This is a genomic window from Chitinimonas taiwanensis DSM 18899 (assembly GCF_900119825.1).
GTDB lineage: Bacteria > Pseudomonadota > Gammaproteobacteria > Burkholderiales > Chitinimonadaceae > Chitinimonas > Chitinimonas taiwanensis.
On the sequence record NZ_FPKR01000016.1, the window covers coordinates 56,083 to 97,309 of the forward strand.

Sequence of the window (41,227 nt, forward strand, 5' to 3'; positions counted from 1 at the left end):
GACGCCGGGGTCGCCTCGCTCGACCTGTTCCAGATTGCCCGGCTGGATTTCGAGCAACCCGATACCGAACGTTTTCCCTGTCTGGCGCTGGCCTTCGAGGCGCTGCGCCTGGCCGGTGCGGCGCCGGCTGTGCTGAATGCGGCCAATGAAGAGGCGGTGGCGGCCTTCCTGGATGCGCGCATCGGCTTTACCGATATCGCAGGCCTGAATGAGGCCGCCCTGCGTAGCGTGAGTGCCGCTTTCGATGCCGACTCGCTGGACAGCCTGATTGCAGCCGATGCGAGCGCGCGCGAGTTTGCCCGCGGCTGGCTCAGCCAGCACGGGCATTGAGTGGACGAACGCACCACGCCCAATCCAGTCTACTGCAGGTGTACTAGGCCGTCCCGTGTTTGGGCGGCCGTGCTTCGAGAGGTTTGAGTATGTCTATCCTGATTACCCTGCTGGCCTTCGCTCTGGCGATCGGTGTGCTGGTCACCGTGCATGAATTTGGTCACTACTGGGTGGCGCGTCGTTGCGGCATCAAGGTGCTGACTTTCTCGATCGGCTTTGGCAAGCCGCTGCTCAAATGGCAGCGCGGCGAGACGCAATGGCAGCTGGCGGCGATTCCGCTCGGCGGCTATGTGCGTATGCTGGATGAGCGTGAAGCGCCGGTCGCCGAGGTGGAGCTTGCGCGCGCCTTCAATCGCCAGACGGTGGGCAAGCGCATCGCCGTGGTGGCGGCTGGCCCGATCGCCAACTTCCTGCTCGCCATCCTCGTCTACTGGGCCATCTTCCTGAATGGCGTGGAAGTGCTGACACCGCGCATCGGTAGCGTCGCGCCGGCAACCATGGCAGCCGAAGCGGGCTTTCTGCCTGGTGACACGCTGAACCGCATCGATGGTGAGGAGATCGAGAGCTGGGCTGCTGCCCGCCTGAGTCTGATCGAGCGCGCGGCCGCCAAGGCGCGCGTGCAAGTGGAAGTCAGCCGCCCGAATGGTGGCGTGGTCAATCGCGAACTGGATTTCGCCCAGATCGACAAGGAATGGATCGATGGCGATCTGGCTGGCCGCATCGGCCTGTCCATCGCGGTCTATCGGCATGAGTTGGGTGCGCTGCTGCCGGATGGCGCGGCGGCCCAGGCGGGCCTGCGTGCTGGTGACCGACTCTGGAAGGTGGGCGAGCAGGCGACGCCTGATTGGGTTAGTTTCGCGGCGGCGATTCGTGCCCGCCCGGATCAGGCAACCGAGATTACGGTCTTGCGCGATGGCGCGCCGCTGACCGTGAAGCTGCGCCCGAAGGCGGTACAGGATGGCGAGGCGCGTATTGGTCGTATCGGTGCGGCCCCGGCCGTGGATATCGAGGCCATGCAGTCGCTGCGTAAGCCGGTGCAATACGGCGTGTTCTCCGCGCTCGCTCAGTCGCTGCAGCAGACCTGGACCACCACGGCGCTGTCCCTGAAGATGATGTGGCGCATGCTGACCGGCAATGTCTCGGTCAAGCAGCTGTCCGGCCCAGTGGCGATTGCCGATTATGCGGGCCAGAGTGCGCAATATGGCCTGCGCGCCTATCTGGAGTTTCTCTGCCTGATCAGCATCAGTCTCGGGGTGATGAACCTGCTGCCTGTGCCGGTGCTGGACGGCGGTCATTTGATGTATTATTTCGCCGAAATTTTGCGGGGCCGGCCCTTGTCGGAGCGCGCCATGGAACTCGGGCAGCGCGTGGGCGTCGGACTCCTCGCGGCCTTGATGGTTGTGGCAGTGTTCAACGACCTCACGCGCTTGGTCGGCAGCTGATTCAGCTGTTGATCCCATCCTCAATCACCGGTGCCGTCACCGCCTGTTGGCGGCGCCAGATTTGTTTATGAAACCGACCTCGATCTCCCTCGCCCTGCTGGCCGTGTTCGGCCTCGCCACTCCCGCTTACGCATTCGAACCCTTTGTCATCAAGGAAATCCGCGTCGAAGGCATCCAGCGCACCGAAGCCGGTACGGTTTTCAACTATCTGCCGGTGAAGGTCGGCGATAGGATGGACGACGAGAAGGCACAGGCCGCCGTCAAGGCCCTGTTTGCCACCGGCTTCTACCGCGATGTGCGCATCGAGGCCGATCAGGACGTGCTGGTGGTGGCCTTGGACGAGCGTCCGGTGATTGCTGCGATCCAGATCAATGGCGCCAAGGAATTCGAATCCGATCAGCTGCTGAAGGCACTGCGCGAGAATGGTCTGGCCGAGAGCCGCACCTTCGACCAGTCGGTGCTTGGCTCGGCCGAGCAGGAACTCAAGCGCCAGTACTACAGCCGCGGCAAGTATTCGGTGCAGATCAAGACCACGGTCACCCGCCTGGAGCGCAACCGGGTCTCGATTGGCTTCGATATCTCCGAAGGCCTGGTCGCCACCATCAAGCAGATCAATCTGGTCGGCAACGAGACCTATAAGGAAAGTGAGCTCAAGGACAGCTTCCAGCTCAATACCGGCGGCTGGTTCTCCTGGTTTACCAAGTCCGATCAGTATTCCAAGCCCAAGCTGCAAGCCGACATTGAAGCCTTGCGCTCCTTCTATCTCGATAACGGCTACCTGGAATTCAATATCAATTCCCAGCAGGTCGCGCTGTCTGATGACAAGAAGGACATGTTCCTGACCGTCAATCTGGAAGAGGGTAAGCAGTTCACCGTCAGCGCGGTGCGCTTTGCTGGCGACCTGATCGTGCCTGAGGCGGAGCTGGCCAAGCTGGTTGATATCAAGCCGGGCGAGGTGTTCTCGCGCGCCAAGATCAATGCGGCCACCGAGCAGATTTCCGACCGCCTGGCCAATGAGGGCTATGCCTTCGCCAATATCAATGCGGTGCCCGAGATCAACCAGGAAAAGTCGCAGGCCGCCTTTACCTTCTATGTCGATCCGGGCCGCAAGACCTATGTGCGCCGCGTGAATATCAGCGGTAACACCCGCACTCGCGACGAAGTGATCCGCCGCGAGCTGCGTCAGCTGGAGGCCGCGCCGTTTGCCGGCTGGAAGATCAAGCGTTCCAAGGAGCGTCTCGATCTGCTTGGCTACTTCTCGGAAGTGAATATCGACACTCCGCTGGTGGCCGATAGCACTGACCAGGTCGATGTGAACGTGACCGTGGTCGAGAAGCAGACCGGCAATATCCAGGTGGGTGCCGGCTACTCGCAGTCCGAGGGCATGGTGCTGTCGGGCTCGATTGCTCAGGCCAATATCTTCGGTAGCGGCAAATATCTGAAGCTGGAGCTGAACACCAGCTCGAGCAGCCGTGTGTATGCGCTGTCCTTCACCAACCCGTATGCGACGCCCGATGGCGTGTCGCGTGGCTTCGATATCTACAAGCGCAGCTACGATGCGTCCGAGTCGAGCACCTCGATCGGCGCCTATCTGAACGATACCGTGGGTCTGGGCATGCGCTGGTCGGTGCCAGTGTCTGAGTACGATAGCGTCAATTTTGGCCTGACTGGCGAGCGCTCCAAGCTCACCGTCTACCAGAACAGCCCGCAACGCTATATCGACTTCGTGAACAAGAACGGCGATACCAATCTGACCTTCCTGGGTACGGCTGGCTGGGCGCGCGATACGCGCGACAGCGCACTCTTCCCCACTCGTGGCCGCCTGATGACGGTCAGCGGCGAAGTGGCCCTGCCTGGCGGCGATATCCAGTACGCCAAGCTGACCGCCCAACATCAGTGGTTTGTGGCACTGAACAAGACCTTCACCTTCCTGTGGAATGTGGAAGCCGGTATCGGCAAGGGCTATAGCGGCGATACACTGCCGTTCTACTCGAGCTTCTTCGCCGGTGGCGTGGGCTCGGTGCGTGGCTATGAGAGCTCCAGCCTGGGTCGTGTCGACTCGGCCGGCAATAATCTCGGCGGTAACCGCCGCCTGGTCAGCAATCTGGAGTTGCTGCTGCCCATGCCGGGCATGAAGAACGACAAATCTGTGCGCTTGTCCGCCTTTGTGGACGGCGGTAGTGTCTGGGGCGAGGGGCAGAAGTTTGCGCTTGACGACCTGCGCTACTCGACCGGCGTGGCGCTGAGCTGGCTGGCACCGGTGGGGCCGATGAAGTTCAGCTATGCCAAACCCCTGAATGCCAAGGCCGACGATAAACTCGAGCGCTTCCAGTTCTCGCTTGGCCAGATTTTCTGATTCAGCCTGCTTTTCAGTACTGATTCGCTACAAAGAGGTAGTCATCGTGAAACGCCTGCTCAGCCTATTGCTTTCCACCACCTTGCTGGCGCCCGCCATGGCCCAGGACATCAAGGTCGGCTTCGTCAATCTCGACCGCATCCTGCGCGAGTCTGGCCCTGCCGTGAAGGCCACCAAGAAGCTGGAAAAGGAATTCGCCGCGCGCGAGAGCGAGCTGAAGAAGGTGACCGAGCAGGCGCGCGCGCGCCAGGTCGAACTCGACAAGGGCGGCCTGACCATGGCCGAGACCGACCGCCGCAATAAGGAGCGTGAACTCATCAAGCTGCAGCAGGACCAGACCCGTATGCAGCGCGAGTTCCGCGAAGACCTGAATGTACGCCGCAATGAAGAACTCTCGGGCATCCAGGAACGTGTTTACAACACGATCCAGCAGATCGCCGCGGCCGAGAAATTCGATGCCATCCTGCAAGAAGCCGTTTACATCAATCCCAAGCTCGACATCACCGAAAAGGTGTTGAAGGCCTTGGCTGATAAGTAAGCCATGCCGTCCTATCGGCTGTCCGATTTCATCGCCCGTTTCGGCGGCGAGTTGCTGGGTGCAGACGTGGAGATCCAGCAGGTTGCCACGCTGGAAGCTGCAGGCAGCACCCAGATCGCCTTTCTTGCCAATCCCAAGTACGCGCGCCAGCTGGCCGAAACGGCCGCCGGCGCCATCGTGCTGGGCGATAAAGCGCGTGCACTGACCGATAAGCCACGCATCGTGGCGGCCAACCCCTATCTGTATTTCGCGCAGATTTCCACCTTGCTCAACCCGCCGCGTCGTCCCGCGCCAGGCATCCATCCGAGTGCGGTGATTGCAGCCGGTGCGCAGATCGACCCGAGTGCGGCCATCGGCCCCTTTGTCAGCGTGGGCGAGGGTAGCCGTATCGGTGCAGACTGCGTGCTGGCTGCCGGCGTGCAGCTTGGCGCGGATGTGCAACTGGGTGCGGCGAGCTGGCTGCATGCGAATGTGGTGGTCGGCGACAGCTGCCAGCTTGGTGAGCGCGTGATCGTGCACCCGAATGCGGTGATCGGTGCCGACGGTTTTGGCAATGCCTGGACCGGTGAGGCCTGGTACAAGATTCCCCAGATCGGCCGCGTGCTGATCGGCAATGATGTTGAGATCGGTGCGTCGACCACCATTGATCGTGGTGCGCTCGGCGATACCGTGCTGGAGGACGGCGTAAGGCTGGATAATCAGATTCAGATTGCCCACAACGTACATATCGGTAAACACACCGCCATGGCCGGCTGTGTCGGTGTGGCCGGCTCCACCCGCATCGGTGCCTATTGCACCTTTGGCGGCAGCGCGATGATCCTCGGTCATCTGGATATCGCCGATAAGGTCAATGTGATGGCCGGCACGCTGGTGGGCAAATCCATCCTCAAGGCTGGCACCTATGTCGGCCAGTATCCGGTGCAAAGCCATGAAGACTGGCTGGCCAATGCCGCGCATCTGCGCCGCTTGGACGGCATGGCGACACGCCTGAAAGAACTTGAACGTAAAGTCGGCCGCTTCGATGCCGACCAGGGAGAATGAGATGAGCGATACCCAAGTACAGAGCTTAGAAACCATGGATATCCAGGGCATCCTGGATCATCTGCCGCACCGCTTTCCCTTTCTGCTGATCGACCGGATCACTGAACTCGTACCGGGCGAGCGCGTGGTGGCGCTGAAGAATGTGTCCTACAACGAGCCCTTCTTCGTCGGCCACTTCCCCAAGTACCCGGTTATGCCCGGTGTGCTGATCGTGGAAGCGATGGCCCAGGCTGCTGGCGTGCTGAGCTTCCGCACCACTGGCGACAAACCGAAGGACGGCTTTCTCTACCTGTTCGCCGGCATCGATAATGTGCGCTTCAAGTCGCAGGTCACGCCAGGCGACCAGATGCTGATCGAGGTGAAGATCGAGCGCCGCGTGCGCAATATCTGGAAGTACAAGGCGGTGGCACGGGTGAACGGCAATGTGGTGGCCGAGGCCGACCTGATGTGCGCCCAGGTGCCGACCAATGCTGCACCGGCCACCCCGGCCGCCTGAGGAGCTTCATATGGCACGCATACATGCCAGTGCCGTGGTGCACCCCGGCGCACGTCTGGCCGACGATGTGGAAATCGGCCCCTTCAGCCTGATCGGCGAGCATGTCGAGATCGGGGCCGGTACGCGCGTTGGTCCGCACTGCGTGATCGATGGCCACACGCGCATCGGTCGCAATAATGTGTTTCACGGCTCGGCCCATATTGGTTGCGAGCCGCAGGACAAGAAATACCAGGGCGAGCCGACCCAGCTAGTGATTGGCGACGGCAATAGCGTCTATCAGTTCGTCACCATCTCCACCGGCACGGTGCAGGACCAGGGCATCACCAGCCTGGGCGATGACAACTGGATCATGGCCTATGTGCATATCGCCCACGATTGCCGCATTGGTAGCCATACCATCCTGGCCAATAACGCCACGGTGGCCGGCCATGTGCATCTGGGCGACTATGTGTTCCTCGGCGGTTTCACCACCATCCACCAGTTCTGCAAGATTGGTGCGCATGCGATGACCGCCTTTACTGCCGCGGTTGCGCAGGATATCCCGCCCTATGTGACGGCAGCTGGCAACCGTGCCGCCCCGGCTGGCATCAATAGCGAGGGCCTGAAGCGTCGTGGCTTTACGGCGGAGCAGATTCTCGAGATCAAGCGCGCCTATAAGCTCATCTATCGCCAGAATCTGGCGCTGGACGACGCTTTGGCCCAGATCACCGAGCGTGCAGCCGCGCACCCTGAGCTGCAGGCCTTTGTCGATTTCATCCCTACCGCCAGCCGTGGCCTGATCCGCTAAGGCGGTTGCGCGGTTTCAATCTTCTGCAGAAAACATCCCATGCCGTCTGCCCATGACGACAGTCTGTTTGATGGCCACCGCGGCCCCCGTATTGCCATTGTCGCGGGCGAATCGTCCGGTGACGCGCTTGGCGCGAGCCTGATCGAGGCGGTGCTGCGCCGTCGCCCGGACGTACGCTTCGCAGGCATTGCCGGCCCGAAGATGCAGTCAGCTGGCGCGAAGTCGCTATTCCCGATGAGCCGCCTTGCGGTGATGGGCTATGTCGAGGTACTCAAGCGTCTGCGCGAGTTGCTTGGCATTCGTGCCAGCCTGCGCGAGCGCTGCTTGGCAGAGCGGCCTGACCTCTTCATCGGTATCGACGCGCCCGACTTCAATCTTGGCCTCGAGAAGAAGCTCAAGGACGCCGGCATTCCTACCGTGCACTACTGCAGCCCATCGATCTGGGCTTGGCGCGGTGAGCGTGTGCACAAGATCAAGGCGGCCACCAGCGAGGTGCTGTGCCTGTTCCCATTCGAGAAGCCGCTGTACGACGCCGTAGGCGCCAAGGCGACCTATGTCGGCCACCCGCTGGCCGACAGCATGGCGCTGACGCCCAAGCGCAGCGAGATTCGCGAAACCATCGGGGTTGGCGAGCAGCAGCTGGTGTTCACCTTTCTGCCCGGCAGCCGGGTCAGCGAGGTCAACTTCCATGCTGAGCTGTTTATCGAAACGGCAAGGCGTCTGCACGCGCGTTATCCGCAGGCGGTCTTCCTGGTGCCGCTGGTCACGCGCGAAACGCGCGATCTGTTCGATACCGCCCGTTACACCCATAAGGCGCTCGATCTGCCGCTGCGGCTGATGTTTGGTCACGCCCAGGAAGCGATGCAGGCCGCCGATGTGATCCTGGTCGCCTCTGGCACCGCCACGTTGGAAGCCATGCTGGCCAAGCGCCCGATGGTGATCACCTACCGGCTGACCGAGACCACCTACAAGATGGTGCGCAAGAAGATGCGCCTGCCCTATGTGGGCCTGCCGAATGTGCTGGCCGGGCGCTTCGTAGTGCCCGAGCTGCTCCAGCACGAGGCGACCGCGGACAATCTGGCCCAGGCACTGGCCAATTATGTGGACAACAAGAAACTGGGCGAGGCACTTGGTGAGTTCTTTACCGAGCAGCATGCGACCTTGCGCCAGGATGCGGCCGAGCGCGCTGCCGACGCCGTACTCGCCTATCTGCAAGGCCGGCCATGAGTACCGTGCTGGTCTGCGGTGTGGATGAGGCGGGCAGGGGGCCGCTGGCCGGCTCGGTCTTCGCCGCGGCGGTCATCCTGGGCGACGACCATGGCATCGTCGGCCTGGCTGATTCCAAGGTGCTGACCGCACCGCGCCGCGCGGCCTTGTTTGATGAGATTCAGTCCAAGTCGCTGGCCTGGTCGATTGCCAGCGCCAATGTGGCCGAGATCGATCAGCTCAATATCCTGCAGGCCACCATGCTGGCCATGCTGCGCGCCGTGCAAGGCCTGCCTACGCCGGCCAGCGCGGCGCTAATCGATGGCAACCGCGTGCCCAAGGGCCTGCCTTGCCCGGCCCGCGCCATCGTCAAGGGCGATGCGCTCGAGCCGGCGATTTCCGCCGCATCCATTCTGGCCAAAGTGGCGCGTGACAATGAGCTGCTGGCCCTGGATAGGGAATTCCCTGTCTATGGTTTTGCAGAACACAAAGGCTATCCAACGCCCGCCCATCTGGCGGCACTGCAGGCGCATGGACCCTGTGTTGTCCACAGGCGCAGTTTTGCGCCAGTGCGCGCTGCGGCGGGTGCTGGCCAGCGCAGCTTGTGGTAAACAGCAGCGTTCGCTTCTATTTGTCATTCCGCCTGTACGGCAACTAATATTCCAACCGTTGCGTCGTTTCGGCGCGCCAACCGGCTAGCAAAAGCCGACGGGAGCAGGGCTAGATGTTTGTCATCATCGGTTATGTGTTCATGTGCGTCTGTATTCTCGGCGCGTATGCGTGGCACGGCGGGCACCTGGCGGTGCTCTGGCAGCCCTCCGAAATCGTGATCATCTTTGGCGGCGGCATTGGCGCCATGATCGCGGGCTACGGCTCCTCGCTGAAGTCGGTCATGAAGGCCATCCCTTCCATCTTCAAGGGCAGCGCCTACAGCAAGGCCTTCTACATGGATCTGTTTGCCCTCATGTACGAGATCCTGTCCAAGGTGCGCAAGGAAGGCCTGATGTCGATCGAGGGCGATGTGGAGAATCCGGATGCCAGCCCGCTGTTTTCCAAATACGCGACGGTGGCCAAGGATCACCATGTGATCGAGTTCATCTGCGACTACCTGCGCCTGATGGTGGGCGGCAATCTGAACGCCTTCGAAATCGAAAACCTGATGGATGTGGAAATCGAGGCCCATCACCACGAGGCCGAGGTGCCCGCGCAATTCATGGCCAAGCTGGCTGATGGCCTGCCGGCCTTCGGTATCGTGGCGGCGGTGATGGGCGTGGTGCACACCATGGGTTCGCTGCACCTGCCGCCGTCCGAGCTGGGCAAGCTGATCGGCGCCGCGCTGGTCGGTACCTTCATGGGTATCTGGCTGGCTTACGGCTTCTTCGGCCCCTTGGCCACGGTGCTGGAAACCAAGGTCAATGAAGGCACCCGCGTATTCCAGACCATCAAGGTCACCTTGCTGGCCAGCCTGAATGGCTATGCGCCGCAGGTGGCGGTGGAATTTGGTCGTAAGGCCATGGAAAGCCATATGCGTCCGTCCTTCCTGGAGCTGGAAGAGCACGTGAAGAACAAGAAGGGCTGACCGTGTGGCTTAAGCCAGGAAGCGCAAGATGAGCGACGATTCGCAACGCCCCATTATCGTCAAGAAGATCAAGAAAGGCGGCCATGGTCACCATGGCGGCGCCTGGAAGATCGCCTATGCCGACTTCGTGACGGCCATGATGGCCTTCTTCCTGCTCATGTGGCTGCTTGGTTCGGCCACCAAGGGCGATCTGCGTGGGATTGCCGATTACTTTCAGAACCCGCTCAAGGTCTCGATGGCCGGTGGTTCGGGAGCGGGCGATTCGACCAGCGTGCTGCAGGGCGGTGGCTTGGACCTGTCGCGCAAGGCGGGTGCCTATCGCCGCAGCCCCGAGCAGGGCGACAAGAAGGTGCTGGATGGCCTGAAGAAGAAGCTGGAAGAGGCGCTGAAGAACTCCGCCTCCGGCAAGCTGGCCCAGTACAAGGATCAGATCCTGCTCGATATCACCCCAGAGGGGCTGCGCGTGCAGATCGTCGATCAGCAGAATCGGCCGATGTTCAAGAGCGGTAGTGAGCAGATGGAAGGCTATGCGGCTGACATCCTCAAGGAAATTGCCCTCATCCTGAACGAGGTGCCGAATCGACTTTCCTTGTCCGGCCACACCGATTCGGCCGGCTTTGCCGGTGGCGATGCGAATTTCAGCAACTGGGAGCTGTCGGCTGACCGCGCCAACTCCTCGCGCCGCCAGTTGATCTCCGGCGGCCTAGCCGGCCAGAAGATATTGCGCGTCGTCGGCTTGGCCGACTCGGTGCCTTTCGACACCGAGAACCCTGCCAATCCAGTCAACCGGCGCATCAGCATCATCGTGCTGAACAAGCAGGCGGAAGAGAACATCATGAAGCTGGCGGGCAAGGCCGCCGGTGATATGGAGCAGGTCGACGACGCGGCAACGGCCGCCTCGGCCATCAGCGCGGCCGCAGGCCCGGCTGCCGGCCAGCCGTGAGGCCTGCGCTGCTGGCGCTGGTCGTGCAGCTGGCTGCAGCTGCCTTGGCCTTGGGCCTGCTGAATGTGCTGGGCCTGCAAGCGGCCTGGTGGTGGCCCTTGCAGGCCTTGCTAGCCGCCAGCCTGAGCATACTGGCGCGGCAGCCGCGCTGGTGGTGGTTGATCCACCTGCTCTTCGTGCCCACGCTGGTCCTGGCGCTGCAGTGGGGGCTGTCGCCATGGTGGTATCTGCTGCTGTTTGTGTTGGCGCTCTTGCTGTTCGGGCGTGTCGACCGTAGCCGCGTGCCGCTTTACCTGAGTAATCAGGCTGCCCTGCAGGCGCTGGAGCAAGTGCTGCCGCAGGGCGCGCGCCTGCTGGATCTGGGCGCCGGCACGGGCACCGTGCTGCGCTACTTAGTCAGGCGCAAGGATTTGCAATTGGCGGGTGTCGAGCATGCCTGCCTACCCTACTGGCTGGCTAAGTTGCGTCTGGCGGGTAGTGGGTCAGCGCTAAAGCTGTGGCGTGGCGATCTGATGCGCACCCCGCTGGCGGAGTACGACGCTGTGTATGCCTTTCTCTCGCCGGCTGCCATGCCCGCACTGTGGGAGAAAGCCCGGCGCGAAATGCGCAGCGGCAGCCTGCTGATCAGTAATACCTTCACCATTCCCGGCCAGCCAGCCGACCAGGTGATCGAACTCAATGACTGGAAGGGCGCAAGGCTATACCTATGGCGAATGCCGTGACCGCAGCAAGTAATGCCGCTCAGCCCGCGCCGAATAATGAGGCCTGGCTGGAGCTCTGGGCGCAGCGTGCCCTGCCCATCCTGCAGTCGACCAAGAGCGCCCTGACTGCCTATATCGGCCGCACCGAGGCCGCTCGTGTCGACCAAGTTGTCGAGCTGGTGCTGCGCGACCCGTTGCTGACCGCCCACGCCTTGCGCCATATCAACCAGCGTCGCCGCACCAGCATGGCGGCCGATGTGGTGTCGATTGAGAATGTGATTCTCTTGATGGGCCTGGAAGCCTTCGTCAACCAGTTCAGCCAGCTGCCCACGGTGGAGTCCTTGCTGCTGCCCAAGCAGCAGGCGCGCTATTTTTCCCTGTTGCGCCATATCGCCACCGCACGCCTGGCCGCGCGCCTGGCACGTGAGTTCGGCCTGCTGCGCTATGACTCGCGCCTGGACGAGATCTATGTGACGGCGCTATTGGCTGATCTGCCGTTGCTCCTGCGTCATCTGGACGCCGGCCTGGAAACGCCAGCCCCGGCGGTGGACATAGCCAGCGTGACCTTCCCGCTGTTTGCCCGCTGGCGCTTGCCGGAAGCCTTCAATAGCCTGCTGGATGAGAGCAGCGCAGCCAGCCAGCGCACCATGCTGCATCAGTCGGCCTTGCGTCTGGCCGATCATCTGCAGCTTGGCTGGTGGCAGACCGGGGTGGCCGATGAGGTACAGCTGGCTACCCAGGCCCTGGCCATGCCGCAGTTCGAGGTGTGGGCGCTGGTCTGCCGCAGCCTGCTGCATTTCGCGTGCGATGACTGGCCCTACCCGCAGATATTCGCCCCGGCGCGCTGGTTGCCCATGTTGCCGGGTGAATGGCCTAAGCCGGCCGTCAAGGCACCGCCCAAGCCAGCCAAGACCGAGACGCCAAGCTTGCAGGACATCCTGCGCGAATTGCAGCATGCCGGCCAGAGCGGTGCTTCCTTCAACCAGATCATGGGCTTGAGCATACGTGCCCAGGCCGATGCCATCGGTCTGAAGCGCATTGTGTTCGGCCTCTTGCTGGCCGGGCAGAATCTGCTCAAGGCGCGCTATGTGGTTGGCGCCAGCGATGATGACCCCTTGCGCAGCTTCCAGGTCGAACTAAGCATGCCGCATCTGTTTACCAAGCTGATGCTCAAGCCGCAGTCGGTCTGGTTGAATCAAGCCAACCGCAGCCAGTTCGAAGCACTGCTGCCGCGCGGCTTGCGCCTGGCGGTAGGCGACGGCGATTTCCTCGCCATGTCGCTATTCGTGGAAGATAAGCCGGTAGGCATCTTCTACGCCGACAACCACGGTGCAACCATCAGCGAGGCGCAGTACACCGCTTTCAAGCAGGTCTGCCTGATGGCCGGCCAGGCGCTGACCCAGCAGGCCAAGCGTCTGGCCCTTGGCCACTAGGGTGTCGCGCATACTCGGGCAGGGCTGCTTGGCCCTGCCGTCTCACCAGGTTATCTCCCCATGGACGTCATTCAGTCCCGTCAAAACCCTCTGATCAAGACTTGCAGCAAACTGGCCAGCAATCGGCGCGAACGCCTGAAGAGCGGCTTGAGCCTTCTGGATGGCCCACATCTGCTTGCGGCCGCTCTGGATGCCGGTCAAGTGCCACACAAGGTGCTGGTGGCGCAGGGGGCCGCACACAAGCCGGAGATCACGGCGCTGATTGCTAGGTTGAGCGTTAGCACGGTCTACGTGGCCGACAGTCTGTTTGTCGAGCTGAGTGAGCTCGAATCGAGCAGTGGCCTGCTGGCCGTCTGGCCGATTCCTGCGCCGCCTGAACCGCTGCGTGCCGGTCTGGTGCTCGCCCTGGATGGGGTGCAGGATCCGGGCAATGTCGGCGCCATCCTGCGTACCGCAGCAGCAGCCGGGGTCGAGCAGGTCTGGCTTTCGGCCGCCTGTGCCGATGTCTACTCGCCCAAGGTGCTGCGCGCCGGCATGGGCGCCCATTTCATGCTGCCGCTGATTGAGCGTGCGGCGCTGCCCGATTTGCTACAGGCTTTTGCTGGCCAGCGGGCCGTAACCGCGCTGGATGGCAGCATCTCCTTGTATGCGGCCGATCTATGCGGCAGCCTGGCCCTGGTCATGGGCAGCGAAGGGCAGGGGGTGTCGGCCGAAGTCCTGGCGCTGGCCAATCTGCGCGTTCGCATTCCGATGCGGGCCGGGCTGGAATCGCTGAATGTGGGTGCAGCGGCGGCCATCTGCCTGTACGAACGCGTGCGCCAGTCAGCGGCTTGAGCTGACCAGACCGAGCCGGCGACCCCAATTGCCCAGGTCGGCCAGCATGATGATATTGCCGGCTACGGCGCAGGCTATGCCCAACACCGTATGCACCTGCCAGACGAAGCCCTCGAACCAGCCTGAGAGCAGCAGGGCGATGATGGGTACCACCACCGCCACATAGCCGGCACGACCGGCGCCGATGCGGCCGAGCAAGGTCAGGTAGGCGGCGAAGGCCAGTACCGAGCCGAATACGGCCAGATAAAGCAGCGAGGCGAGATAGGCCGGGCGGGTATCGAAGGCGAGCGACTGGCCGGATAGCAGCGTGTACAGCAGGGCCAGGCTGCCACCGATCACCATGCCGTAGCCTATGCTGGGCAGCAATGGCGTGCCCAGATGGCGATTATGCTGGGCGACGATATTGCCGGCTGAGGCCAGTAGCGCGGCGCCGAGCCCGCAGAGGATGCCCAGCCAAGCCGAGCTACCGTGCACGGTGTTCAGCTCTGGCCAGAACACCAGCACGATGCCGAGCACGCCCAGGCCTGCGCCCAGCAGCGACTTGCCATCCACAGCCTTGCCAAATACCAGCCGCATGCCGAGCAGGTTGAATACCACCATGCTGGAATTGAGCACCGCCATCAGGCCGGACGCGATATGCAACTCGGCCTCGTAGACCAGCATATAGCTGATGCCGAACATTAGGCTGCCTTGCCCCGCCACCCCGGCCCACTCGCGCCGGCTCAGGCGCAGGCGCTCGCGCTTGGCTATACACCAGAGCAGGATCAGTAATCCGGCGAGCAGGAAACGATAGGCGACCGAGGCGCTGGCTGCGGTGACACCGTACTGAAAGGTGATCGCCAGCCAGGTCGAGCCCCAGATCAGGGTGGCAAGCAGATAGAGGGCAAGGTTCGGCATGGGCGGCCCCAAGGCTAAGGTGAGTGGACACCTTAGCCCGCTGCCCACCTGCTGGGCAGTGACGCCTGTCGATGCAAGGGGCGCACTGTGCCGTTACAGCGGTCTGAACTGTCCGGCAGCTGGCCGGTGCGTTCAGCCCAGGATTATCGAGGGCAGGCTGGCGCTGCGCGACCCAGGCTGAGGCAGGTTGTCCTGGCGGTGGTAGCTGAAAACCAGCGAGTACTTGGTTTGGTCGGTGCGGTTCCAGCCGGCGGCATGGAAGGTCAGCGCATGAAAGAACACCACATCGCCCGGCTGCAGTTCGGGGAAGACCGCACGCGCAATCAGCGCCTGGTTCTCGGGCAAATCGGGGCGCAGGAAAGCACGATTCTCAAAACGCTCCGGGCTGAAGTCGATCTTGTGGCTACCGGGCAGAAAGCCCAGGCAGCCGTTGTCGCGCCGTTCTTCCCCCAGGGCCAGCCATACCGAAACCAGCTGGCTGTCGGCAAAATTCCAGTAGCGGATATCGCGATGCCAATGCGTCTCGCTCGAGAAGGCTGGCTGCTTGGTCATCAGGCTATTGTGATGCGCCTGGGTCAGGGCAATCTGTTCGCTGCCCAGCAGCTGGCGCAGCCTAGCGGTCAGATTGGCCTGCGTTGCCCAGTCGCGATAAGCCTGGTCGCGCTGGAATACCTGTAACAGCCGCCGCGCGGTGCGCCCACCCGCCGCCTCGCGCGAGCTGGGTGCGCCCGGGTAACGCGTGTCCGCTTCATACTCGATAGGCTCAATGGCCTGGGCGAGCTGGGCCTGGCTTACCGCCAGGATGCGCTCGCGCAGTTCGGTATCGGCCAGGCCGCGGGCGACGAAGAAGCCATCGCGTTCAAAGGAAGCCAGTTCTTCTGGGGTGAATAGCGCAGCGGACATGATGGTGTTTTACAGGTAGGAGTGAGCAAGCTAGCCCTTAGGGGCGCCCATTCTACTCGCCTGCGCATCCCTCGGGCATTGCGCTGGCGCAATACGAGGCAGGTGCGTAATTTGCTCTGTTTATTGTCAATCTTGCGTGCGCGAGGTTCAGCCGGCAGTCCGGCTCATGGCACGGTCGCGGCTCGCCAAGGTCTGAAGCGTATAATCGCGCCGAAACGGAGTCTTCCCCATGCCCACTGCCATCAAGATTCATGCAGATCTGCCGCTGGTCTGGCATCCGCAAGCCGGGCCGGCCGGCACCGACGGCGTGTTGCTCTTGCGGGTGCTGGCCCTGCTGGAGGCGGCACCGCCGCACTATGACGAGGAAGACAGCGCCGAATTGCAACGCTGGCAGGCCATGGAGGCGCGCGTGGATCTGTCCCTGCACCTGCTGGGCCAGTTGTTGCTGCGCGATGGACCCTTGCCCCAAGTGTGCCCGGTCAGCTTGAGTGGCGACAGTGCCAGCTGGTGTAGCGATCAGGCGCTGCCGATCGGACAGCAGGGTACGCTGGCGCTGTACCTCTCGCCACGCATCCCACAGCCCCTGCTACTGCCGGCCCAGATTACCGCTGCCGAACAATTGCCTGCCGGGGGCTGGCAGTTGGAAGCGCATTTCAGACTGGGTGACGACGAGCTGCAGGACTGGTTGGACAAAACCATTTTCCGGCGCCACAGGCGCGAGATTTTTGAACGCAAGCATGCACATGAAGAATGAACTGCCGGGTGGCTGGTGTGATTGGTTGGCTGCTGAAACCCACCAGCCCTATTGGCAACAGCTGCAAGACTTTCTGGCTGCGGAACTGGCGGCCGGCAAAACCATCTTTCCGCCACCTTCGGCCAGATATGCCGCACTAGCTGGCCTGCAACCCGCACAGGTCAAGGTGGTGATCCTGGGGCAGGATCCGTATCACGGAGCAGGGCAGGCGCATGGCCTGAGCTTCTCAGTGCCATTTGGCGTGGTGCCGCCCCCTTCCCTGCGCAATATCTTCAAGGAGATTGCCCGGGATTTGGGTCATGCCCCGCCGCAGCATGGCAATCTGAGCGCCTGGGCCGAGCAGGGCGTCTTGCTGCTCAATAGCGTGCTGACCGTCGAGGCCGAGCGGGCTGGCTCGCACCGCAAGCGCGGCTGGGAGAAGTTTACTGATGCCTTGATTGCCAAACTGGCGCAGGAGCAGGATGGCTTGGTGTTTATGCTGTGGGGCAGCTATGCCGAGTCCAAGGCCGACCTGATCGACGCCCAGCGCCATTGCGTATTACGCTCGGTGCACCCGTCGCCGCTATCGGCTTATCGTGGCTTTATCGGCTGTGGCCACTTCTCCGCGGCCAATCGCTTTCTGCGTGAGCGCGGTAAGACGGAGATCGATTGGGCGCTGGCAGGCTGAGCGTGAACGTGGAAGGGTTAGGCAATAAAAAACGCCGCATTTGATGCGGCGTTTTTTATTGCTATGACGATGATCGCCACTGGCTTTATACGCCCAGCTCTTCCACCCAAGCCAGTGCTGAAACATGTGCTTTGTTCAGCATTTCCGGGGTCAGCTGCAGCTGTTCGCACAGGCGTGGCACATCGGTCATATCCGGGTCTTCGCAGGCTTCTGCCAGCTCCAGGAAGGGGCCATACATGCCAACCCGCGACAGCAGCGCTTCCGATACCGAGTCGGGCAGCAGCAGGGTTTCCAGAATCTTCTCCATCGGCATGTCCAGCATCACATCCAGCAAGGAGAACACGCCGACGATGAACAGATTGTCGCGATCGGTACCGTCGAGCAGATGGCTACCCAGCAGTTCGACCAGACGACCACGGGTAACTGCCGTCTTCATCAGGGCCGGCGGGGTGCCGGCGTCAGAGCTGGCGGTCACCAGCAGCAGGGTTAGCCAGCGATACAGCTTCTGGTAGCCAAGGATGGTGACCGCGTGGCGGAAGGAATGGATTTCGCAGGACAGGCCAAAACCTGCCGAGTTGATATAGCGCAGCAGCTTGAAGGACAGCGCCACATCACGTTTGAGCGCATTCTCGATATCGCTGATCTCGGCGTTATTACGCAGCATATTAAGCAGGCCGAGAATATTTGCGTAAGCCGGGTTGATCACCTTGGCCGACAGCGTTTCCGGATGGGCAAAGTAATAGCCCTGGAAGCAGTCGAGACCCACATCCAGGCAGAACTTGAATTCCTCCTTGGTCTCGACTTTTTCCGCCACCTGCAGCACGGGGAACTTGCGCAGCTCCTTGGACAGCGTCTTGACGTTATCGAGACCCAGCTGCTGGATATCCAGCTTCACATAGTTGGCGAATTCCAGGAAAGGCGCGGTTTGCGGGGTGTAGGTGAAATCGTCCAGCGCAATACCGAAGCCCTGGGCGCGCAATTCCTTGGCGCGCGCCAGCAATTCCGGCGTGGCGTTCACCGATTCGACGATTTCCAACACGACGCGCTGTGGGTGCAGCAGCTCGAGGAAATTACTTTCCAGCATCGAGGTGGCCACGTTGACGAAGGCCATCTTGCTGCCGACCAGCCAGTCCGCGCCCATATTCGACAGGGTGTTGACCAGAATATTGGTGCCGGCCTGCATATCACTGGAAAAATCAGCCGTCAGCGAATTTTGGTCGAGCCGGAACAGCAGCTCATAGCCAATGATCTGCTGTTGGCGGTTCAGAATGGGTTGGCGGCCGATAAAAGCGTTGTTCTGCATGTAGCCTCGCGAAGCACGCAAGCAAATGGGGTTTTGGAACGGCGGGGTTGATTATGCAAACCGCCGCCGTGATTGGCAATTTGTCGCTCAAGCCTTGTGGGTGAGCATTTCAAGGAACTGCGTCGTCTTGATGGCGGAGTGATCGGAGTTCTGCGTGTCGTCCAGCATGCTCTCCATATCCAATACCAGCACCACTGAGCCATCGCCAGATAGGGTAGCACCGGCAATGCCGCGCGGGCGGATATTCTGCAACGGCTTGATCACTACATCATCGCGGCCGATGAAGCTATCGATGGCCAGGATGAAGGAGTTCTCCGCCGCCTGCATCAAGACGCCAAATTGTGGCGTCTGGGTTTCTTCCCAGCCTATCAATCTGGCCAGTGAGCGCACCGACAGAATCTCGTCGCGTACGACAATGGTCGCACGGCCGGAAACTTCCTGGATATGCTCGGGGCGAATCGGAATGATTTCGCGCACCATGGCCAGCGGTACCGCAAACGGTTGGTCGCATACGCGCACCACCAATACCGGCAGGATGGCCAGAGTCAGCGGCAGCGATATCGAGAAGCGTGTGCCTTCGCCGACCACGGATTGGATGTCGATGCGGCCATTCAGTTTCTGGATATTGGTCTTCACCACATCCATACCGACACCGCGCCCAGAGACGCTAGAGATCTGATCCTTGGTGGAGAAACCTGGCAAAAACACCAGCTGCAGCGCTTGCTTGTCATCCATGCTATTGGCCGTTTCCAGATCGATCAGGCCTTTTTCGACTGCCTTGCGGCGCAACACGTCCGGGCGCATGCCCTTACCGTCGTCGATGATCTCCAGCAGGATATGGTCGCCTACCTGGGTGGCGGACAGCTGCACGATGCTCTTGGCCGGCTTGCCAATGGCGATGCGGTCCTCAATGGTTTCCACGCCATGGTCGACGGCGTTGCGCACCAGGTGCACGAGCGGATCGTTGAGGTCTTCGAGCATGGTCTTGTCCAGCTCGGTTTCCTCTCCGCTGATCACTAGCTCGACATCCTTGCCCAGCTGACGTGCCAAGTCGCGCGCCAAGCGCGGGTACTTCTGGAACAAGCGACCAATCGGCTGCATGCGCGTCTTCATGACGGCGTTTTGCAGATCACCCACCAGCAGGTCGAGCTGGCCGATCGCCTCGTCGAGTGCCTTCAAGGTGGCACCATCGGTCTTGCCGCTCAGGATATCGGTACGCAGCGTGGTCAAGCGGTTCTTCGTCAGACCGATCTCGCCTGACAGATTGAGCACCTGATCAAGCCGATTGGTGTCGATCCGGATGGTGGTTTCCTGCGTAGCCAATTGCTGGCTTGCTGCCGGCGCCTTGGCTGCCGGTGCGGCTGCGCGAGCCACGGGCTCAGCAGCGGGAAGGGGGGGGTGAGCCGGCTGAGTGGGCACGGCCGGTGCAACCGGCACCGGCGGCGCAGTGGGCTTACTGGTACTGGCCTTGGGCGCTTGTCCGGTGACGGCCTGATGCAACAGCTGCCAGTCTGGCTCTGAGCCCGCTACAGCCGGTGCTGGCTGGCTAGGTGCAGGACTCGGCGCCGGCGTAGGCGCTGCAGCTGCCACGGCCTTGCCCTCCAGTGCGGCATCCAATTGCGCAAGCAGGCTTGGGTCCGCAGCCGCTGGCTGCCGTGCCTGGCCCATCGCGCCGAACATATCGCGCACGACGCCGGTCGCCGCCAGAATCACGTCCATCAGCTCAGGGGTGAGCTTCAGCTGGCCATTGCGCAGCTTGTCGAACAGGTTTTCCGTGCGATGGCAGAGATTGATCAGCGCATCGACATTCAAAAAGCCCGCGCCACCCTTGATGGTATGGAAGCCGCGGAAAATGTCATTGAGCAGATGCTTGTCTTCTGGTCGCTTTTCCAGCTCGACCAGCTTGTTGTCCACATCAGAAAGCAACTCGGAGGATTCGGTCAGAAAATCCTGGAGCAAGTCTTCCATGCCGGCAAAGTCGCTCATAGCTTCGTCCTTTTGGCCTTAGGCGCCAGGTTCAGAATCCAAGGCTGGCAAGCAGATCATCAACTTGCTCTTGGTTTGTTACCACATCGGAACGGCCTTCGGCGTTATAAACCGGACCATTGAGCAGGCTGTCGTCCAGATCGGCCGCTGCCGGCGGCTTGATGGCACCAGATGGAGAAAACTGCACCAGGAACTCCAGCAGCCCACCTTCCATCTCCTTGGCCATCTCGACCACCTTCTTGATCACCTGGCCGGTCAGATCCTGGAAGTCCTGTGCCATCATGATTTCCAGCAGCTGCTCATTGGTAGCGCGTGCATGGTCACTGCTCTGACGCAGATGATCGCGCGTCTTGCTGGCCAGCTGCTTGAACTCCTCCACCGAGAGCTGATTGGCAAACAGCTTATCCCACTGGTCGGCCAGCGCTTGTGACTCGGATTCGATCTGGTTCTGCAGCGGTTGGGCCACATCGACGGCATTCAGGGTGCGATTGGCAGCCTGTTCGGTCAGGGTGGCGATATAGGACAGACGGTCACGTGCGTCGGGAATGGCCGCGGCGGCCTTCTCCAGCGACTTGTCGTAGCCCATCTCGCGCAGTGCGTCATGCACCTTGCGTGTCAGTTGGCCAATGCTAGCGAACATCGAGCGTGCTGGTTCGTGCAGGGCATCCAGGTTGATGGCGGGGGCGCTGGCGGGCGCAGCAGCTGGGGCTGGGCTCGGGGCGGCTGCGCTGGCGGGTGCCGCTTCGCTGCTGCTCGATGCGCTGACGATGCTGTCAAAAAGCGCCTGCAGTTCGTCGGAGTCACCGCTGTTGATAGCTTGATCGCTCACGTTGGACTCCTGTTTTACTTATTGAGGGTCTGGAAGATTTTGGCCAGCTTTTCATCCAGGGTCGCGGCCGTGAAAGGCTTCACGATATAGCCGCTGGCACCCGCCTGCGCGGCTTCGATGATATTTTCCTTTTTCGCTTCCGCGGTAATCATCAGGAAGGGCAGGTGTTTCAGGGTGGCATCACCGCGCACGGCCTTGAGCAACTCAATCCCGGTCATATTCGGCATATTCCAGTCCGAAACGACAAAGTCGAAGCTGGTGGACTTGAGCTTATGTAGCGCCACCTGGCCGTCTTCGGCTTCTTCCACATTGCTGTAACCCAGCTCCTTGAGCAGATTGCGCACGATGCGACGCATCGTGGAGAAATCGTCAACCACCAAGAAACGCATATTTTTGTCCGTCATGTCTTGCTCCATGAATCCCGTTGGCAAACGGGCGCGCGGCTAGCCGCGGGTCGTGTAAATCAACTTTGCAGGAAAGGGGAAATGGTTTCGGCCAGCACGAAGGGGTCGAACTTGGCGACATAGGCGTCGACGCCCACGCTGCTGCCCATTGCCCGGTTGGCATTGGATGATAGCGAGGAGTGCATGACGACGGGAATGCCCTGGAAACGGCTGTCGGACTTGATGTGCTTGGTTAGCACATAGCCGTCCATTTCCGGCATTTCGGCATCTACCAGAATCAGCTTCAGGAACTGGCTGAGCGGCTCCCCGTCGTGCTGATAGCGGTTGGCAATGTTCTGCAGCTTATCCCAGGCCTCGGCGCCATTATTGGCCTGATGGTATTTGACGCTCAGCTTGTCGAGCACGCTGATGATTTCCTTGCGCGCCACCATCGAGTCATCGACGAAGAACATGAATTTCTCCTGGTCGACGTTCACCGAGGGGATGTCCGGCACAAAGGTTTCGCCGATCACCGTGGCGAGAATCTGTTCCACGTCGAGAATCGAAACCAGCTTGCCGTCTTCCAGTTCGGTGATGGCGGTGATCAAGGCCTGATCGCCGGCCAGCATATTTTCCGGCGCGCGCACCTTGTTCCAGTCCACGCGGATGATGCGGTCCACCGAGTGCACCAGAAAGCCCTGTGTGTGCTTGGAGAACTCGGTGACGATCATGGTTTCTTCGGCCTGCGGACGGTCCTCGTTCGGGTTGACGAACTTGGCCAGCGAGATCACTGGAATGATATTGCCCCGCAGGGAGATCACGCCTTCCACGCCAACCGGCATATTGGGCGTCTTAGTGATCTTGGGGGTTTGCGAGACTTCGCGCACCTTGAATACATTGATGCCGAAGGTTTCGCGCGTGCCGAGCGAGAACAGCAGGATTTCCATCTTGTTCGAGCCGGCCAGCTTGGTCCGGGCATCGACACTGTCTAGCAGAGTAGAGTTGGCGGTAGACATCGAAAAATTCCCTCGTGCGCTTGGCTGGTCTTACTTGGTGGGCTGCATGGTGCTACGCAGCATATTCACAACCGCCTCAGTCAGCTTGTGCGGTTCGAATTTGGCAACATAGGCATCGACCCCGACCGATTGCCCGAGCTTCTGGTTCGACATGCCGGACAGCGAGGAATGCATGAGGATGGGGATGCCAGCGAAACGCGGGTCGCTCTTCACCGACTTGGTCAGCATGTAGCCATCCATCTCAGGCATTTCCACGTCGGTCAGAATCATCTGCACGAAGTCACGTACCGGCTTGCCGGCTGCGTCAGCCTGAATGGCGATGCGCTGCAGCTCGTCCCAGGCGCGCTTGCCATTGATGGTTTCCACATAGCTGAGCTCCAGCGCATCCAAGGTGCGCTGGATCTGTTTGCGCGCCACTGCCGAGTCATCGGCGTAGAACACGGTCTTGCCGACCAGATCACTCTGCGGCTGGATGGCGCGGAAATCAGCCGAATCATCGACCACATTGGTTTCCGCCAGCACCTTCTCCACGTCCAGCATCATCACCAGCTTGCCGGAATCGAGCTCGGTGACCGCGGTGACCAGACCGCGCATATTGTTATTGAGAATTTCCGGAGGGACGCGCATCTGCGACCAATCAAGGCGCAGGATGGTGTCAACGGCCTCGACCAGGAAGCCCTGGGTATGACCGTTGTATTCCGACACGATCATGATTTCCGGGCGGCTATTGGTTTGCACGCCGACGTACTTCGCGAGGTCGATGACCGGAATCAGATTGCCGCGCAAGCTGACCATGCCCTCCACGGCATCGGGCATTTCCGGGGCTTGGGTGATCTCTGGTGTGCGCATGACCTCGCGCACCTTGAACACATTGATACCGAAGTTTTCCCGGCGGTTTGAGCGTTGGTCCAAGCCTAGTGTGAAGAGGAGGATTTCCAGCTTATTGGTACCGGCGAGCTTGGTGCGCGCGTCGATTTTTTTGAGCAAGTCGGACACAGTTTCGACTCCGCGAGGGGTGGGTATCTATCTAAATCTGGCTGTCCGCCAGTGCGGCTGGTCAGCCGAGAATTTCAGTTAACTCGAATATTCTACCCTAGGCCGATTTGGGCAGACAGCCCGGCATGCGCTTTGCACCGTTCGTCTTGCCTTCTTTATCGGATTCAGTCTGCTGGAATGCAAGCTAGGCGCTGCTTTGCAGCCTTTCCTGCCCCGAGCTTTTATAATCCAAATCCTACACATCAACAAGGAAACCGCCTTGGCTGCTCTTAGCGCGCAAACCGGCAAGCCGGATGACAAGATCGATCGTGCGGAACTGGAGCAGGCGTTCTCGCTGTTCACCGAAGCATCGCGTCAACTGGTCGAGTCCTACCAGGAGCTCGAACAGAAAGTCAGCTCGCTGACGGATGAATTGGCAGTGGCCAATGGCGCGCTGCGCCAGCAGTTTGAGGAAAAAGCCGCACTGTCCGGTCGCTTGGAAACCTTGCTGGCAGCCTTGCCTGGTGGGGTAGTTGAGCTGGATGCCGATGGGCATGTGGTGACCCTGAATCCGGCCGCGGTGCAGATTCTCGAGCGCGATCTGGTCGGCATTGATTGGCAGGCGGAAATCGAGCCCGAGCTGCAGCCCACCTCGGTGGAGGGGGATTGGCTGTATAGCCTGGCTGGGCAAGAGAAGCGGCTGAGCATTGTTAGTAATCAGCTCAGCAGTGGTGAGCGTATTCTGCTGATTCACGATTTGAGCGAGAGCTGGCGTCTGCGCTTGCAGTTGGAACAGCACAAACGCCTGGCCGAGATGGGTGAAATGGCCGCCGGGCTGGCGCACCAGCTGCGTACTCCGCTGGCTACTGCGCTGCTGTATACCGCCAATCTGGCCAAGCCCGGCCTGGGCGAGGCCGAGCGAATCAAGTTCGGTCAGAAGTCCTTGGCGCGCCTGCGCCATCTGGAAACTCTGATCCAGAACATGCTGCAGTTTGTCCGTGGCCAACAGGCGGTACTGGAAGCGGTCGAGCTATGCTCGGTCATGGAGGAGGCGCTGCAGACGGTGCAACCTCAGGACGTGGCGGGCGAGCGGCACTGGCAGCTAGACTTGCCGACGCAGGCGGTCTGGATTGATGCCAATCGCAAGGAGTTGACCGGAGCGCTGATCAATCTGCTGGAGAACGCCTTGCAAGCCACCCGCCCGGGCGATGAGATTGGTCTGAGCCTGCAAGCCGAAGGCGCGTCCTGGCGACTGCAAGTGCGCGACAGCGGCTGCGGCATGCCGGACAATGTGCGTGAGCGGCTGTTCGAGCCCTTCTTCACCACGCGCAAAGAGGGTACCGGTCTTGGTCTGGCCATCGTTCGCAATCTGATCACGGCCTATGGCGGGCAGATTACGGTCAGTTCGGAGCCCGGCCAGGGTGCTTGCTTCACGATACTGTTGCCAGCCAAGGAATAGCTCCCTATCTTGGTAAGCGGTACGCCACTTACCCTTCCGATCCATAGAAAGCAGTTGAAACTCCTATGACCGCCATCGTCGAAATTTCTGGCCAGACCGGCCGCCTGGTGCTGTCCGGCCAATTTGATTTCAGTGCCCACCGCGATTTCCGCCAGGCCTCCGATGAGGTGCTGGCCGCTGATGCGGTGCGTGAAGTGCTGGTGGATTTCCAGCAAGTCGACTATCTGGACAGCTCGGCCCTAGGCATGTTGTTGCTGTTGAAGGAAAAGGCGGCCTCAGCGGGTAAGACGCTGGCCCTGGTCAATTGCCGTGATACGGTGCGACAGGTGCTGGAAATCGCCTGTTTCGGCAAGATTTTCACTATCCGCTGAGCTGGCCTCGGGCCTTTCATGAAAGTTCTGCTTGCCGACGATGCTGAAGTAGTACGCCTGATGATAGGGCGCTTCGTCGAGTCTTTGGGGCATGAGCTGATTCTGGCGAGCGACGGTCTGGAGGCTGTCGAGCGCTATATCAGTGAGCAGCCCGATATGGTCCTGATGGACATGCTGATGCCGCGCCTGGATGGGCCGGAGGCTGGTTGTCGCATCAAGGCCGCGGCCGGTGCGCGCTGGGTGCCCATCGTACTGGTGACGGCGGTCGAGGAAGTCAGCAAGCTGGCCGATGCAATGGAGACCGGCGCGGACGACTACCTGCTCAAGCCGGTCAATCTGCGCATGCTGGAAGCCAAGATCAAGGCGATCGAGCGCACGGTGGCACTGAATCGGCAGGTGCGCGAACAGGCTGCCAAGCTGGCCGAGTATTACGACCATGCCGAGGAAGAAAAGCGTGTTGCTCGCCACCTGATGGAGCAACTGGTCAGCCGTGAGCGGTTGTCCGACCCGCAGCTGCATAGCTGGATTGCCCCGGCGGAAAGCCTGTCTGGTGACCTAATCGCCGCCGCACGTACACCTGGTGGGGTGTTGCATCTGATGCTGGCCGATGGCATTGGTCACGGCCTGACTGCTGCGCTGAATGTGCTGCCCCTGACCCAACCCTTTTACGCGATGAGCGAGCGCGGTTTCTCGCTCGGCGACATCCTGCTTGAGATGCATCGCAAGGTGCGCCAGGTGCTACCGGCTGGCCGGTTTGTCGCCCTGGCCTTTGTGGCAGTGGATTTTGCCAAGCAGCGCATCGAAGTCTGGAATGGCGGCATCCCTGACCTGCGCCTGTTCGGCGAGCGTGGTGAATTGCTCAAGCGCTGGCCGTCCCAGCATCTGCCGCTCGGCATTCTGCCGCTCAGCGAGCTGAGCCTGAAGACCGAGCGTTTCGCCTATCAGCAGCGTGCCAATCTGGTGCTGTGCTCGGATGGCCTGCTCGAAGCGCGCAATCAACTCGGCGAGGCCTTTGGGACTGCGCGCTTGGCGCTGGCCTGCGCAGGTCAGCCGCCAGCGCTGGCACGTGATCGTACGGTGGCGGCGCTGACAGCCTTTCTGGACGGTGCACGCTGCCATGACGACGTGTCGCTGGCCATTGTCGACCTCGATCCGCGCGCCAGTCGTCCGCTGCCGATTGCGCCCGATGTCAGTGAGCTGCCCAGCCTGGCCGATGCCGACTGGCGCTATGCGCTGTCGCTGGGGCCGGACGAGCTGCGCCACTTGCACACCGTGCCGCATATCATGGCCTTCGTCGCACAGCTGCCACCGCTGGCCCAGGCGCGCGCCGATATTTTCCTGGTGCTGACCGAGCTGTTCGTGAATGCGCTCGATCATGGCCTACTGGAACTATCCTCCGCCCTGAAGAACGACGCGGACGGTATGGATCAATATCTGCAGGAGCGGCTGCGCCGTCTAACGCAGCTGAAATCGGGGCGTATCGATATCGAGCTGTCCGGCCACGATCTGGGCGGGCGCAATATGTTGCTGATCCGGGTGGTCGACTCAGGTAAGGGCTTCGATCTGACTAGGCTGGATGGGCTGGATGCCCAGCGGCCGAGCGGGCGCGGCATTGCTCTGGTGCGTGCGCTATGCGTGTCGCTGCGCTTCTATGGCAGTGGTAACACGGTCGAGGCCTGCTATTTGCCGGAGCCAGCGCATGTCTAGCCCGACAAGCCCGAAGGCCCCGCGCGTGGCTGCGCCAATGGATATCCCGCCCAGCCTGAGTGCGGATGTCGTGCTGGCGGCATCTGCTGGGCTGGCGCGAGGTCCGGCCGAGCCGCTGATCATCGTTGGCGCCTCGACTGGTGGTACCGAGGCGCTCAAGCACTTTCTGCTGCCCATGCCGGCCAATGCGCCCCCCATCTTGATCGCCCAGCATATGCCCGAGCTCTTCACTGCGCCGTTTGCCGCTCGCTTGGATAGCCTGTGCCGGGTCAGGGTCAAGGAGGCGGAGCACCAAGAGCTGTTGCGCGCCGGGCATGTCTACATCGCTCCTGGTCACTCCCACCTGATGCTCGGCCTGCTTGGTGGCCGCTATGTGTGCGAGCTGTCGCGTGCGCAGCCGGTCAATCGTCATCGTCCTTCTGTGGATGTGTTGTTTCGCTCGGCGGCAAACAATGCCGGCCGGCATGCTATCGGCGTGATCCTGACCGGCATGGGGCGCGATGGGGCGGCCGGCCTGCTGGAAATGAAGCGCGCCGGCGCACGCACCTTTGCCCAGGATGAGGCCAGCTGCGTGGTATTCGGCATGCCCAAGGAAGCGATTGCGCTGGGCGGTGTGGACGAGGTGCTGCCGCTAGATGAGCTGCCTGGCCGGGTTCTTGCCTGTCTGCGCGGTGCGCCGCCAAAATCTGCCGAGCCCATCTGATATGGATGGGCGTCCATTTTGAAATTTGAGTGATTGAGCCCGATGCCTGCATTACCGATTTTGATCGTGGAAGACGATAACGACCTGCGCGAGGCTTTGCTCGACACGCTGGAGCTGGCCGGTTATCAGGTGCTGTGCGCCGAGGATGGCGAGTCGGGCTTGCTGGTCTTGCAGGCCCATAAGGTGGGTCTGGTGCTGTCGGATGTGCAGATGCAGCCCATGGACGGCGAAACCCTACTGCGTCGTATCAAGTCCGAGTATCCGCATATCCCGGTGGTCTTGATGACCGCCTATGGCGTGATCGAGAAGGCGGTTGCCGCCTTGCATGCGGGTGCCGCGCATTATCTGCCCAAGCCCTTTGAACCGGATGACCTGTTGGCCAGTGTAGCCAAGTACATGCTGCCGGCTGTGGATGATGAGGCGGTGATCGCCGAGGACCCGGGCATGTTGCGCTTGCTGGATATGGCGCAGCGGGTGGCCCAGTCCGATGCTGCGGTGATGATCACTGGGGAGAGCGGCACCGGTAAGGAAGTGCTGGCGCGGTATATCCACCGCCATTCCGCGCGGGCGAATGGGCCCTTCGTGGCGATCAACTGCGCGGCGATTCCCGAGCAGTTGCTGGAGTCCACGCTATTTGGCCACGAGAAGGGCGCGTTCACCGGGGCGGCCACCCAGCATATCGGCAAGTTCGAGCAGGCTGATGGTGGCACGCTGTTGCTGGATGAAATTTCCGAGATGCCACTTGAACTGCAGGCCAAGCTACTGCGCGTTTTGCAGGAGCGGGAGGTCGAGCGCGTGGGCGGCAAGAAGCCCATCCCCATCGATATCCGTGTCCTGTCGACCTCCAACCGCGATATGCCGCAGGAAGTGAACGAGGGGCGTTTTCGCGAAGACCTGTATTACCGCCTCAATGTATTTCCCCTGATGTTGCCGGCTTTGCGCGAACGCGCCGACGATGTTGTGCACCTGGCACGCGCCATGCTTTCCAGGCATGCTGCTTCGGGCAAGCGGCGTGTGCCAGCCATCAGCGCGGCTGCCGCGCAGGCGCTGACCGCGCATCGTTGGGAGGGCAATATCCGCGAACTGGAAAATGTCATGCAAAGGGCCTTGATCCTCGCGCCGGGAGATGAGATCGCGCCTGAGCATCTGTTTTTGCCGTCTTTGCGCCGGCAAGATTTGCCGTCTGCGGCAAAAATTGCCGCCTCGGTCTTGCCGGGTGTGTTGCAAAGTCAGCCGTTTGCCGCCCATGCGGCCCCGCAGTCGCCGCCTGTGCCATCCGCGCCGGCAGTGACGGACATCAAGTCCTTGGAGCGTCAGCATATTTTAGATACGCTGAAAGCGGCCGGCGGGGTGCGCAAGTTGGCTTCCGAGCAGCTGGGCATGAGCGAACGGACCCTGCGTTACAAGCTGCAGCAGTACCGGGAAGAGGGCTGGCAAGAGGAATAAGGGCGATGGCCTGCCAATTGCTTGCTATTGTTTAAGCGAGCCACATACAATTTCACGTAGTTTCGAGGTGCATCATGAGTGTGCAAGGGATAGACAATCTGCTGGGTGAGTTGAAGGCCATGTCCGCCAAGGCGGCTGGACAGAACTCGTCTGCCGCAGAAGCCTTGCCGGAAGGGTCGGATTTTGCGTCGGTACTTAAATCGTCGCTCGACCAGGTCAGCCAGATGCAGCAAGATTCGCAGGCAAAGCAACAGGCGTTCGAAATGGGCGACCCCAATGCCAACCTGCAAGACGTGATGGTCTCGCTGCAAAAGGCGAGTCTGTCTTTTCAGACTATGGTGCAGGTTCGTAACAAGCTGGTGTCCGCATACCAGGAAGTTATGAACATGCAGGTGTGATATCGCCTGATATATGGATGACGCGGTCCTAGCCGTTGAAAATCGAGAAGCAGTGGCCGGTGAGCGTCCTAACCTCATCCAGCGCTTCAATCAACTCCCCAATCCGCGCAAGCTCCTGATCATTATTGTCGCGGCCGCCTTGATGGCGGCTGTTGTCATTAGCGTGCTCTGGGCGCGCGATCCTGGTTACAAGATTCTGTTCGCCAATGTCTCCGACAAGGACGGCGGGCAGATCATCCAGTCCCTGCAGCAGCTGAATATTCCCTACAAGCTTGAGCCGGGTGGCGTCATTTCCGTGCCGGCTGAGCTTGTGCACAACGCACGTCTGCAGCTGGCCTCGCAGGGCCTGCCCAAGGGCGGCGCGGTCGGTTTCGAGCTGCTCGACAACCAGAAATTCGGCATCAGCCAGTTTGGTGAGCAGGTCAATTACCAGCGCGCGGTAGAGGGCGAGCTTGCTCAGTCGATCGAGTCACTGTCGGCCGTGGCCTCGGCGCGCGTGCATCTGGCCATGCCCAAGCAGACTGTCTTCCTGCGCGAGCAGCAAAAGCCGACTGCCTCGGTGCTACTGACCTTGCACCCAGGCCGTGCGCTCGATGGTTCGCAGATTGCCGGCATCATCCACCTGGTCTCCAGTAGCGTGCCTGATCTGCCGATCAAGAATGTCACAGTGGTCGACCAGGACGGCAATCTGCTGTCCAACATGCCCGACCTGCTCAATGGCGGCAATGGTTCGCTCAATCAGCGTCAGATGGCCCTGGTCCAGCAACAGGAGGCCTTGCTGGCCGGACGCATCCAAAAAATTCTCGAGCCGATTGTCGGTACCGACAACGTCAAGGCTGAAGTCACCGTGCAGATGGATTTCTCTGAGGTCGAGCAGGCCTCCGAGACCTTCGGCCCGAACTCCCCGCCGAATGCTTCGGCGATTCGCAGTGAGCAAAGCTCGGAAGGTACCGGCACTGCTGCAGCGCAAGCCGTGGGCGTGCCTGGGGCGCTGTCCAATCAGCCACCCGGGGCTGCCAGTGCGCCGATTACCTTGCCCAATCCGCCTGGCGTGGCGGTGACCGAGCCGGGCGCGACCACGTCGCGCAAGGACATGACCCGCAATTACGAGGTCGACAAGAAGGTCGAGCACGTCAAGCAGCAGGTCGGGGTGCTCAAGCGGGTGAATGCCGCCGTCGTGGTCAACTTCAAGCGCGTGCCGCAGTCCGATGGTGGTATCAAGTCGGTGCCGCTGACCCAGGCTGAGATCAACCAGATCACCAATCTGGTTCAGGAGGCGGTCGGTTACAACAAGGAGCGTGGTGATTCGGTCAAAGTGGTCAATGCGGCCTTTGCCGACCGCCTGCTGGAAGTGGCCGGCAAATCCTTCCTGGAGAAGCTGACCGAGTATCTGATCAACAACCTGCCGCTGATCCTCAAGGTCATCCTGATTGCGCTGGTGCTGGCCTATCTGCTGTTCGGGGTGCTGCGCCCCATCTTGCGTGATGTGATCCGGCCGGGCCGCGAGCAGCGCGCGGCCTTGGCGGGGCAGGAGGGTGGTGTTGCGCTGACGGCCGAAGAGCTTGCCCAGTCGGAGGTGGAGGCTGAGGTGGTGGCCGAAGCCGAAGCGGGCGCGCATCTGGCGGCCTTCAGCGAGCTGATTCAGCGCGCCAAGGAAATGGCGCAGGAGGATCCGCGCATGGTCGCCACCATCATCCGCGAGTGGCTGACGGCCGACCCGGCTGATCAGAAGACGCAGTAAGCACCCAGGGTCAGACCGTGTTTGCCGACCCGAAATCTCCCCCTACCCCGCGCCTGGCTGGTCTGCTCGAAGCAGCTCGCCGGGTGGTCAAGGATAATCCCAGCGGCGCAGCCCAGGTGCTGCGTGGCTGGGTCAAGCAAGCCGGGCAGCCTGCCCGCAGCCGCTAGGAGCCTGCATGGCCAGTAATGAAGAAGCCATCCGCCGCAGTGCCATCTTGCTGATGAGTCTCGGCGAGGAGGCTGCAGTCGAGGTGTTCAAATATCTGGGCCCGAAAGAGGTGCAGAAGATCGGTCTGGCCATGGCCAGCATGGACAATGTGACGCGCGAACAGGTCGAGGAAGTGGTGGGCGAGTTCCTGGCCTCGACGCAGAACCGCGCCAACTTCGGCGCAGCAGACGAATACATCCGCTCGGTGCTGACCAAGGCACTCGGTTCGGACAAGGCCGCCAATCTGCTCGATCGTATCCTGCAGGGCGGCGACAATACCGGCATCGAGGCGCTCAAGTGGATGGATTCGGTCGCGGTGGCCGAGCTGATCAAGAACGAGCACCCGCAGATCATTGCCACCATCCTCGTTCATCTCGAGCCCGACCAGGTTTCGGAAATTCTCAATCAGTTCGTCGAGCGCCTGCGTAACGACGTGCTGCTGCGTATTGCCACGCTGGAAGGCGTGCAGCCGACCGCCTTGCGTGAGCTGAACGATGTGCTGACCCAGCTGCTGTCCGGTGCCGACCGGGTCAAGAAGTCGGCCATGGGCGGCGAAGGCATGGCGGCAGAAATCCTCAACTTCATGGGTGGGGTGGTCGAAGCGTCGGCACTCAATGCGATCCGCGAATACGACCCGGAGCTCGCGCAGCGCATCCAGGACAAGATGTTCACCTTCGAGAACCTGATCGATGTGGACGACCGCGGCATCCAGATGCTGCTGCGCGAAGTGTCGTCCGATGCGCTGATCATCGCCATGAAGGGCACCAGCGAGGTGCTGCGCAACAAGATTTTCAAGAATATGTCGCAACGTGCGGCCGAGATGCTGCGCGACGACTTCGAGGCCAAGGGCGCGGTCAAGGTTTCCGAGGTGGAGGCCGAGCAGCGCGAGATTCTCAAGGTCGTGCGGCGCCTGGCGGACGAAGGCCAGATCGCCATCGCCAAGAGCGGTGGCGAAGGCTTTGTTGAGTAAGAGGCAGAATCGCCATGAAGGCTTGGGGCAGCAAGAAGATCATCCGGCGCGAAGAACTGCCGGAGCTGGAGTTGGCGCCCTGGCAGGTTGACCAGTTCAGCGGCAGCTCGGTGCAGCGTCCGCATATCGAGCGTTACGCGCCCGAGCCGGTGCTGCCGACTGCAGAGGTGGCAGAGCTGCCACCTGAACAGGATATGGCCGCGCTGCTGGCCGAGGTAGTCAGTGGCGAGTCGGCCGTGCTGCCCGAGGCGGCGGTGGAAGTGCCGCCGCCATCGGAAGAAGAGACGCTGGCCGCCCTGCGTAGCGCAGCGCACCAGGAGGCTTATCAGGCTGGCTATGCCGAGGGCCTGGAGGCTGGACGTGCGGCGGGCGACGCGGCGGGGCGCGAGGCCGGCTACGCTGCCGGCCTGGAAACCGGCCAGACCCATGGCCGTGCAGCGGCGCAGCTTGAGGTTGAACAGTTCCAGACCTTGCTGGCCGGGCTCGAGCAAGCCCGACAGGCTTATGAAGCCGAAATGGCTCAGCCCATTCTGGAAATTGCGCTGGCTGTAGCGCGCCAGATGCTACGCACCACCCTGGCTGCCGAGCCTGAGCGCATTCTGGCGCTGATCCGCGATGCCTTGAACAGCCTGCCTGAATTGCACGGCAATCTGCGTCTGGAACTGCATCCCGATGATCTGGCCTTGGTGCAAGCCATGCTGGTCAATGAGACGGTGTCCGGTCAATGGCGGCTGGAACCGAATGCGGATATCAGTCGCGGTGGTTGCAAGATCAGCAGCGCCAATCTGGATCTCGATCTGACCTTGGCCTCGCGCTGGCAGCGTATTGTTGAGGCGCTGGGGCGCGGGGAGATCAGCCTTGATGACGATGCCTCCGTCGTCTGAGCTACCTGCCGAAGACGCGCTGGCACGCTGGCAGCGCTATGCCAAGGCTTGCGCTGAGCGAGCGCGCAGCGCCGCGACCTGGCTGCCGCGCGGCCGCTTGACGCGGGTCGCTGGCCTGGTGATGGAAGCCGTCGGCATCAAGCTGCCGGTTGGTTCCTCCTGCCATATCGTGTTGCCGAATGGGCATAGCGTGGAAGCTGAAGTGGTTGGCTTCAATGGCGGCAAGCTGTTCCTGATGCCGGTGGCCGAAGTGTATGGGCTGGAGCCTGGTGCCCAGGTGGTCGCCTATGAGGATTTCAGCAATCGGGTGCCGCGCTTCGACAGCAGCCTGTCGCCCAGCCGGCGCGTGGAAGACCGCGGTCGCCAGGTCGGAGTCGGCCCCAAGCTGCTCGGACGCGTGCTGGATGGTCTGGGTCGGCCCTTGGATAGACTGGGCGACGTACAGGTGGAAAGCCATGTGCCGCTGTTCTCGCGTCCCTTCAATCCACTCGACCGCGTACCGGTGCACGATGTGCTGGACGTGGGAGTGCGCGCAATCAATGCGCTGCTGACGGTGGGGCGCGGCCAGCGTCTGGGCCTGTTTGCCGGTTCTGGCGTGGGCAAGAGCGTGTTGCTGGGCATGATGGCCCGCTACACCACGGCCGATGTGGTGGTGGTGGGGTTGATCGGAGAACGTGGCCGCGAGGTCAAGGATTTCATCGAGAATATTCTCGGCGAAGAGGGCCTGCGCCGCTCGGTGGTGGTCGCTGCGCCGGCCGATACGCCGCCGCTGCTACGTCTGCATGGCGCCGCCTATGCAACCGCGATTGCCGAGCATTATCGCGATCAGGGCCTGAATGTGCTGTTGATCATGGATTCATTGACCCGCTATGCAATGGCGCAGCGTGAGATCGCCCTGGCGATTGGCGAGCCGCCGGCCACCAAGGGCTACCCGCCCTCGGTGTTTGCTAAGTTGCCGGCACTGGTGGAGCGGGCTGGCAATGGGCGTGAAGGTGGTGGCTCGATTACCGCTTTCTATACGGTCTTGTCCGAAGGTGACGATCAGCAGGATCCGATTGCCGACAATGCCCGTGCGATTCTGGATGGACATATCGTGCTCAGCCGTCACCTTGCCGATGCGGGCCACTATCCCGCCATCGATATCGAACAGTCGATCAGCCGGGTGATGACCGACATCATCGCCCCGCAGGAATACGACCAGGTACGCCGCTTCAAGCAGCTGTACTCGCGCTATCAGCGCAGCCGCGACCTGATTAATGTAGGCGCCTATGTGCGCGGCTCGGACCCGCTGCTGGACGAGGCGATTCAGCGCATGCCGGCCATGGAGGCCTTTTTGCAGCAGGGCATCTTCGAGCGCGAGTCCTACCAGGGGGCTAGAATGCGCCTAGCTGGTCTGTTTCCAGGCTGAGCTATCGTCGGCTTGATGCTTCCCCTCCATTCTTGAGTTGTGCATATGGCCAAGCCTTTTCAATTCGCATTCTTGCTTGAGCTGGCCATCGACAAGCGCGAAGAAGCGGCACGTCTGATCAGCGTGGCCATCAACCGCATGCAGCAGGTGCGAGAGCGATGCGAGCAGATCGAGCAATACCGTGCCGAGTATCGCCAGCGCCTGACCGACACCGCCAGCCGTGGCATGCGCATTCACCAGTGGAATGACTTCCAGCTCTTTCTGGCCAAGCTCGATGTGGCGGTGGAGCAGCAGGCACAGGAGCTGGTTCGTGCCGAGGCGCAGGTGGAGGCAGCCAAACAGGCTTGGCGTGAACGTGAGCAGGATGTGAAGGCTTACGAGATGCTGCAGGCGCGTCATGAGGAGCGCGAGGGGCAGCGTGAAGCGCGCCGTGAGCAGAGCATGGCGGATGAATGGGCCAGCAATATGCATCGACGCGGTCATCATTAACGGCTCCTCTTGGCATTGTCCTTGCTAATTGTTGTTCGAGCCCCGCATCAAGCCGGGCAAGACGACTTACTCAAGGATGACAGTCATGGCCGTCGCCTCCAGCAATAACAATCTGATCGCCGCCCTGAGCGCGGCACCGGCCAAGGCCGGCGGCCGCCCCAGCGAGGGCGAGGCGGACTTCAGTGCCTCGCTCAATCAGCAGATTCAGACCCGCCAGAATGAAACAGCCCCCGCCACGGATGGCGCCAAGCCGGCCGAATCGGCGGAGCCCAGCACCCCTGCGGTAGCGGAATCCGGCAGTACAGGCGAAGCGACTGAGCCCGGCAAGGCAGGTGATGCTGCTCAGCCTGGCGAGGACGGACAGTCGGCCAGTGCTGAAGCTGAGCGCGCGGCTGCAGAGCAGGCACAGGCGGCGCAGGCCGGCAATGCCGCACTGCTGGCCCAGTTGCGTAACTTCGTCGACCAGGGGCTGGATGCGGAGCAGGCCAAGGCGGAGGCGGGCGAGAATCCGCTCCTGCAGCACGCGGGCCTGGCCAAGAGCTTGCTGGATCAAAAGGCCGACAAGGCAGCCAGCGCAAGTGACCTGGCGGCCAAACTTGCCGCCGACCGGCAGGGACTACCGCTGGAGACGAGTGCGGCCGGCCAGCGTGCCAGCGATACCGCATTTGCCAGCCAGCTTGAGCAGAGCATGCAGCCCGACGCAAGGGTGACGCAGCAACTCGGCCAGCTTGGTACTCAGCCGCAAGCCCGTAACCCGGTCAGCGAGTCGAACAAGGCGCTGTATGCAGTCAATCAGCCGGTAGGCAGTACTGCCTGGGACCGCGCGGTTGGTCATAAGGTGGTGATGATGGTCAGCAATCAGCAGCAGGAAGTGGAGATGCAGCTGAATCCGCCTAATCTCGGCCCACTGGAGGTGAAGCTCAGCCTGAACCAGGATCAGGCCAGCCTGACCTTCGTGGCAGCCCATGCCCCGGTCAGGGAAGCGCTGCAGAACTCGATGCCGCGTTTGCAGGAAATGCTGGCGGAAAGCGGTATTCAGCTTGGCCAGGTCAATGTGCAGGCGCGCAATGAGCCGGGCCAGCAGCCAGGGCAGGGCGAGCCGGGCCAGCCTGGTTTTGCGCGCCAGAGCGCCGCGCAGGCGGAGGAGGTGCCGGCGGTACCGGCCTGGCGCACTCGGGCGATGAGCGCCTTGCCGGGTAATGTGAATTTATTCGTTTGAGCGAAGTTGGTGGCTGGAAAGCGTGAAACCCGCACCCATGCTTGTTCCTGTGGCGGGATTGCTTTATAACGCGGCAAGGTGCGGCAGCTGTGCGCGCACCGCTCGTTTAGATCAAGACGCTTTCAAAAAGGATGATTTCTTATGGCAGAGGCCAAGAAACCCGCGCCCGCAGCTGAGCCGAATGCCGCCGCGCCCAAGGCAAAGAAGAATGTGATCCTGTATGTGGTCATCGCCTTGCTGGTGTTGGTGATTGTGGTGGGTGGTGCTTTTGCAACCTGGCTGTTTATGACGATTTCGGCCAACCAGAATTTTGGTGAGCCGGCGGCCACGACCGAGGCACATGCCGAGGAACCCGCCAGCGACAAGAAGGCGGCCAAGAAGAAAGAGAAAAAGAAGACCGAGGCGGGTGCGCCGCCGGTGTTCGACAAGCTCGATACCTATACCGTGAACCTGCAAGGGGGCACGGTGCTGCAGACCGAGATTCATGTGCAGGTGGCCGACGAGGCGCAGAAGGAAGTGGTCAAGAGCTATCTGCCGCGCATCAGCAGCCAGGTCAATCTGCTGCTGAGCTCGAAAAAGCAGGAAGAACTGGCCACACTGGAAGGCAAGGTGGCATTGATGGCCGAGCTCAAGCAGACCATCAACAAGGTACTGGATGCCAAGGATGATGAGGACGGCGTAATGAGCGTCGAATTCAAGACCTTTATCGTTCAGTAGATTTATTCAGCAGTAGTGAGCAGGGCGGGGCACGATCATGGCCGACGATATACTTTCCCAGGAAGAGGTTGATGCTCTCCTGCGCGGCGTTACCGGTGAGGACGAGGACGCCGATGAGGGGCTCGACTCCTCGGCCATTCGTGCCTACGACATCGGTCGCCAGGAACGTATCGTGCGCGGCCGTATGCCGACGCTCGAAGTCATCAACGAGCGTTTCGCGCGCAATCTGCGCATCGGCCTGTTCAACTTCATGCGCCGCTCGGCCGAGATTTCGGTCGGGCCGGTACGGGTGCAGAAATACAGCGAATTCATCCGCAATCTGGTCGTGCCGACCAACCTGAACCTGATTCACATGAAGCCGCTGCGCGGCACCGGCTTGTTTATCTTCGACCCGGACCTCGTGTTCCTGGTGGTCGACAATATGTTTGGCTCCGATGGTCGCTACCACGTGCGCGTGGAAGGCCGCGACTTCACCCCCACCGAGCAGCGCATCATTCAGCGTCTGTTGGAAGTGGTGATGGAGGAGTACCGCAAGTCTTGGGAGCCGGTGTTCAAGACTGAGTTCAGCTATGTGCGCTCGGAGATGAACACTCAGTTCGCCAATATCGCCACGCCGACCGAAGTGGTGGTGGCTTTCACCTTCAAGATTGAGCTCGGTTCGGGCGGCGGCGATTTCCACGTCTGCTTCCCCTACTCGATGATCGAACCACTGCGCGACCTGCTGTATAGCTCGATGCAGGCTGACCGTATGGAGTCGGATAATCGTTGGGTCAAGCTGCTGTCGCGCGAAATCCAGAACTCCGATGTGGATCTGATCGCCAATCTGGGTACGGCCAAGATCACGCTGGGAGATATTCTGGAGCTGAAGGCCGGTGATGTGATCGGCATCGATATCCCTGAAACCATCGTGGCTGAGGTGGATGGCGTGCCTTTGCTGGAAGGGCACTATGGTATTCTGCACGGCCAATATGCGCTGAAGGTTGAGCGGCTCCTGACAACGCCGGAGAGCTTGTCACTCGATGAGGAGCCCCTGGAGGGACTGAACGATGAGCAATGAAGAAGAGCAGGGCCTAGACGACTGGGCTGCCGCCCTCGCTGAGCAGCAGACAGCTGAAGCGGCGGTCATGGAGGCTGCGGCTGCCGCAGCCCCGGCGGCGAGCGCACAGAATGTCGCTCCGGCCGATATCTTCCGCCGCTTCGACGCACAGCCGGAAAAGCCGTCCGGCCCGTCCAGCATCGACATGATCATGGATATCCCGGTCACCATGACCGTGGAGCTGGGGCGAACCAAGATCGCCATCCGCAGCCTGTTGCAGCTGGCTCAGGGCTCGGTGGTCGAGCTGGATGGCTTGGCTGGTGAGCCGATGGATGTGCTGGTGAACGGCACGTTGATCGCCCAGGGCGAGGTGGTGGTGGTGAACGACAAGTTCGGCATCCGGCTGACTGACATCATTACCCCGGCTGAACGTATCCGCCGCCTGCATAAATAGATGCTTGCCAACGCGAAACCATTGATCCCACGAATGAGTATTGCTAACTACCGAGCCGCCGCCCTTTTTGCGGCGGCTTCTGTTTATATTGCTGCCGCTGAGCCGGTGACACCGGTTGCGCCGGGTTCGCTGACCGCCGGCCCAGGTTTGAGCTCCTTCCTGCAGGTTTTCCTTGCCCTGGGCTTGGTGATTGCAGCCATTTTCCTGGCGGCGTGGTTGATGCGCCGCTTAAGCCCCGGTCACTTTGCCGGTGCCGCTCAGCTACGTGTGGTGGGTGGAGTGATGGTTGGTCAGAAAGAGCGTGTGGTGGTGGTTGAGCTGGCCGATACCTGGCTGGTACTCGGGGTGACTTCGGCCCAGGTGTCCACGCTACATACCTTGGCTAAGCCGGAGAAGGCAGATATCACCTCCGTACAGACGAATCCATTTGCAGAGCGTTTGGCCGCGGCGCTCAGGCTGCGTAAATCCAGCGATGAGGCAGGCGCGCACGCCACACCGGTGGATGCGCCATGAAGCGCCGCACGATAATGATTGGCGTGGCGGCCTTGGCCCTGCCTGCCCTGGCGGCTGATCCCGGCTTGCCTTTGCTGACCAGCCAGCCTAGCGGGGCAGGGCAGAGCTATTCCCTGACGCTGCAAACGCTGCTCTTTTTGACCAGTCTGACCTTCTTGCCGGCGGTTCTGCTCATGATGACCGCCTTCACGCGCATCGTGATTGTGTTGTCCTTGCTGCGTCAGTCCCTGGGCACGATGCAGGCGCCGCCCAATCAGGTCATCGTTGGCCTGTCGCTGTTTCTCACCGTTTTTGTTATGTCGCCGGTGCTGGACAAGATCTGGGTTGAGGCTTACCAGCCCTATAGTCAGGATCAGATCAGCTTTAATCAGGCTGTGGAGCGCGCTGCCCAGCCACTCAAGCAGTTCATGCTCAAGCAGACACGTCAAAAGGACTTGGCTTTCTTTGTAGAGATTTCCCAAAGCGCCCGCCCGGCAGGACCGGAAGACATCAGCCTGAAGGTGCTGGTGCCGGCTTTCGTGACCAGCGAGCTGAAAACGGCTTTTCAGATCGCTTTCCTAGTCATGATTCCGTTTCTGATCATCGATATGGTGGTCGCTAGCGTGTTGATGGCCATGGGTATGATGATGGTCAGTCCGGTGACGATCTCTCTGCCATTCAAGATTATTCTGTTTGTATTGGTGGATGGCTGGACTTTGCTAATTGGCTCGCTGGTACAGAGCTTTTACGTGTAGCGAGGCTGCTTATGTCGCCAGAGATGGTTATTACGGTTATTCAGCGCGCTTTCGAAGTCATGATCCTGGTTGGTGGTCCAATGCTGCTGGCCGGTTTGGTGATCGGCTTGCTGATTAGCGTGTTTCAGGCCGCCACTCAGATTAACGAAGCGACGCTGTCCTTTATCCCCAAGCTGCTGGTCACCTTCCTAGTTGCAGTCTTGGCGGGGCCTTGGATGCTTTCCCTGTTGATGGACTATACGGTGCGCCTGTATCAGGCCATCCCCAGCATGATTGGCTAGGGAGTCCATCTTGTTCAATGTCACCGATGCGCAAATCGAGGCCTGGCTGAGTCTGCTGGCCTGGCCCTTGTTTCGCATCCTGGGCATCTTTGCTACCGACCCTTTCTTCTCCAGCCGCACTATTCCTGGTCGGGTCAGGCTGGGCTTGGCCTTGATGCTGACCCTCCTTGTGGCGCCCTCGCTACCACCGCTGCCCGATATTGCGGTGGTATCCCCCTTGGGTGTGCTTATCCTGGTCCAGCAGATTCTGATTGGTGTCGCGATCGGTTTCACGATGCGGCTGGTTTTTGCCTCGGTCGAAATGGCCGGCCACTTGGCTGGTCTGCAGATGGGCCTTGGTTTTGCCAGCTTCTATGATCCGCAACATGGCACCAATACCGCGGTGGTTGCGCAATTCACTAGCCTGCTGACGCTGCTATTGTTTCTGGCCATGAATGGCCACTTGGTGGTCATTGAAACAATTGTGCATAGCTTTGCCTTGCTGCCGATCTCCGCAGAACCCATCAAACCGGCGGGCTTCAAGCTGCTGGTTGATGCGGCCGGCCAGATATTCGTGCTGGGTGTGCTGCTGTCCTTGCCGGTGCTGGGTGCTCTATTGATTACCAACTTATCTATTGGTGTCATGTCGCGTGCGGCACCGCAGTTCAATGTGTTCGCTGTGGGTTTTCCGCTAACCCTGGGCATGGGCATCGCTGCGCTATATCTATCGCTTCCCCAGTTCCCGCCGCATATCCATCGCCTGATTGATGAGGCGACACGTCTGGCATACCGCGTGGCAAAGACTTTCGCTGGGTAATGCCTTAAGTGTAGCGGGGCGCGCACCCTCAAACATGCTTCTGTAACTTATATGAACGCCCCTTTGGGGTGTTTGCATGGTGTTGTGGGTGTTTGGCGCTGTCTGATCGTGCCTGGGAGTAGGGGTAGGCGAAGTGCTGCGCAGTTTTGCGCGGTGGTGCGTAAAAATTCTTTGGTGCGGTGCTAATTAATAATCAGGCACTTATGCGTTTTGTGGGGGTGTTCTGTGGAATTTGTTGTTTGGAGGTGTTGACGCGATTCGTGTGGCTGCGTATAGTTCGCCTCTCTGCTGCTGA

General features: G+C 61.0%; 44 protein-coding genes (1 of these 44 cut by a window edge). 36 read left to right on the plus strand and 8 right to left on the minus strand.

Features of this window, described 5'->3' with window-relative positions; genetic code table 11:
• From ispC to BT173_RS17825, 14 genes are all read left to right on the plus strand, one after another.
• Positions 1-330, plus strand: the 3' portion of a protein-coding gene (gene ispC / locus BT173_RS17760; RefSeq protein WP_072430018.1) for a 1-deoxy-D-xylulose-5-phosphate reductoisomerase. 867 nt of this gene lie to the left of the window's left edge; the window shows 330 of its 1,197 coding nt (coding positions 868-1,197); its start codon lies off the left edge, out of view; its stop codon occupies positions 328-330.
• Positions 331-419: 89 nt separating this feature from the next.
• Positions 420-1,772 (plus strand): RIP metalloprotease RseP, encoded by a 1,353-nt coding sequence (rseP, locus tag BT173_RS17765; RefSeq protein WP_072430019.1) that lies wholly within the window; start codon positions 420-422, stop codon positions 1,770-1,772.
• A gap of 67 nt (positions 1,773-1,839) precedes the next feature.
• Positions 1,840-4,128 (plus strand): outer membrane protein assembly factor BamA, encoded by a 2,289-nt coding sequence (gene bamA, locus BT173_RS17770; RefSeq protein ID WP_072430020.1) that lies wholly within the window; start codon positions 1,840-1,842, stop codon positions 4,126-4,128.
• A 46-nt stretch (positions 4,129-4,174) separates the two neighbouring features.
• Entirely contained in the window at positions 4,175-4,666 is a 492-nt protein-coding gene (locus BT173_RS17775; protein WP_072430021.1) for an OmpH/Skp family outer membrane protein, read from the plus strand.
• 3 nt (positions 4,667-4,669) lie between these two features.
• Positions 4,670-5,707, plus strand: a complete 1,038-nt coding sequence (lpxD, locus tag BT173_RS17780) for a UDP-3-O-(3-hydroxymyristoyl)glucosamine N-acyltransferase (protein ID WP_072430022.1) — start codon at positions 4,670-4,672, stop codon at positions 5,705-5,707.
• A 1-nt stretch (position 5,708) separates the two neighbouring features.
• Entirely contained in the window at positions 5,709-6,203 is a 495-nt protein-coding gene (gene fabZ / locus BT173_RS17785; protein WP_308417593.1) for a 3-hydroxyacyl-ACP dehydratase FabZ, read from the plus strand.
• A gap of 10 nt (positions 6,204-6,213) precedes the next feature.
• A complete protein-coding gene (gene lpxA, locus BT173_RS17790) occupies positions 6,214-6,990 on the plus strand; it encodes an acyl-ACP--UDP-N-acetylglucosamine O-acyltransferase (RefSeq protein WP_072430023.1) in 777 nt (258 codons plus the stop codon).
• 39 nt (positions 6,991-7,029) lie between these two features.
• A complete protein-coding gene (gene lpxB / locus BT173_RS17795; protein ID WP_072430024.1) occupies positions 7,030-8,217 on the plus strand; it encodes a lipid-A-disaccharide synthase in 1,188 nt (395 codons plus the stop codon).
• On the plus strand, positions 8,214-8,807 hold the full coding sequence (gene rnhB, locus BT173_RS17800; RefSeq protein ID WP_139256216.1) for a ribonuclease HII: 594 nt from the start codon (positions 8,214-8,216) through the stop codon (positions 8,805-8,807). Before lpxB ends, rnhB begins: the two co-directional genes overlap by 4 nt.
• Before the next feature lie 113 nt (positions 8,808-8,920).
• Positions 8,921-9,775, plus strand: coding sequence for a flagellar motor stator protein MotA (gene motA / locus BT173_RS17805; protein WP_072430025.1), 855 nt, complete (start codon positions 8,921-8,923; stop codon positions 9,773-9,775).
• Between the two features lie 28 nt (positions 9,776-9,803).
• The gene (gene motB / locus BT173_RS17810; RefSeq protein ID WP_072430026.1) at positions 9,804-10,718 is read left to right on the plus strand and encodes a flagellar motor protein MotB; all 915 of its coding nucleotides are present in this window, start codon (positions 9,804-9,806) and stop codon (positions 10,716-10,718) included.
• Positions 10,715-11,440: a class I SAM-dependent methyltransferase gene (locus BT173_RS17815; protein ID WP_072430027.1), complete on the plus strand. Its 726-nt coding sequence runs from the start codon at positions 10,715-10,717 to the stop codon at positions 11,438-11,440. The genes motB and BT173_RS17815 overlap by 4 nt, the downstream gene beginning before the upstream one ends.
• Positions 11,437-12,852, plus strand: coding sequence for an HDOD domain-containing protein (locus BT173_RS17820; protein ID WP_175545634.1), 1,416 nt, complete (start codon positions 11,437-11,439; stop codon positions 12,850-12,852). The genes BT173_RS17815 and BT173_RS17820 overlap by 4 nt, the downstream gene beginning before the upstream one ends.
• 60 nt (positions 12,853-12,912) lie before the next feature.
• Complete coding sequence (locus BT173_RS17825) at positions 12,913-13,686, plus strand: TrmH family RNA methyltransferase (RefSeq protein WP_072430029.1); 774 nt, start codon at positions 12,913-12,915, stop codon at positions 13,684-13,686.
• Here BT173_RS17825 and BT173_RS17830 read toward each other — a convergent pair.
• Together BT173_RS17830 and BT173_RS17835 are read right to left on the minus strand one after the other, a co-directional pair.
• Positions 13,675-14,583: a DMT family transporter gene (locus BT173_RS17830; protein ID WP_072430030.1), complete on the minus strand. Its 909-nt coding sequence runs from the start codon at positions 14,581-14,583 to the stop codon at positions 13,675-13,677. The genes BT173_RS17825 and BT173_RS17830 overlap by 12 nt on opposite strands.
• A gap of 132 nt (positions 14,584-14,715) precedes the next feature.
• On the minus strand, positions 14,716-15,486 hold the full coding sequence (locus BT173_RS17835) for a phytanoyl-CoA dioxygenase family protein (RefSeq protein ID WP_072430031.1): 771 nt from the start codon (positions 15,484-15,486) through the stop codon (positions 14,716-14,718).
• Between the two features lie 229 nt (positions 15,487-15,715).
• Here BT173_RS17835 and BT173_RS17840 point away from each other — a divergent pair, with 229 nt between their 5' ends.
• Both BT173_RS17840 and ung read left to right on the plus strand, forming a co-directional pair.
• A complete protein-coding gene (locus tag BT173_RS17840) occupies positions 15,716-16,240 on the plus strand; it encodes a PilZ domain-containing protein (RefSeq protein WP_072430032.1) in 525 nt (174 codons plus the stop codon).
• Complete coding sequence (ung, locus tag BT173_RS17845) at positions 16,224-16,907, plus strand: uracil-DNA glycosylase (protein WP_072430033.1); 684 nt, start codon at positions 16,224-16,226, stop codon at positions 16,905-16,907. Before BT173_RS17840 ends, ung begins: the two co-directional genes overlap by 17 nt.
• Positions 16,908-16,992: 85 nt before the next feature.
• On the opposite strand, the gene BT173_RS17850 is transcribed toward ung, so the two are convergent.
• From BT173_RS17850 to BT173_RS17875, 6 genes are all read right to left on the minus strand, one after another.
• Positions 16,993-18,210: an EAL and HDOD domain-containing protein gene (locus BT173_RS17850; RefSeq protein WP_072430034.1), complete on the minus strand. Its 1,218-nt coding sequence runs from the start codon at positions 18,208-18,210 to the stop codon at positions 16,993-16,995.
• 87 nt (positions 18,211-18,297) lie between these two features.
• Positions 18,298-20,196, minus strand: coding sequence for a chemotaxis protein CheA (locus tag BT173_RS17855; protein ID WP_072430035.1), 1,899 nt, complete (start codon positions 20,194-20,196; stop codon positions 18,298-18,300).
• A 31-nt stretch (positions 20,197-20,227) separates the two neighbouring features.
• Complete coding sequence (gene cheZ / locus BT173_RS17860; protein WP_072430036.1) at positions 20,228-21,025, minus strand: protein phosphatase CheZ; 798 nt, start codon at positions 21,023-21,025, stop codon at positions 20,228-20,230.
• Positions 21,026-21,039: 14 nt separating this feature from the next.
• A complete protein-coding gene (gene cheY, locus BT173_RS17865; RefSeq protein WP_175545635.1) occupies positions 21,040-21,429 on the minus strand; it encodes a chemotaxis response regulator CheY in 390 nt (129 codons plus the stop codon).
• Positions 21,430-21,488: 59 nt separating this feature from the next.
• Positions 21,489-22,424, minus strand: a complete 936-nt coding sequence (locus tag BT173_RS17870) for a chemotaxis protein (RefSeq protein ID WP_072430037.1) — start codon at positions 22,422-22,424, stop codon at positions 21,489-21,491.
• A gap of 30 nt (positions 22,425-22,454) precedes the next feature.
• Positions 22,455-23,420: a chemotaxis protein gene (locus tag BT173_RS17875; protein ID WP_072430038.1), complete on the minus strand. Its 966-nt coding sequence runs from the start codon at positions 23,418-23,420 to the stop codon at positions 22,455-22,457.
• Between the two features lie 259 nt (positions 23,421-23,679).
• Here BT173_RS17875 and BT173_RS17880 point away from each other — a divergent pair, with 259 nt between their 5' ends.
• The 20 genes from BT173_RS17880 to fliR all read left to right on the plus strand — a co-directional run bounded on the left by BT173_RS17880 (position 23,680) and on the right by fliR (position 40,932).
• Positions 23,680-24,858, plus strand: coding sequence for a sensor histidine kinase (locus BT173_RS17880; protein WP_072430039.1), 1,179 nt, complete (start codon positions 23,680-23,682; stop codon positions 24,856-24,858).
• 65 nt (positions 24,859-24,923) lie between these two features.
• The gene (locus BT173_RS17885; RefSeq protein WP_072430040.1) at positions 24,924-25,229 is read left to right on the plus strand and encodes an STAS domain-containing protein; all 306 of its coding nucleotides are present in this window, start codon (positions 24,924-24,926) and stop codon (positions 25,227-25,229) included.
• A gap of 18 nt (positions 25,230-25,247) precedes the next feature.
• The gene (locus BT173_RS17890) at positions 25,248-26,936 is read left to right on the plus strand and encodes an ATP-binding SpoIIE family protein phosphatase (RefSeq protein ID WP_072430041.1); all 1,689 of its coding nucleotides are present in this window, start codon (positions 25,248-25,250) and stop codon (positions 26,934-26,936) included.
• Positions 26,929-27,639 carry a chemotaxis protein CheB gene (locus BT173_RS17895; protein WP_139256217.1) on the plus strand — a complete coding sequence of 237 codons (711 nt, stop codon included), beginning with the start codon at positions 26,929-26,931 and terminating at the stop codon, positions 27,637-27,639. Before BT173_RS17890 ends, BT173_RS17895 begins: the two co-directional genes overlap by 8 nt.
• Before the next feature lie 42 nt (positions 27,640-27,681).
• Complete coding sequence (locus BT173_RS17900) at positions 27,682-29,085, plus strand: sigma-54-dependent transcriptional regulator (RefSeq protein ID WP_072430043.1); 1,404 nt, start codon at positions 27,682-27,684, stop codon at positions 29,083-29,085.
• Between the two features lie 74 nt (positions 29,086-29,159).
• Positions 29,160-29,483 (plus strand): flagellar hook-basal body complex protein FliE, encoded by a 324-nt coding sequence (fliE, locus tag BT173_RS17905; RefSeq protein ID WP_072430044.1) that lies wholly within the window; start codon positions 29,160-29,162, stop codon positions 29,481-29,483.
• A 13-nt stretch (positions 29,484-29,496) separates the two neighbouring features.
• On the plus strand, positions 29,497-31,224 hold the full coding sequence (fliF, locus tag BT173_RS17910; protein WP_072430045.1) for a flagellar basal-body MS-ring/collar protein FliF: 1,728 nt from the start codon (positions 29,497-29,499) through the stop codon (positions 31,222-31,224).
• A 17-nt stretch (positions 31,225-31,241) separates the two neighbouring features.
• Complete coding sequence (locus tag BT173_RS19710; RefSeq protein WP_175545636.1) at positions 31,242-31,391, plus strand: hypothetical protein; 150 nt, start codon at positions 31,242-31,244, stop codon at positions 31,389-31,391.
• A gap of 8 nt (positions 31,392-31,399) precedes the next feature.
• Positions 31,400-32,401, plus strand: coding sequence for a flagellar motor switch protein FliG (gene fliG / locus BT173_RS17915; RefSeq protein ID WP_072430046.1), 1,002 nt, complete (start codon positions 31,400-31,402; stop codon positions 32,399-32,401).
• Between the two features lie 14 nt (positions 32,402-32,415).
• A complete protein-coding gene (locus BT173_RS17920) occupies positions 32,416-33,285 on the plus strand; it encodes a flagellar assembly protein FliH (protein WP_084658843.1) in 870 nt (289 codons plus the stop codon).
• Positions 33,263-34,693 carry a flagellar protein export ATPase FliI gene (fliI, locus tag BT173_RS17925; RefSeq protein WP_084658846.1) on the plus strand — a complete coding sequence of 477 codons (1,431 nt, stop codon included), beginning with the start codon at positions 33,263-33,265 and terminating at the stop codon, positions 34,691-34,693. Before BT173_RS17920 ends, fliI begins: the two co-directional genes overlap by 23 nt.
• A gap of 45 nt (positions 34,694-34,738) precedes the next feature.
• Positions 34,739-35,182 (plus strand): flagellar export protein FliJ, encoded by a 444-nt coding sequence (fliJ, locus tag BT173_RS17930; protein WP_072430047.1) that lies wholly within the window; start codon positions 34,739-34,741, stop codon positions 35,180-35,182.
• Between the two features lie 85 nt (positions 35,183-35,267).
• On the plus strand, positions 35,268-36,401 hold the full coding sequence (locus BT173_RS17935) for a flagellar hook-length control protein FliK (RefSeq protein ID WP_072430048.1): 1,134 nt from the start codon (positions 35,268-35,270) through the stop codon (positions 36,399-36,401).
• Positions 36,402-36,542: 141 nt separating this feature from the next.
• Entirely contained in the window at positions 36,543-37,118 is a 576-nt protein-coding gene (locus BT173_RS17940; protein WP_072430049.1) for a flagellar basal body-associated FliL family protein, read from the plus strand.
• Positions 37,119-37,155: 37 nt separating this feature from the next.
• Positions 37,156-38,175, plus strand: coding sequence for a flagellar motor switch protein FliM (gene fliM, locus BT173_RS17945; protein WP_072430050.1), 1,020 nt, complete (start codon positions 37,156-37,158; stop codon positions 38,173-38,175).
• On the plus strand, positions 38,165-38,608 hold the full coding sequence (fliN, locus tag BT173_RS17950; RefSeq protein ID WP_072430051.1) for a flagellar motor switch protein FliN: 444 nt from the start codon (positions 38,165-38,167) through the stop codon (positions 38,606-38,608). Before fliM ends, fliN begins: the two co-directional genes overlap by 11 nt.
• Positions 38,609-39,121, plus strand: a complete 513-nt coding sequence (fliO, locus tag BT173_RS17955; RefSeq protein ID WP_084658852.1) for a flagellar biosynthetic protein FliO — start codon at positions 38,609-38,611, stop codon at positions 39,119-39,121.
• Positions 39,118-39,855: a flagellar type III secretion system pore protein FliP gene (gene fliP, locus BT173_RS17960; RefSeq protein WP_072430052.1), complete on the plus strand. Its 738-nt coding sequence runs from the start codon at positions 39,118-39,120 to the stop codon at positions 39,853-39,855. Before fliO ends, fliP begins: the two co-directional genes overlap by 4 nt.
• An 11-nt stretch (positions 39,856-39,866) precedes the next feature.
• On the plus strand, positions 39,867-40,136 hold the full coding sequence (fliQ, locus tag BT173_RS17965) for a flagellar biosynthesis protein FliQ (protein ID WP_072430053.1): 270 nt from the start codon (positions 39,867-39,869) through the stop codon (positions 40,134-40,136).
• A gap of 10 nt (positions 40,137-40,146) precedes the next feature.
• Positions 40,147-40,932, plus strand: a complete 786-nt coding sequence (gene fliR / locus BT173_RS17970) for a flagellar biosynthetic protein FliR (RefSeq protein ID WP_072430054.1) — start codon at positions 40,147-40,149, stop codon at positions 40,930-40,932.
• Positions 40,933-41,227 lie beyond the last annotated feature (295 nt).

Bases quoted from the DNA above. Each gene is read 5' to 3' on its own strand.
- BT173_RS17935 (WP_072430048.1), top strand. From the start codon at position 35,268: ATGGCCGTCGCCTCCAGCAATAACAATCTGATCGCCGCCCTGAGCGCG.
- BT173_RS17940 (WP_072430049.1), top strand. From the start codon at position 36,543: ATGGCAGAGGCCAAGAAACCCGCGCCCGCAGCTGAGCCGAATGCCGCC.
- fliJ (WP_072430047.1), top strand. From the start codon at position 34,739: ATGGCCAAGCCTTTTCAATTCGCATTCTTGCTTGAGCTGGCCATCGAC.
- bamA (WP_072430020.1), top strand. From the start codon at position 1,840: ATGAAACCGACCTCGATCTCCCTCGCCCTGCTGGCCGTGTTCGGCCTC.
- fliN (WP_072430051.1), top strand. From the start codon at position 38,165: ATGAGCAATGAAGAAGAGCAGGGCCTAGACGACTGGGCTGCCGCCCTC.
- BT173_RS17885 (WP_072430040.1), top strand. From the start codon at position 24,924: ATGACCGCCATCGTCGAAATTTCTGGCCAGACCGGCCGCCTGGTGCTG.
- BT173_RS17855 (WP_072430035.1), bottom strand. From the start codon at position 20,196: ATGAGCGACTTTGCCGGCATGGAAGACTTGCTCCAGGATTTTCTGACC.
- motA (WP_072430025.1), top strand. From the start codon at position 8,921: ATGTTTGTCATCATCGGTTATGTGTTCATGTGCGTCTGTATTCTCGGC.
- BT173_RS17840 (WP_072430032.1), top strand. From the start codon at position 15,716: ATGCCCACTGCCATCAAGATTCATGCAGATCTGCCGCTGGTCTGGCAT.
- fliP (WP_072430052.1), top strand. From the start codon at position 39,118: ATGAAGCGCCGCACGATAATGATTGGCGTGGCGGCCTTGGCCCTGCCT.
- BT173_RS17895 (WP_139256217.1), top strand. From the start codon at position 26,929: ATGTCTAGCCCGACAAGCCCGAAGGCCCCGCGCGTGGCTGCGCCAATG.
- fliM (WP_072430050.1), top strand. From the start codon at position 37,156: ATGGCCGACGATATACTTTCCCAGGAAGAGGTTGATGCTCTCCTGCGC.
- BT173_RS17835 (WP_072430031.1), bottom strand. From the start codon at position 15,486: ATGTCCGCTGCGCTATTCACCCCAGAAGAACTGGCTTCCTTTGAACGC.
- ung (WP_072430033.1), top strand. From the start codon at position 16,224: ATGCACATGAAGAATGAACTGCCGGGTGGCTGGTGTGATTGGTTGGCT.
- fliQ (WP_072430053.1), top strand. From the start codon at position 39,867: ATGTCGCCAGAGATGGTTATTACGGTTATTCAGCGCGCTTTCGAAGTC.
- BT173_RS17920 (WP_084658843.1), top strand. From the start codon at position 32,416: ATGAAGGCTTGGGGCAGCAAGAAGATCATCCGGCGCGAAGAACTGCCG.
- rnhB (WP_139256216.1), top strand. From the start codon at position 8,214: ATGAGTACCGTGCTGGTCTGCGGTGTGGATGAGGCGGGCAGGGGGCCG.
- fliF (WP_072430045.1), top strand. From the start codon at position 29,497: ATGGATGACGCGGTCCTAGCCGTTGAAAATCGAGAAGCAGTGGCCGGT.
- BT173_RS17900 (WP_072430043.1), top strand. From the start codon at position 27,682: ATGCCTGCATTACCGATTTTGATCGTGGAAGACGATAACGACCTGCGC.
- motB (WP_072430026.1), top strand. From the start codon at position 9,804: ATGAGCGACGATTCGCAACGCCCCATTATCGTCAAGAAGATCAAGAAA.
- fliG (WP_072430046.1), top strand. From the start codon at position 31,400: ATGGCCAGTAATGAAGAAGCCATCCGCCGCAGTGCCATCTTGCTGATG.
- fliO (WP_084658852.1), top strand. From the start codon at position 38,609: ATGCTTGCCAACGCGAAACCATTGATCCCACGAATGAGTATTGCTAAC.
- fabZ (WP_308417593.1), top strand. From the start codon at position 5,709: ATGAGCGATACCCAAGTACAGAGCTTAGAAACCATGGATATCCAGGGC.
- BT173_RS17830 (WP_072430030.1), bottom strand. From the start codon at position 14,583: ATGCCGAACCTTGCCCTCTATCTGCTTGCCACCCTGATCTGGGGCTCG.
- lpxA (WP_072430023.1), top strand. From the start codon at position 6,214: ATGGCACGCATACATGCCAGTGCCGTGGTGCACCCCGGCGCACGTCTG.
- BT173_RS17850 (WP_072430034.1), bottom strand. From the start codon at position 18,210: ATGCAGAACAACGCTTTTATCGGCCGCCAACCCATTCTGAACCGCCAA.
- BT173_RS17825 (WP_072430029.1), top strand. From the start codon at position 12,913: ATGGACGTCATTCAGTCCCGTCAAAACCCTCTGATCAAGACTTGCAGC.
- BT173_RS17890 (WP_072430041.1), top strand. From the start codon at position 25,248: ATGAAAGTTCTGCTTGCCGACGATGCTGAAGTAGTACGCCTGATGATA.
- cheY (WP_175545635.1), bottom strand. From the start codon at position 21,429: ATGACGGACAAAAATATGCGTTTCTTGGTGGTTGACGATTTCTCCACG.
- lpxB (WP_072430024.1), top strand. From the start codon at position 7,030: ATGCCGTCTGCCCATGACGACAGTCTGTTTGATGGCCACCGCGGCCCC.
- fliE (WP_072430044.1), top strand. From the start codon at position 29,160: ATGAGTGTGCAAGGGATAGACAATCTGCTGGGTGAGTTGAAGGCCATG.
- lpxD (WP_072430022.1), top strand. From the start codon at position 4,670: ATGCCGTCCTATCGGCTGTCCGATTTCATCGCCCGTTTCGGCGGCGAG.
- fliI (WP_084658846.1), top strand. From the start codon at position 33,263: ATGACGATGCCTCCGTCGTCTGAGCTACCTGCCGAAGACGCGCTGGCA.
- BT173_RS17870 (WP_072430037.1), bottom strand. From the start codon at position 22,424: ATGTCTACCGCCAACTCTACTCTGCTAGACAGTGTCGATGCCCGGACC.
- rseP (WP_072430019.1), top strand. From the start codon at position 420: ATGTCTATCCTGATTACCCTGCTGGCCTTCGCTCTGGCGATCGGTGTG.